46 protein-coding genes (2 of these 46 only partly in view) are annotated in these 57,671 nt (G+C 71.9%); 27 read left to right on the forward strand and 19 right to left on the reverse strand.

Annotated elements, in window-relative coordinates; all coding sequences use genetic code 11:
- The 5 genes from BLW76_RS06890 to dnaB all read left to right on the forward strand — a co-directional run.
- On the forward strand, positions 1–255 hold the 3' portion of the coding sequence (locus BLW76_RS06890) for a hypothetical protein (RefSeq protein WP_091305006.1). It extends 102 nt beyond the left edge of the window; 255 of the gene's 357 nt are visible here — the last part of the coding sequence; the start codon falls outside the window, past its left edge; the stop codon is at positions 253–255.
- Positions 252–848, forward strand: a complete 597-nt coding sequence (locus tag BLW76_RS06895) for a DUF3558 domain-containing protein (RefSeq protein ID WP_091305007.1) — start codon at positions 252–254, stop codon at positions 846–848. Before BLW76_RS06890 ends, BLW76_RS06895 begins: the two co-directional genes overlap by 4 nt.
- 1 nt (position 849) lies before the next feature.
- The gene (locus tag BLW76_RS06900; RefSeq protein WP_091305008.1) at positions 850–2,187 is read left to right on the forward strand and encodes a hypothetical protein; all 1,338 of its coding nucleotides are present in this window, start codon (positions 850–852) and stop codon (positions 2,185–2,187) included.
- A gap of 99 nt (positions 2,188–2,286) precedes the next feature.
- Positions 2,287–3,075: an ESX secretion-associated protein EspG gene (locus BLW76_RS06905; protein ID WP_091305009.1), complete on the forward strand. Its 789-nt coding sequence runs from the start codon at positions 2,287–2,289 to the stop codon at positions 3,073–3,075.
- Between the two features lie 505 nt (positions 3,076–3,580).
- Positions 3,581–4,993, forward strand: coding sequence for a replicative DNA helicase (dnaB, locus tag BLW76_RS06910; protein ID WP_091305010.1), 1,413 nt, complete (start codon positions 3,581–3,583; stop codon positions 4,991–4,993).
- Positions 4,994–5,075: 82 nt separating this feature from the next.
- On the opposite strand, the gene BLW76_RS06915 is transcribed toward dnaB, so the two are convergent.
- Positions 5,076–5,528 (reverse strand): MarR family winged helix-turn-helix transcriptional regulator, encoded by a 453-nt coding sequence (locus BLW76_RS06915; protein WP_091305011.1) that lies wholly within the window; start codon positions 5,526–5,528, stop codon positions 5,076–5,078.
- Between the two features lie 26 nt (positions 5,529–5,554).
- On the opposite strand from BLW76_RS06915, the gene BLW76_RS06920 reads away from it, so the two are divergent.
- Positions 5,555–5,821: a hypothetical protein gene (locus BLW76_RS06920; protein ID WP_091305012.1), complete on the forward strand. Its 267-nt coding sequence runs from the start codon at positions 5,555–5,557 to the stop codon at positions 5,819–5,821.
- A gap of 23 nt (positions 5,822–5,844) precedes the next feature.
- Positions 5,845–6,615, forward strand: coding sequence for a dioxygenase family protein (locus tag BLW76_RS06925; protein WP_091305013.1), 771 nt, complete (start codon positions 5,845–5,847; stop codon positions 6,613–6,615).
- A gap of 207 nt (positions 6,616–6,822) precedes the next feature.
- Here BLW76_RS06925 and BLW76_RS06930 read toward each other — a convergent pair whose 3' ends face one another.
- Together BLW76_RS06930 and BLW76_RS06935 are read right to left on the reverse strand one after the other, a co-directional pair.
- Complete coding sequence (locus BLW76_RS06930; RefSeq protein WP_244170071.1) at positions 6,823–10,230, reverse strand: beta strand repeat-containing protein; 3,408 nt, start codon at positions 10,228–10,230, stop codon at positions 6,823–6,825.
- 205 nt (positions 10,231–10,435) lie between these two features.
- Positions 10,436–11,398, reverse strand: a complete 963-nt coding sequence (locus BLW76_RS06935) for a hypothetical protein (protein ID WP_091305014.1) — start codon at positions 11,396–11,398, stop codon at positions 10,436–10,438.
- Between the two features lie 217 nt (positions 11,399–11,615).
- Here BLW76_RS06935 and BLW76_RS06940 point away from each other — a divergent pair, with 217 nt between their 5' ends.
- The 3 genes from BLW76_RS06940 to BLW76_RS06950 are packed head-to-tail and all read left to right on the forward strand — an operon-like array spanning position 11,616 to position 14,607.
- The gene (locus tag BLW76_RS06940) at positions 11,616–12,818 is read left to right on the forward strand and encodes an AI-2E family transporter (protein WP_091305015.1); all 1,203 of its coding nucleotides are present in this window, start codon (positions 11,616–11,618) and stop codon (positions 12,816–12,818) included.
- Positions 12,815–13,951 (forward strand): MacS family sensor histidine kinase, encoded by a 1,137-nt coding sequence (macS, locus tag BLW76_RS06945; RefSeq protein ID WP_091305016.1) that lies wholly within the window; start codon positions 12,815–12,817, stop codon positions 13,949–13,951. Before BLW76_RS06940 ends, macS begins: the two co-directional genes overlap by 4 nt.
- A complete protein-coding gene (locus BLW76_RS06950; protein WP_091305017.1) occupies positions 13,948–14,607 on the forward strand; it encodes a response regulator in 660 nt (219 codons plus the stop codon). The genes macS and BLW76_RS06950 overlap by 4 nt, the downstream gene beginning before the upstream one ends.
- Positions 14,608–14,610: 3 nt before the next feature.
- Here the strand turns inward: BLW76_RS06950 and BLW76_RS06955 are convergent, their stop codons facing one another.
- Entirely contained in the window at positions 14,611–15,618 is a 1,008-nt protein-coding gene (locus tag BLW76_RS06955; protein ID WP_091305018.1) for a hypothetical protein, read from the reverse strand.
- Between the two features lie 84 nt (positions 15,619–15,702).
- On the opposite strand from BLW76_RS06955, the gene BLW76_RS06960 reads away from it, so the two are divergent.
- On the forward strand, positions 15,703–16,353 hold the full coding sequence (locus tag BLW76_RS06960; protein ID WP_091305019.1) for a DUF1707 SHOCT-like domain-containing protein: 651 nt from the start codon (positions 15,703–15,705) through the stop codon (positions 16,351–16,353).
- A 73-nt stretch (positions 16,354–16,426) separates the two neighbouring features.
- Here BLW76_RS06960 and BLW76_RS06965 read toward each other — a convergent pair whose 3' ends face one another.
- The 8 genes from BLW76_RS06965 to BLW76_RS07000 form a co-directional block, all read right to left on the reverse strand.
- Complete coding sequence (locus BLW76_RS06965) at positions 16,427–17,884, reverse strand: MFS transporter (RefSeq protein WP_091305020.1); 1,458 nt, start codon at positions 17,882–17,884, stop codon at positions 16,427–16,429.
- Between the two features lie 494 nt (positions 17,885–18,378).
- Positions 18,379–20,028, reverse strand: a complete 1,650-nt coding sequence (gene ptsP / locus BLW76_RS06970; RefSeq protein ID WP_091305021.1) for a phosphoenolpyruvate--protein phosphotransferase — start codon at positions 20,026–20,028, stop codon at positions 18,379–18,381.
- Complete coding sequence (locus BLW76_RS06975; protein ID WP_091305022.1) at positions 20,021–20,758, reverse strand: hypothetical protein; 738 nt, start codon at positions 20,756–20,758, stop codon at positions 20,021–20,023. Before BLW76_RS06975 ends, ptsP begins: the two co-directional genes overlap by 8 nt.
- A 28-nt stretch (positions 20,759–20,786) precedes the next feature.
- The gene (locus BLW76_RS06980) at positions 20,787–21,656 is read right to left on the reverse strand and encodes a ribokinase (RefSeq protein ID WP_091305023.1); all 870 of its coding nucleotides are present in this window, start codon (positions 21,654–21,656) and stop codon (positions 20,787–20,789) included.
- Positions 21,657–21,916: 260 nt separating this feature from the next.
- Positions 21,917–23,035: a hypothetical protein gene (locus BLW76_RS06985; RefSeq protein ID WP_091305024.1), complete on the reverse strand. Its 1,119-nt coding sequence runs from the start codon at positions 23,033–23,035 to the stop codon at positions 21,917–21,919.
- A complete protein-coding gene (locus BLW76_RS06990; protein ID WP_091305025.1) occupies positions 23,032–24,171 on the reverse strand; it encodes a WXG100 family type VII secretion target in 1,140 nt (379 codons plus the stop codon). The genes BLW76_RS06985 and BLW76_RS06990 overlap by 4 nt, the downstream gene beginning before the upstream one ends.
- A 3-nt stretch (positions 24,172–24,174) precedes the next feature.
- Entirely contained in the window at positions 24,175–24,489 is a 315-nt protein-coding gene (locus BLW76_RS06995) for a hypothetical protein (protein WP_091305026.1), read from the reverse strand.
- 23 nt (positions 24,490–24,512) lie between these two features.
- Positions 24,513–25,019, reverse strand: coding sequence for a YbaB/EbfC family nucleoid-associated protein (locus BLW76_RS07000; RefSeq protein ID WP_091305027.1), 507 nt, complete (start codon positions 25,017–25,019; stop codon positions 24,513–24,515).
- Positions 25,020–25,167: 148 nt separating this feature from the next.
- On the opposite strand from BLW76_RS07000, the gene BLW76_RS07005 reads away from it, so the two are divergent.
- The 6 genes from BLW76_RS07005 to BLW76_RS07030 all read left to right on the forward strand — a co-directional run bounded on the left by BLW76_RS07005 (position 25,168) and on the right by BLW76_RS07030 (position 29,531).
- Complete coding sequence (locus tag BLW76_RS07005; RefSeq protein WP_244170072.1) at positions 25,168–25,551, forward strand: hypothetical protein; 384 nt, start codon at positions 25,168–25,170, stop codon at positions 25,549–25,551.
- Between the two features lie 60 nt (positions 25,552–25,611).
- Entirely contained in the window at positions 25,612–26,976 is a 1,365-nt protein-coding gene (locus tag BLW76_RS07010; RefSeq protein ID WP_091305029.1) for a hypothetical protein, read from the forward strand.
- Positions 26,973–27,716, forward strand: a complete 744-nt coding sequence (locus BLW76_RS07015) for an ESX secretion-associated protein EspG (protein ID WP_091305030.1) — start codon at positions 26,973–26,975, stop codon at positions 27,714–27,716. The genes BLW76_RS07010 and BLW76_RS07015 overlap by 4 nt, the downstream gene beginning before the upstream one ends.
- Positions 27,713–28,114: a hypothetical protein gene (locus tag BLW76_RS07020; RefSeq protein ID WP_091305031.1), complete on the forward strand. Its 402-nt coding sequence runs from the start codon at positions 27,713–27,715 to the stop codon at positions 28,112–28,114. The genes BLW76_RS07015 and BLW76_RS07020 overlap by 4 nt, the downstream gene beginning before the upstream one ends.
- On the forward strand, positions 28,111–28,719 hold the full coding sequence (locus BLW76_RS07025) for a DUF3558 domain-containing protein (RefSeq protein ID WP_244170073.1): 609 nt from the start codon (positions 28,111–28,113) through the stop codon (positions 28,717–28,719). The genes BLW76_RS07020 and BLW76_RS07025 overlap by 4 nt, the downstream gene beginning before the upstream one ends.
- 74 nt (positions 28,720–28,793) lie before the next feature.
- Entirely contained in the window at positions 28,794–29,531 is a 738-nt protein-coding gene (locus BLW76_RS07030; RefSeq protein WP_091305032.1) for a TetR/AcrR family transcriptional regulator, read from the forward strand.
- On the opposite strand, the gene BLW76_RS07035 is transcribed toward BLW76_RS07030, so the two are convergent.
- From BLW76_RS07035 to BLW76_RS07045, 3 genes are all read right to left on the reverse strand, one after another.
- Positions 29,528–30,265: an SDR family oxidoreductase gene (locus BLW76_RS07035; RefSeq protein ID WP_091305033.1), complete on the reverse strand. Its 738-nt coding sequence runs from the start codon at positions 30,263–30,265 to the stop codon at positions 29,528–29,530. The two genes, BLW76_RS07030 and BLW76_RS07035, sit on opposite strands and share 4 nt — an antisense overlap.
- A gap of 90 nt (positions 30,266–30,355) precedes the next feature.
- Positions 30,356–33,211 carry a leucine--tRNA ligase gene (gene leuS / locus BLW76_RS07040; RefSeq protein WP_091305034.1) on the reverse strand — a complete coding sequence of 952 codons (2,856 nt, stop codon included), beginning with the start codon at positions 33,209–33,211 and terminating at the stop codon, positions 30,356–30,358.
- A 150-nt stretch (positions 33,212–33,361) separates the two neighbouring features.
- Positions 33,362–34,522, reverse strand: coding sequence for an esterase-like activity of phytase family protein (locus BLW76_RS07045; RefSeq protein WP_091305035.1), 1,161 nt, complete (start codon positions 34,520–34,522; stop codon positions 33,362–33,364).
- 66 nt (positions 34,523–34,588) lie between these two features.
- Here BLW76_RS07045 and BLW76_RS07050 point away from each other — a divergent pair, with 66 nt between their 5' ends.
- Positions 34,589–35,008: an SdpI family protein gene (locus BLW76_RS07050; protein ID WP_091305036.1), complete on the forward strand. Its 420-nt coding sequence runs from the start codon at positions 34,589–34,591 to the stop codon at positions 35,006–35,008.
- On the opposite strand, the gene BLW76_RS07055 is transcribed toward BLW76_RS07050, so the two are convergent.
- Positions 35,005–35,586 carry a YqgE/AlgH family protein gene (locus tag BLW76_RS07055; RefSeq protein WP_167384493.1) on the reverse strand — a complete coding sequence of 194 codons (582 nt, stop codon included), beginning with the start codon at positions 35,584–35,586 and terminating at the stop codon, positions 35,005–35,007. The genes BLW76_RS07050 and BLW76_RS07055 overlap by 4 nt on opposite strands.
- Before the next feature lie 222 nt (positions 35,587–35,808).
- Between BLW76_RS07055 and BLW76_RS07060 the strand changes: the two genes are divergently transcribed.
- From BLW76_RS07060 to BLW76_RS07110, 9 genes are all read left to right on the forward strand, one after another.
- Positions 35,809–37,101: an MFS transporter gene (locus BLW76_RS07060; protein WP_167384494.1), complete on the forward strand. Its 1,293-nt coding sequence runs from the start codon at positions 35,809–35,811 to the stop codon at positions 37,099–37,101.
- 143 nt (positions 37,102–37,244) lie between these two features.
- Positions 37,245–37,799 carry a YbaB/EbfC family nucleoid-associated protein gene (locus BLW76_RS07065; protein WP_091305822.1) on the forward strand — a complete coding sequence of 185 codons (555 nt, stop codon included), beginning with the start codon at positions 37,245–37,247 and terminating at the stop codon, positions 37,797–37,799.
- Positions 37,799–38,122 carry a WXG100 family type VII secretion target gene (locus BLW76_RS07070; RefSeq protein ID WP_091305037.1) on the forward strand — a complete coding sequence of 108 codons (324 nt, stop codon included), beginning with the start codon at positions 37,799–37,801 and terminating at the stop codon, positions 38,120–38,122. Before BLW76_RS07065 ends, BLW76_RS07070 begins: the two co-directional genes overlap by 1 nt.
- A 9-nt stretch (positions 38,123–38,131) precedes the next feature.
- Positions 38,132–45,883, forward strand: coding sequence for a WXG100-like domain-containing protein (locus tag BLW76_RS50365; RefSeq protein ID WP_279627660.1), 7,752 nt, complete (start codon positions 38,132–38,134; stop codon positions 45,881–45,883).
- Positions 45,883–46,338, forward strand: a complete 456-nt coding sequence (locus BLW76_RS07090; protein ID WP_091305040.1) for a hypothetical protein — start codon at positions 45,883–45,885, stop codon at positions 46,336–46,338. Before BLW76_RS50365 ends, BLW76_RS07090 begins: the two co-directional genes overlap by 1 nt.
- Positions 46,335–47,750: a TNT domain-containing protein gene (locus BLW76_RS07095; RefSeq protein ID WP_244170074.1), complete on the forward strand. Its 1,416-nt coding sequence runs from the start codon at positions 46,335–46,337 to the stop codon at positions 47,748–47,750. The genes BLW76_RS07090 and BLW76_RS07095 overlap by 4 nt, the downstream gene beginning before the upstream one ends.
- Positions 47,751–49,994: an ADP-ribosylglycohydrolase family protein gene (locus BLW76_RS07100; protein WP_091305041.1), complete on the forward strand. Its 2,244-nt coding sequence runs from the start codon at positions 47,751–47,753 to the stop codon at positions 49,992–49,994. It abuts the gene before it with no gap.
- A 16-nt stretch (positions 49,995–50,010) separates the two neighbouring features.
- The gene (locus BLW76_RS07105) at positions 50,011–53,055 is read left to right on the forward strand and encodes an ADP-ribosylglycohydrolase family protein (protein ID WP_091305042.1); all 3,045 of its coding nucleotides are present in this window, start codon (positions 50,011–50,013) and stop codon (positions 53,053–53,055) included.
- Positions 53,056–53,088: 33 nt separating this feature from the next.
- Positions 53,089–54,996 carry a TNT domain-containing protein gene (locus tag BLW76_RS07110; protein ID WP_091305043.1) on the forward strand — a complete coding sequence of 636 codons (1,908 nt, stop codon included), beginning with the start codon at positions 53,089–53,091 and terminating at the stop codon, positions 54,994–54,996.
- Here BLW76_RS07110 and BLW76_RS07115 read toward each other — a convergent pair.
- The 3 genes in view from BLW76_RS07115 to BLW76_RS07125 are tightly spaced (at most 12 nt apart) and all read right to left on the reverse strand, a layout consistent with a single transcriptional unit that may run on beyond the window.
- Positions 54,983–55,834 carry a class I SAM-dependent methyltransferase gene (locus tag BLW76_RS07115; protein ID WP_091305044.1) on the reverse strand — a complete coding sequence of 284 codons (852 nt, stop codon included), beginning with the start codon at positions 55,832–55,834 and terminating at the stop codon, positions 54,983–54,985. The two genes, BLW76_RS07110 and BLW76_RS07115, sit on opposite strands and share 14 nt — an antisense overlap.
- Before the next feature lie 12 nt (positions 55,835–55,846).
- On the reverse strand, positions 55,847–57,154 hold the full coding sequence (locus BLW76_RS07120) for a sensor histidine kinase (RefSeq protein WP_091305045.1): 1,308 nt from the start codon (positions 57,152–57,154) through the stop codon (positions 55,847–55,849).
- A gap of 3 nt (positions 57,155–57,157) precedes the next feature.
- Positions 57,158–57,671, reverse strand: the end of a protein-coding gene (locus tag BLW76_RS07125; protein WP_091305046.1) for a CCA tRNA nucleotidyltransferase. Its footprint extends 923 nt past the window's final position; 514 of the gene's 1,437 nt are visible here — the last part of the coding sequence; its start codon lies beyond the right edge, outside the window; the stop codon is at positions 57,158–57,160.

Raw genomic sequence — 57,671 nt, forward strand, 5'->3', positions numbered from 1 at the left:
CAGGCCGACCTGAAGCGCGACTACGCCGACGCCAACCTGATGGCGAACGTGAAGGCGCCCGGCAAGGAGTTCGCTAGCGGCGACTGGGAGAAGCTCGCGAACCCGTCCGGCAAGGCGTTCCTCGAGCAGAACCAGAAGATGCAGGACTACGTCAAGAACTACATCGACGCGCTCACCGCCGCGAAGCAGAAGATCACCACCAAGGAGTCGGACACCTACGCCGACCTCTCGAAGCGGGGGAACCAGGCCACGTGAACCGACGACTCATCGCCGTCCCGGCAGTGGCACTGACCGTGCTCGCCCTCGCGGGCTGCTCGGGCAAGACGCGCGGCACCGCCAACCCGGCGCCGTCCACGGCCGAGTCGAGCGGCCAGGCGGCCGGTGGCGGCTCCGCGCCGAAGGTGCCGAGCCCGCTGAACACCGCGTCGATCACCTCGGACGCCTGCGCGACGCTTTCGTCGTCCGCGCGCTCCACGCTCAGCCTCGGCGCCGGCTCCCCGCGCTCCACGGACAACGGCCCGAGCTGCACGTTCCAGGAAGCCGCCGACCCGGGCAACCAGATCGACGTGACCACGGTGACGGCGAACAAGAACGGCCTCAGCGACGTCTACGACACGAAGGCCAACGACGCGTACTGGGAAGAGACGCAGATCAGCGGCTACCCGGCCGTCTACGCCGCGGCGGTCGACGGGCGCAAGAGCGGCAAGTGCGGCCTGTTCGTCGGGGTGACCGACGAGCTGGCGGTCAACATCCTCGTGCAGTACGACAACGGCGCCGGCGCGGCGGACCCCTGCCCGGTGGCGCAGAAGTTCGGCGAGGCGATGGTGCAGACGTTGAAGGAGGGCTGACATGCTGGAACTGGTGCTCCTGGGCGGCTTCGCCGCGTACAACCTGGCGACGACGCATTCGGACGACCACACGTCGGTGCAGGGCGACCGCAAGATCGACTGCTACGACATCTGGGAGAAGATCACCACCGGTCCCGGTGCCGGCTCGATCGAAAACGGGCAGTCCGCGGCGAACCGGCTGAAGGGCGCCTACGCCGAGCGGCTCGGCACGATCGACGCGCTGGCCAAGGAGATGGACGCGGCCTGGACCGGCGGCGGGGCCGAAGCGGCCCAGCAGGCGGGCGCCCACCCGCTGCGGGTGTGGATGGAGGACTCCGGCACCAAGCTCACCGACTCCGACAAGTACCTCGGCGAGCAGCACAACGCGTTCACCACGGTCCACGCGCAGGTGCAGCAGGTGCCGAAGGACCCGCCGAAGAACAACCTGCTCAACGCGATCAAGCCGTGGACGACCGACACCGACCGGGCGATCCGCGACTACAACGCCAAGGGCCAGGCCAACGTCGACGCCTTCAACACCTACTACAAGGCCAGCAACGACAACGGCCAGAAGATGCCGACGTACGCCGCGCTGCAAGGCCAGCAGGAGAACGTCAACGTCGACGGCGGCGGCAAGGACGGCAAGAAGAAGCCGGGCGACAAGGACGGCACCGGCTCGGGCGACCCCAACGGCAACGGGAGCGGCTCGGTGCCGGGCGTCAACATGCCGCAGCCGGGTACCGTGCCGTCGTTCCCCGGCCAGCCGAACACCCCCGGCGGCAGCTTCGACCCGGGCAAGGTTCCGGGCTTCGACCCGTCGAAACCGCCGAACTTCGACCCCTCGAAGATCCCGGGCGGGAACTACGACCCGGGCAAGCTCCCTGCCTACACCCCGCCGAACTTCAACGACGGCACCCACTCGTCGGGGTTCGTCCCGCCGAAGATCCCCGGGGCAGGCGGTGGCTTCGGCCCCGGCGGCGGGGGCGGCGCGGGCGACTTCGCCATCCCCGGCGGCGGCTTCGGGCCGGGTGGCTCGGGCGGCATCGGCGACCCGTCGGGCGGCTTCGGGCCGGGCGGCGTCGGCTTCGGGCCCGGCGGCTCGACCGGCGCCATGCCCGGTGCCGGGGACGCGGCCGGCGCCGGCCGGGGTGGCGCGGGTGCCGGCGGGGCGATGGGCGGCGCGGCCGCGGGCCGCGCCGGTGCCTCCGGGATGGGTGGCATGGGCGGCATGCACCCCGGTGGCGCCAAGGGCCAGGGCGGCGGCGACGAGGAACGCACGTCGAAGTACCTGCTCGGCGACGACCCGAACGACATCTTCGGGACCGACGAGCTGACCGCGCCGCCGGTCATCGGCGAGTAGCGCACGCGGGATCGCCGGGCGCGTGCCAAGATGGGCGCGCCCGGCTCTTGCGGGTTCACCAACGATTTTCAGTGTCCGATTCTTCTGGGGGAAAGCGCGGTGCTGGACAGGCAGGTCACCATCACGACCGGCACCCTGATCAACCTGATCCGGCGCCGGGGCGGCGAACCGCACGCGGTGCTGTCCGAGAAGCCGACCTGGTACAGCGACGAGGCCCAGCGCGGCGAGGACGAGCAGACCAACGCCGAGCTCGCCAAGGCCGGCCTGTTCGGCCCGCGCGGGATGCACCCCGGGTTCGTCGCGACGATCGAGGCGATCGCCCGGCCGCAGCTGGAGTACTACGGCTGGATCGACGGCGGGTTCCAGGGCAAGCCGGTGAGCTACCGGCTGCTCGCCGGCAGCGCCGGCGGCGAGGCGTTCGTGCTGGCCAAGCACGAGGAGCTGGACGTCGTCGTGCTGGAGTCGACGAAGCCGCACGAGCTGCTCGACGACTTCCTCGGCCAGATCCCGAAGCTGGCACCCGGCCGCGGGACACCGCTCGCGGTGCCGAAGAGCCAGATCGAAGGCACCCCCCGCGGCGACGAAGGCAGTTTTGCGGTGCTCCGCAGCGATCGCCCGGCCGAGGGTTCGCAGGAGGCCGACGAGCTCCGCCGGATCCTCGCGTTGCGCCGGATGGGGAGCGGCAGCCTGTACGTCGCGGCCCGCAGCCGCACCGGCGCGCGGCACCGGATCGAACGCCCGGTTAACTACATCGATACGTCGGAAGGCCGGTGGCTGACCGAGGAGATTCCGGGCCGCGGCGAGAACCGGATCGCCTTCACCCCGGCCGACCAGCGCGTTCTCGCTGACCGGTTACGCAGCGCACAGGGCCGGCTCACCGCCGCCTGACGAAACCGGCGTTCAGCCCTCCGGGTAACGCGTCTACCCTCCGTGATATTCATCCACAGGCCGCGTGGTCCAATGGGCTCGAGCTGGTCCACGACACGCCGAAGAACGGACTTCGCGCGACACGCCGGACGAGTTTTCCGCGAGTTCTCCACACCTTGTACACAGCCCCTGAGCTGGGCATTCACCAAAGGCGATCACGCTTGTCCCCAACTTGTCCACAGCTCTCGCGGCACCTGTGACTGGTTACCCCCATTCATCCCCAGGTTGTCCACAGAAGGGTCCCCACCCTGAATTGCCATCGGCCTTCCGGGGGATCTAGCGTGCCCGCTCGGGCCTGTACTCACGGTGGCGCTCCGCGTGTCTGCGGCAGCCGGTCGGCGTTGTCGCCGATCATCGGGGGACGAGGTCCGGTGGCCGGGAGCGCGAGCGACGGCCACGTGCTTCGAGAGCGAAGATCCGGCATAATCGAACGGGTGTTCGACACGATGAGGAGGTGTCCGGGGCGGTGGCGCTGACCGACGACCGCAGTCCGATGTATGCGGAGGAAGACCCGGGTCCGAGCGACCCCGGTCCCGGTGGCGGTGGGGGCTTCGACCGCCAGCCGCCGCAGGACATCGCGGCCGAGCAGTCCGTGCTCGGCGGCATGCTGCTGTCCAAGGACGCGGTCGCCGACGTCATCGAGGCGCTCGGCCCCGACGACTTCTACAAGCCGGCGCACCAGGCGATCTACGACTGCATCCTCGACCTCTACGGCCGCGGCGAGCCCGCCGACCCGATCACGGTGTCGGCCGAGCTGGAGCGGCGCGGTGAGCTGGGCCGCGTCGGCGGCGCGCCCTACCTGCACACGCTGATCGCGACGGTGCCGACGGCGGCGAACGCGGGCTACTACGCCGAGATCGTCTCGGAGAAGGCGGTGCTGCGCCGGCTCGTCGAGGCGGGCACCCGGATCGTGCAGTACGGCTACGGCGCGGCGGCGGGCGACGGCGCGAACATCGACGAGGTCGTCGACCGCGCGCAGGCCGCCATCTACGACGTCACCGAGCGGCGGACCAGCGAGGACTACGTCGCGCTGGAAGAGCTGCTGCAGCCGACGATGGACGAGATCGACGCGATCGCGTCGCGCGGCGGCCAGTCCCAGGGCATCCCGACCGGGTTCGCCGACTTCGACGAGCTGACCAACGGCCTGCACCCGGGTCAGATGATCATCGTCGCGGCCCGCCCGGGTGTCGGCAAGTCGACACTGGGCCTGGACTTCGCGCGGTCGGCGTCGATCCGGCACGGCATGACCAGCGTCATCTTCTCGCTGGAAATGAGCCGCACCGAGATCGTCATGCGCATGCTGTCGGCCGAGGCCAAGATCCGCCTCGCCGACATGCGCGGCGGCAAGATGTCGGACGACGACTGGACGCGCCTGGCCCGCCGGATGAGCGAGGTCTCCGAGGCGCCGCTGTTCGTCGACGACTCGCCGAACATGACGATGATGGAGATCCGCGCGAAGGCCCGGCGGCTGAAGCAGCGGCACGACCTCAAGCTCGTCGTCCTCGACTACCTCCAGCTGATGACGTCCGGCAAGCGCGTCGAGTCGCGGCAGCAGGAAGTCTCGGAGTTCTCCCGGCAGATGAAGCTGCTGGCGAAGGAGATCGAGGTCCCGGTGATCGCGATCAGCCAGCTGAACCGTGGTCCGGAACAGCGCACGGACAAGCGCCCGATGCTGTCCGACCTGCGTGAGTCCGGCTCACTGGAGCAGGACGCCGACCTGGTCATCCTGGTCAACCGCCCGGACGCCTGGGAGCGCGACGACCCGCGCGCGGGCGAGGCGGACCTGATCATCGCGAAGCACCGCGCCGGCCCGACGGCGACGATCACCGTCGCGCACCAGCTGCACTACAGCCGCTTCGTCGACCTCTCGCACGACTAACGGCGGTCGCCGATGCAATGAAAGAGTCGTTCATGACGTCTGAGGTCATGAACGACTCTTTCATGACGTTCGAACCCCGGCCCTAGCCCAGGGCGCTGTACCCGCGGACGAAGGCCGTGAGGAGCCTGCCGAAGTTCTCGCGGTCCTCCTCCGGCCAGTCCGCCATGACCTCGGCGAACACCCCGCGCCGGAAGGCGTGCATCTCGTCGAGGTGCGCCTGGCCGGCCGGGGTGGGCACGAGCACCGCACGCCGTCCGTCGCGCTGGTCGGCTTCGCGGCGGAGCAGACCCTGCTCGACCGCGCGCGCCACGAGCCTGCTGGCGCGGGGCTGGTCGACGCCCATCGCCGCGCTCAGGGCCGTCACCGTGCTCGGTTCCCCGCGTTCGGCGAGCTCTTCGACGACGTCGAGCAGCTCGAACACCGGGTCGTGCGCGCCGCGGCCTCTCGCCTTGCCGATCCGGCTGAGGGCTCGCCGCTGCTGGCTGCGGCGGATCGCGATCATGGCCCGCTCGACGTCGGCCACCGCGTCCGTCATGGTTGCTCCACCTTCTCGAATCCTCCATGGCCGGAGCCCTCGACGCGGAGTCGCTGACCCGTCGGCACTGGCAGGTACTCAACACGATCGCCCTCGGCGCCCGCACGCCGGAGCGGGTGGATGCGGCGATGGCGCCGTTCGTCGCCGGCGAGAGCTCGATGGCGCCGAAGGTGGCCGACCTGCGCGCCCGCGACTACCGCACCACGCTGCGGACGCTGGAACGCTGCGCCGCGAACCTCGAAGCCGCCTGGAGGAATATCTCGGCGGACGGCGTCGTCTACTCTGGTAGTTGAACTTTCAATCACTGGAGCGTTCGATGACCCGCACCCCGGTTCTCTACCTCAGTCACGGCGCCCCGCCGCTCGCCGACGACACGACCTGGACCCGCCAGCTCGCCGGCTGGTCCGCCGACCTGCCCAAGCCCCGCGCGATCCTGATCGTGTCGGCGCACTGGGAGGAGGCGCCCCTGACCATCGGGGCGACCACGACCGTGCCGCTCGTGTACGACTTCTGGGGTTTCCCCGAGCGCTACTACCAGGTGCGGTACGCGGCTCCCGGCGCGCCGGAGCTGGCGGCGAAGGTCCGGAAGCTGCTCCACTCGCCCGAGACGCCGGTGCACGACGACCCGGCGCGCGGCCTCGACCACGGCGCCTACGTGCCGCTGGTCGAGATGTACCCGGACGCCGACGTCCCGGTGCTGCAGATCTCGATGCCGTCCCTCGACCCGCAGGAACTGTTCGACGTCGGCCGCAAGCTCGCGCCGCTGCGCGACGAAGGCGTGCTGATCATCGGCAGCGGTTTCTTCACCCACAACCTGAGCGGGATGGCCCGCGCCACCGACGGGACGCCGCCGGCGTGGTCGGCCGAGTTCGACCACTGGGGTGACGAGGTCCTGCGCAGCGGCGACGTCGACACGCTGCTGGACTTCCGGTACAAGGCCCCGGCGGCGGCGCTCGCGCACCCGCGGATCGAGCACTTCGCGCCGCTGTTCGTCTCCCTCGGCGCCACTTCGGACGAGAGCTCCGGCCGCACGGTGATCGACGGCTTCTGGCACGGCCTGGCGAAGCGGTCGCTCCAGTTCTCCTGAACTTCCGCCGGACGCGAGCGAGCCCCAGGAGCCGAAGTGGCTCCTGGGGCTCGTCGTCTCCAGGGAAGGAGAGCTTTTCGGTTCCGCTGTCGCGGGGCCGGGGGCGCTCCGTGCGAGGTCACCCTCGCGGCGCGGTGGAGCGCCCGCCCGCGGCAGCAGGATCGGGGGCCGGGCGGGCTCTGGCCGAACCCGCCCGGCATCAGCGCACTACTTGCGCTTGACCAGGCCCATCAGCTTCGCGAGGAAGCCGGTGGAGTCCAGGCCGGACATCGCCGGGACCTGCGGGGTGCTGTCCAGCACCGGCAGCTTGGCGTTCACCGGCACGGTCTGCGCGACCGGCAGCGTGGCCGGCAGGGCGGCCGGAGCCTCGATCGGCAGCGCGGGGGCCGCGATCGGGAGCGCCGGGGCCGCGACGGGCAGGCCGGTGGCCGGCACGTCCGCACGCTCGGTGTGCTTCGGCAGCGTGGTGCCCAGGGCCGACAGCCCGGTCACCGCGGGCAGCGCCGAGGTGGAGGGCAGCGCCGGCAGGGCCGGCTTCGGCAGGGCCGGAGCACCGCCGAGGGCCGGCAGCGCCGGCACCGCGACGGGCAGGCCCGCGGCCGGCACGTCCGCACGCTCGGTGCCGTGACCGCCGAGGGAGCCCAGCGACGACAGCCCGTTCACCCCGGGCAGGCCCGCGGCGGTGGGCAGGGCCGGCTTCGGCAGCGCCGGGGCCGGCAGCTGCGGGAGCTGCGAGACACCCGACAGCGGGCTGCCGACCTGCGGCACGTCGGCGCGCTCGCCGACCGGCGCGGTCACCGGCAGCGCGGGCAGGCCCTGGGTGGGCAGCCCGGCGGTCGGCACGTTGCTCGCCAGCCCGGCCAGCGAGGGCACGCCCTGCGGGCCCAGGTTGCCGGCCTGCAGCGCACCGGTCAGCCCGTCCATCGACGGCAGCCCGCCGAGCAGGGCGGCGACCGGCAGTTCGCGGTTCAGCCCGTCCACCGACGGCAGGCCACCCTGCATGGGCAGGCCGCTGCGCAGCCCGGCCAGCGACGGCAGCTCGCCGGCCGCCAGCTCCGAACCCTCGGCCGGGAACGCGATCGGGTCGACGTCCTCGTCGATGCTCGTCGCGTCCGTGGCGTGGGCGGTGGCGACCCCGAGCAGCTCGAGGGGCACCCCGAAGATCTGCACCGGCAGCGCGAACGCGTGGTAGCCGTTGATGCCCGACAGGCTGGAGTGGTCACCCGCGGTGGTGGCCTTGCCACCGTTGTGGGTGGTCAGCGTGTTCTCGCCGACGGCGTGCGCGACGCCGCCCACGGTCACCGCGTCGCCGAACAGCTGCGCGATCGCGGTCACCGGCAGGTCGAGGATGTTGCCGGAGATCGCGCCTTCGACACCGGAGGTGGTGTCGTCGCCCGCGTTCTCGACCTCGGTCATGTTGATGCCGGCGCCCTTGGCGACACCCGCCACGCTGGCGGCGTCACCGAAGACCTGCGCCACCGCCAGCGGGTCCACGCCGATGATGTTGCCGGCCACGCTGCCGCGGTCGCCACTGGTGGTGGCGTCGCCGCCCGCCTCCGACTCGACGTCGTTGGTGCCCTTGCCGGTGCCCAGCGCGGCCGCGGCGATCCCGTCGCCGAAGACCGTGCCGGCGCCCGCGATCGGGGCCTTCACGATGTTGCCGGTCAGCGCACCGTCGCGGCCGTCGGTCACGGCGTCGCCGCCCGCCGTCGCGTCGGTGATGTTGTCGTTCTCACCGGTGCCGATGCCGCCGAGGGCGCCACCGACGCCCATCGCCTGCACGGGCAGCGCGACCGGGGCCTCGACGATGTTGCCCGCGCCGGCGCCCGCCGGGCCGTGGGCCTTGACGTCGCCGCCCGCGTTGGACGTCGTGTCGGTCGAGCCCTTGCCGTGGCCCTGGCCGATGAAGGCGCCACCGATGTTGGCGACCTGCACCGGGGTGGACAGCGGGGCGGTGCCCAGGTTCGAGCTCAGGAAGCCGCCGTCGTCCACGGTGCTGCCACCGCCGCCGCCGGAGACGACCTTGGTCTCGTCGGCCGCGCCGGAGCCCTGGCCGATGAACGAGCCACCGATGCCGAAGACCTCGGCGGGCAGGCCCACCGGCACCTGGACGAGGTTGCCCGAGCCGGAGGAGTTGGCGCCCTGCGTGCCGTCGTAGCCGCCGGCGGTGACCGTCTTGTCCTCGGTCGCCGTGCCGGTCGCGTTGCCGATGTGGCTGCCGCCGACCCCGAAGACCTCGGGCGCGCCCGCGGCCTGGGTGTTGACGACGTTGCCGCCGAGGAAGGAGCCGTTGCCCTTGGTGTAGCTACCGTTGCCGGCGTTGGCGTCGGTCGTGGTGTCGTGCGCGGCGTTGGCCTGGCCGATGTACGTGCCACCGATGCCGAAGGCCTCGACCGGCAGCGCGACCGACGGGTTGAGGACGTTGCCCGACCCGCTCGAGTTGTCACCGGTGGTCTGGACGAAGCCGCCCGAGTCGACAGTGCTGGAGGAACTGCCGGCGCAGGGGATGCCCGAGGAGGCGTTGCCGATCCACGAGCCCGCGACACCCGCGACGTTCGCGATCGGGGACAGCGAGGCCGCCCCGCCGTTGCCGGACAGGAACGAGTCGTCGCCGCTGGTCTCGAGGTAGGTCGGGACGCCGAGGCTGCCCTTGCGGGTGTCCCCGGCCGTGGCGTCGGCGGAGGTGTTGCAGCCGTCGGAGTTCGACAGCGAGCCCCACACCGCACCGGAGTTGCAGTTGAACTTGACCGGCAGGGCGATCGGCGCGCCGACCACGTTGCCCGACCCGGAGGCCTGGTCGCCGGAGCTCAGCAGCGAGCCGCCGGAGGTGGCGACGGTGTCGGCCGAGTAGCCGTGGCTCTGCCCGTTGCCGAGCAGGTACGAAGCGGCGTTGCCGGTCACCTGCACCGGGGTGGCGAACTGGCCGGCCACCACGTTGCCGGAGAGCGCGGACCCGTCGCCGTTGGTGGCGACGTCCCCGGTCTCGGTGGTGCTCTGGCTGGCCGACCCGCCGGTCACCCGGCCGGTGCCGCCGGCGACACCGCCGCCGTTGCCGGCGATCTGGACGGGGAGCGCCCAGTCGAGGACGACCGCGTTGCCCGCGAGGCTGGAGCCTTCGCCGGTGGTCTTGACGTCCTGGTCGTGCGACCAGGTCTGCGAGTGGTTGCCGCCCACGACGGTCGCGTCACCGAGGACGCCGATCGCGTTGTCGACGATCTGGATCGGGACGACGACGTCGCCCGTGACCTTGTTGCCCTTGAGGTTGTTGTGGCTCGGGGTGAAACCGCCCCCGCCGCCGGCCCGGGCGATGCTGCCACCCAGGGTGCTCTCGCTGATCGGGCTCGCGTCGTCGAGCTGCTTGGCAGCGTCGTTCGCCGCGCCGGTGACCGGCTTGGTGCTCAGCTCCGTCTGCCCGGCGGGCAGGTCCAGCTGGCCGAAGGGGGTGCCGACCGCGTTGTTGGCTTCCTGGATCGGAACCGTCACGTTGAGGTCGAGCGGCGAGGCAGGGGTGTCAGGGTTGACGTTCTCGTCAGCCGAGGCGATGCCGGTGCCCAGCATCAGCAACCCACCCGTGACAAATGCGGTCTGGAGTCCGCGCTTTGCCCACGTCTGCATGGGGTTTTTCTCCTTTATTTCGGGTTCCCTTGCGGGTTCATGGGGGTGCGCCCGTCGAAAGAGGGGATGTCCGAGCGCACCGAGGGGAGGTGGAACTTCTTGCGGGCGCGACAAAGCGCACCGCCGTGTCACGGGTATTGCGCGGACGCCAAGCCGTCAGCGAAGGACGGACGTGGACGCGTCAGCGACCCGTGGAGGGAGGTGTTCAGTCAGGAGTGACGCCGGGCTGCTCGCCCGGGGTGCGCAGCGAGTGGCGCAGGCCGGCGCGGCTCATCGCCGCGACGGCGGAGTCGACGGCTTCGGTCGTCCAGAAGGGGACGCCGAAGTTGAAGCCGTCGAGGTGTCCACCGGGGGCAGTGGTGCCACCCGGGGCGGTGGGGACGGCCGGCGCGGCCGGAAGCTGCGCCGGGGTCAGCGGCGACGGCAGGTCACGGTGCCCGTCGCGGGACTGGCCCGCGGCACCGGTGACGTCGTCGTGGTGCGAACCCGCCGGCAGCACGAGCGCGGCTCGCAGCGGAGCGGGAAGCTCGGCCGGGGTGACAGCGGCCGGACCGGCCTGCTGTCCGGTCCCCGGGTTCGACGGCTCGTGCCCGGCCGGGTCGAGGCCCGGGAGCAGGTCGCCGTGCCCGGCCGGGTCGAGCAGCTGCCACACCTGGTGGCCGAAGTCCTCGGCCGGCTCGGGGGCGATGGCCTGCTCGATGACCTGGCGGGTGTCCTCGGGGTTGCGGACGATGTGCTCGGCCGCACCCAGGGTGCGCTCGGCCGGGCTCAGCACCGCGTCCTCGGCGAGGTCGGACACCGAGTCGCTGACGCGCTCGGAAACCTCGTGCCGGAGGGTGCGGCCGCACGCGATCTGCGGCTCGCTCCACGTCGTGGCTTCCTGGTGGCAGCTCGCGCCGGCCATGTCACCCGCGAAGTGCGCGGCACCGTGGTCCGCGTCGGCGAGACTGCCGTCGGCGGCCTCGGTGACGGCGGTGCCGACCTCGACGGTGTCGACGGAAGCAGTGTCGACAGACGCAGTGTCAACGGAAGCGGAAGCGGTCGCGCCGGAGACGAGCCACGCGGCGGCGGTACCCGCCACCGCGCCACCGACGACGAGCAGCGCACGCGACACGAGACGGCCGACGCGGTTCGCGCCCTGCCCCTCGTTCGTCGCGGTGCTCGTCACTCGTCGTCTCCTGTTCGTGATCCGGCCGTTGCGGAAGCGACCTAATCAAATCGGGGCGGCGCCGCGCATCCTCGACACGACTTGATGCCCCCATCGTGTGAAAGACACACGGTGTAGCCCGATTTGACGGTCGGTGATCTTCCCTGGCTGCCACGCGTGTCGGACGCGGCCGCGGGAAAGCGGCGGAATCGGGCGGAGCAACCGCTACGGTGAGCCGGTGACCCACGCGCGACGTGAAGACCCGTTTCTGCCGGAGCACGAGGACGTCACCGGGCTGATCCCCCGGGGCCTACGCATCAGTGCCGCACTCGCGTGGCGGCTGATCGTGGTGGCCGCGGCGCTGTACGTCGTGGGCTGGGTGATCGGCCGCCTTTCCGTCGTCGTGATCCCGCTGGGCATCGCCCTGCTCCTCTCGGCGCTGCTCGCGCCGGCCGTGCAGAAGCTCGTGGCGGTCCGGTTCCCGCGGGGCCTGGCCACGGCGATCGTGCTGATCGCCGGGCTCGCCGTGCTGGGCGGCCTGCTGACGTTCGTCGTCACGCAGTTCTCGAGCGGCCTGCCGCAACTGCAGAAGCAGCTGAACGAGAGCCTCAACCAGATCAAGGAATGGCTGATCAACGGCCCGGCGCACCTGCGCCAAGAGCAGATCCAGGAGTTCATCAACCAGGTCTTCGGCTTCCTGCAGAACAACCAGAGCTGGCTCACCGACACAGCGCTGACCACGGCGAGCACGGTCGGCGAGATCGTCACCGGCTTCCTGCTCACGCTCTTCATCACCATCTTCTTCCTCAGCGGCGGCGACGGCATCTGGACGTTCCTCGTCCGCGTCGCGCCCGGCCGGGTCCGCAACCGCGTGGACGTCGCCGGGCGCCGCGGGTTCGCGTCGCTGGTCAGCTACGTGCGGGCGACGGCGGCCGTGGCGGTCGTCGACGCCGTCGGCATCGGCATCGGGCTGTGGATCGTCGGCGTGCCGCTGGTGATCCCGCTGGCCACGCTGGTGTTCCTCGGCGCCTTCATCCCGATCATCGGCGCGCTCCTCACCGGGGGCATCGCCGTGCTGATCGCGCTGGTCACCAACGGCTTCATCGGCGCGGTGATCGTGCTGGCCATCGTGGTCGGCGTGATGCAGCTGGAAAGCCACGTGCTGCAGCCGCTGCTGCTCGGGCGCGCGGTGAAGCTGCACCCCCTCGCCGTCATCCTGGCGATCACCATCGGCCTGGTCGTGGGCGGGATCGCGGGCGCGCTGATGGCGGTGCCGATCCTGGCCGTGCTCAACGCCGGTGTCCGGTCCCTGCTGCACGAGGAGAACCCGGACCCGGCCGAGGTGAACGTCCTGAAGGACCAGGCGGCGCAGCCCAACGACGCCGAGCCGGGCACCCCGGGTGCCACGGTGCCGACGCGCGGCGAAGACGACGAGAAGTGACCGTCCGCAGGACGCCCGACCCGGTCACGCCCATGTGGCGCGGCGTGCTCGCGTTCCGCGTGCTCACCTGGGCGTTCGCCTGCGGCACGGTCATCGTCCAGAGCGGCGAGTACCGGCGCGAGTGGCTGGCGTGGACGGTCCTCGGCGTGATGGCCGTCTGGTCGGTCGTGAGCAGCTTCCTCTACCTGCGCGAGCGCACGCGGCCGCCGGCGCTGGTCGTCTTCGACCTCGTGCTGTCCACCGGGCTGCTGCTGACCTCGCCGTGGGTGCTCAGCGACGCGCAGTTCGCGCTCAACGTCCCGCTCATCACCACGGTGTGGGCGGCCGTGCCGCCAGTCGCCGCGGGCGCGCGGTTCGGCGCGGCAGGCGGGGTGCTCGCCGGGCTGGTCGTCGGCGTGGCGACCGCGCTGGCGCGGGAGAAGTTCGACCTCGACGTCGCCCGCGACGGCGTCCTGCTCGCCGCGGCCGGGCTGCTGGTCGGCATGGCGTCGACGATGGCCCGCCGGTCGGCGGCGCGGCTGGAGCAGGCGCTGCGGAAGGAAGCCGCGACGGCCGAGCGCGAGCGGCTGGCGCGGTCGATCCACGACAGCGTGCTGCAGGTCCTCGCGCGGGTCCGCAAGCGCGGCAACGAGGTCGGCGGCGAAGCGGCGGAGCTGGCCCGGCTGGCCGGCGAGCAGGAGATCGCGCTGCGGTCGCTCGTGACGACCGAGCCGGTGCAGCTGACCGACAGCGGCACGATGAGCCTGCGCGCCGCGTTGCAGGTGCTCGCGACGTCGTCGGTGCAGGTCTCGGCGCCGGCGGACGACGTCGAGCTGCCGGCGCACGTCACCGGCGAGCTGGTCGCCGTGACCCGCGAAGCGCTGTCGAACGTCGAGAAGCACGCGGGCCCGGACGCGCACGCGTGGGTGCTGCTGGAGGACCTCGGCGACGAGGTCGTGGTGAGCATCCGCGACGACGGACCGGGCATACCGGACGGCGTTCTCGAGCAAGCCGCCGCGGACGGGCACCTCGGCGTGGTGGAATCGATCCGGGGGCGGGTCCGCGACCTCGGGGGCAGCGCGACCCTCGACACCGGGCCCGGCCGGGGCACGGAGTGGGAGGTCAGGGTGCCGAGCACGAGGGGTGCGAGATGAGCGACGAGCCGCAGATCTCCGTGATGGTGGTCGACGACCACCCGATCTGGCGCGACGGGGTGGCCCGCGACCTCACCGAAAACGGCTTCGACGTGCGGGCGACCGCACCGGACGCCGACGCGGCGGTGCGCATCGCGCGCACCGTGCAGCCGGACGTCGTCCTGATGGACCTCAACCTCGGCACGACTTCCGGTGTGGACGCCACCCGCGAGATCACCGGGGCGCTGCCGTCGACGAAGGTGCTGGTGCTTTCGGCGAGCGGCGAGCACAAGGACGTCCTGGAGGCGGTGAAGGCGGGCGCGTCCGGTTACCTGGTCAAGTCGGCGTCCGCGGTGGAGCTGGTCGACGCCGTCCGCCGCACCGCCGCCGGCGACCCGGTGTTCACCGCGGGCCTGGCCGGGCTGGTGCTCGGCGAGTACCGGCGGATGGCCGACGCGCCTGCGGAAGGCGCGGAGCCACCCCGGCTGACCGAGCGCGAAACCGACGTCCTGCGCCTGGTCGCGAAGGGGCTGACCGCCCGGCAGATCGCCGAACGGCTCGTGCTGTCGCACCGAACGGTGGAGAACCACGTGCAGTCGACGCTGCGGAAGCTGCAGCTGCACAACCGCGTCGAGCTGGCCCGGTACGCGATCGAGCACGGCCTCGACGAGGAGTGAGCGTCAGGACAGGACGGTGAAGCCCGACCAGGTGCCCGCCGGCAGCGGGGCCTGGCTCAGCCGCCACTGCGGTTCGCCGGGGTGCCAGGCGGCCAGCACGCGGTCGGCGAGCACGAGGTCACCGGCGGGCGACCAGCCGAGGCCGCGTCCGAGGTGCTCGGTGACGAACGGCATGCCGGGGGCGTGGTCCCAGGTCGGGCCGTCCGGGCGGAGCAGCCAGATGTCCCGCGTCTGCGTGCTGGTGCCGCGGTAGGCGGGGTTCGCGAAGTCGACGGCCCAGATGGCTCCTTCCCGCGAGGGCACCACGGTGGGCGCCGGGCCGATCGAGGGCCGGCTGAGCTTCTCGCTGCTGTTGTCGCGCAGGTCGACCAGGGTCAGGTCGGTCAGGCCGTCGAGCAGCAGCCAGTCACCGGCGGCGCCGAGGATGCGCGGCGCCTGCCGGACCGTGCGGCCGGTCGCCGGTTCGATCAGGGCGTCGGTCGATTCGGCGGCGCCGGCGTTGATGGTGATCAGCAGGCCGTGCGGGGTCTCGGTCCGCACCCGGGTGCGGCAGCTGGCGGGCTGGCCGCGGCCGGTCTCGCCGTTCGCGAGCGAGACGTGCTGGAGGCGGCAGTCGTCCGGCGCGTCCTGCCGGATCAGCCAGACGCCTTCGCCGCCGGCGTCCGGCCCCGCCGACCAGGCGCGACCGAGGGAGCGCGGCGGGCTCGCGGGTCCGGTGTACTCGAGGATTTCGAAGGGCTCGTCGTCCTTGGGGTACGGCGGGCGGACCGTCAGGACGACGTGCTTCCCGACCCGCAGGACGTCCAGCCGCACGTCCCCACCGGGGTAGCCGGGCGGGGTGGCCACCGGGCCGCGGTCGGCGTCGAAGAGGGTGGGTGCGACGGTCGGCAGCAGCGCGGTGACGCTGATGCCGCCGGTCGCCTGGATGCCGGAGAGCTCCGCCGGTGGCGCCGGCGGCGGAGGCGGCGCCGGGAGTTTGTTGGTGCACGCGGACAGCAGGACAGCGGCCACGACGGCAACGGCTGCGCGAACTACGGGTCCGTTCAGGGTTTTCCCCCGATCTCCCTGGTGAAAACCGGTTCTACCATCGATGGCATGGGCGAGGAAGAGACACCGGTGACCGAAACCAAGCCGTTGAGCGAGCGCGATCTCCGGGTGTCGGACGACGAGCGCGAGCACGTCGTCGGAGTGCTGCAGAAGGCGATCGGCCGCGGGATGATCGACCTCGACGAGTTCACCGAGCGCACCGACCGCGCGCTGGCGTCGCGGACGCGCGGCGAGCTGAACGCCGTGCTGGCCGACCTCGCCGGCCTCTACCACCCGGCCGCGGCCCTCGCCGCCGCGCCGGCGTACGCGGCGCCGGCGGGCTACCCCGGCTACTCGACCGGCCAGCGGTTCGAGCTGAACGCGAAGTACTCGTCGCTGGTCCGCGGCGGGCCGTGGGTGGTGCCGGCCGAGCTGGTGGTGCGCAACAAGTACGGCTCGACGAAGCTGGACTTCACCGAGGCCCAGGTGCAGTCGCCGGTGGTGCACATCGAGCTGGACGCCAAGTGGGGTTCGGTCGAGATCATCATCCCGGAGCACGCTTCGGTGGACCTCAACGCGATCAGCGACGTCAAGTTCGGCTCGATGGAGGACAAGACGCGCAGCAACGGCCGGATGGGCAATCCGCGGTACGTGCTCACCGGCCGCGTGCACGGCGGCTCGCTGGTCGTCCGGCACCCGCGGCGCGGGCTGTTCGGCTAGCCGGGGCCCCTCTGCCCCCGGCGTCAAGGAGGCCTCCCCACCCAGGCATCGGGTGGGGAGGCCTTCGCCGTGTTCAGGCGGCCCGCAGGTTCCGGGCGACGAAGTGCACGAGGACGGCGAAGGCGACGGCGGCGAGCCCGGCGACGACGTGCAGCCCGGCGGGCAGGCCGTGCGAGCCGGCGACGGCGTTGCCCAGCGTGCCGACGGTGGCGAGGCCGAAGGCGTAGCCGAACTCGTTGACCGTCTGGGCCAGCGAAGCGGCAGCGCCCGCCTTGCGCACCGGAACCGAGCCGACGACGAGGTCGGTACCCAGCGCGACCATCGGCCCGACACCCAGCGACGTCACGGCGAACCCGAGCGACGGCCACAGCGGCCCGCCCGCGGGATCGACGAGGGCGAGGATCGCCATCCCGGACGCGGCGAGGGCCACCCCGCCGGCGATCAGCCGGCTGGTCCGGACGTGCCGGGCGAGGACGGGAGCGGCGAGGAAGCTGACGGTCGAGGCGGCCATCCCGGGCAGCAGCCCGAGCGCGGCCCCGACGGGCGACAGGTGCTGCGCGAGCTGGAAGAACTGCGCGACGAACAGCATGGTCGTGCCGCCGAGCATGCTGAACAGCAGCATCCCGCCGAGCGTCGTCCGGAAGGCCTTGGCGGCGAAGAGGCTGAAGTCGACGAGCGGGTCGGCGAGCGTGCGCTGCCGCTTCACGAAGACGTACCCGACGGCCAGGCCGAAGCCGAGGGCGAGGACCGGCCCGGTCCCGACGCCCTCGCGCGCGAGCTCCTTGACGCCGTAGACGACGGGCAGGATGGCCCCGAGCGAGAGGGCAACACTGGGCAGGTCGAGCCGGCCGGCGGTCTCGTCCCGGTATTCCGGCAGCAGCTTCGGGCCGATGACCAGCAGGAGGACCATGGCCGGGACGCCGAGCAGGAAGACCGAGCCCCACCAGAAGTGTTCGAGCATGAACCCGCCGACCATCGGCCCGACGATGGCACCGACGGTGAAGCAGCCGGCCCAGATCCCGATGGCTTCGGCCCGCTGCCGCGGGTTCTGGAACATGGTGCCGATGAGCGAGAGCGTCGAGGGGGCAAGCGTCGCCCCGGCAATTCCGAGCACAGCCCGCGCGGCGATGAGCATCCCGGCACTGGTGGAGAAGGCGGCGACAACGGAGGCAACCCCGAAGGCGGCGGCCCCGATGAGAAGAAGTTTCCGGCGTCCGATCCGGTCCCCGAGGGTTCCCATGGTGACCATGAACCCGGCGACCATGAAGCCGTAGGTGTCCATGATCCAGAGCTGTTCGGTGCCATCGGCGTGCAGGCTGACGGCGAGGTTGGGCAGGGCGAGCACGAGGACGAAGACGTCCAGCGAGACGAGCAGGGCGGGCAGGGCGAGCACGGCCAGCCCGACCCAGGCCCGACGCCCGGCCCTGACGGCGCTGACCGGGGCGGCGCCGGCCGGGGCGGCGCCGGCTGGGGCCTCGGCCGTGGCTTCGGCCGGAGCGGCTTCGGCCGGGCCGGAGATGGTGGCGGTCATGGTGGGTCCTCTCGACTCGAGGTGCTCGCTTTCACCTCTTCGTCGAGCGGCCGGACGCGGGATCGACAACCACGCCGGAGCTATTTCCGAGCGGAACGCGCGGAGGTTCGGGGCGGGTTGCCCACACCCCTCGATCAATGTGGACAACCACGCTGATCAAGGTTCGCACAGTTCGGCACTGTCGGTGATGACCGATAGACTGAAAGTGGGGGGGCGCCCCCGCGGCGGCGTGCGGTTTTGAGCCCGCGGGGCGCCGCACAGCTCAACCGGGAACCACTGCGCGGGCAGCCGCACAGACCAGCCGCGAACCACTGCGCCGGGCCACCCACAGACCAGCCGCGAACCGCCGCCGAGGCCGCCACGCAGCTCAACCACGAGCCGCCGAGCAGCTCAACGCCAACTGCCGCCCGGGCCGCCGCCGCCCTCAACCGCCAACCGCCGCCGGGCCGCCGCCGCCCTCAATCGCCAACCGCGGCCAGCCCGATCAGCCCGGATCAGCCGCGGGCTGCCGCTCGAGCCGCGGCTGGGTCCGATGTGGCCAGCGTGGCCTCCGCCAGGGCTTCGCACTCTGCGAGCGTCGCCGTCGCCAAGGTGGCTCCGACCGCGCGGATCGCCGGGGCGTTCATCGACAGGCTCGTCAATCCCAACCCCGCCAGGACCAGGGCCAAGCGCGGGTCCGCCGCCGCTTCGCCGCATACCCCGGCCGGCTTTCCTGTTGCCTTTGCCGCTTCGCCGATCAGCTTCAGGAGGCGCAGCAGGCCCGGCTGCCAGGGGTCGTTGAGCTTGGCCACCGCGCCCAGCTGGCGGTCCGCCGCGAACGTGTACTGGGCCAGGTCGTTCGTGCCGACCGAGACGAAGTCGACCGCTTCGAGGATCTCTCGGGCGCTCAGTGCCGCCGCCGGGATCTCGATCATCACGCCCGCCCGGGCGATTCCTGCCGCCCGGACTCGCGATGCGAACCACGCCGCCTCCTCGACCGTGGCGACCATCGGGGCCATCACCGAAACCTCGGCGCCCGAATCCTCCGCCGCGCCCGCGATGGCCTCGAGCTGGCGGTCCAGCACCTCCGGGCGGTCGAACGCCACGCGCAACCCGCGCACGCCCAGCGCCGGGTTCGGCTCGGCCTCCGGGGACAGGAACGCCAGGGGCTTGTCGGCGCCCGCGTCGAGCGTCCGGACGATCACCGGCTTGCCGCGGAACGGGGCCAGCACCGCCGTGTACGCCGCGCGCTGGTCGGCCACCGATGGCTCGTCCGCGGCGTCCAGATAACAGAACTCGGTGCGGAACAGGCCGACTCCCTCGGCGCCCGCGTCGGCCGCGGCCAGGGCGTCGGCCGGGGAGCCGACGTTGCCGTAGACCTTCACGCGGTGGCCGTCGGCCGTGGCGCCCGTTCCGTTCCACTCGGCGCGCTGGGCCACCGTGGCCGTGACGACCGGTGCCGACGGGTCCGCGATCTCGACCGTGCCCGTGTCGCCGTCCACCGCAAGCGCTTGCGCGTCCAGGGCCAGCAGCCCGCGGACCGCGACGACGGCCGGGATGCCGAGCGCCCGCGCCAGGATCGCGGTGTGACTCGTGGGTCCGCCCTCCTCGGTGACCAGGGCGAGGACCTGCGCCGGGTCGAGGCCGGCGGTGTCGGCCGGGGCGAGGTCGCGGGCGACCAGCACGCTCGGCGACGCCAGCTCGGGCACCCCCGGCGGGGCGATGCCGAGCAGCTCGGCGATCAGCCGGTCGCGCACGTCACGGACGTCGCGGACGCGCTCCGCCATGTACCCGCCGGCCGCGGCCAGCGCTTCGGCGAAGCCTTCGGCGGCCTGGTAGACGGCGCGCGCGGCGGGCAGCCCCTGCGCCTTGACCAGCGTTTCCGCCTGGGCCGCCAGCGCCGGGTCGGCGGCCATCGCGGCGGTCGTGATCAGGATCGTCGCCGCTTCGCCGGTCGCGGTCTCGGCCTGTTTCTCCAGCCGGCCGGCGACGATCGCGGCCGCCGGGGCGATCCGGGCGGCTTCGGCGGCCGGATCGGCCGGGGCCGGGGTGGCGGCGGGCTCGCCCAGCGGCTCGGCGACGCGGACGACGGGACCACTCGCGCGGCCGGGGCTGACGGCGACCCCGGACAGGGACGCCACGGCGGCGGCATCAAACTCAGGCATGGTCTAGACCATAGCTCAGATAGGCCGCGATATCTCGTGGTGGCGGGCACAAACCGCGTTGCCTTACCTGCTCGAGCACCGGCCGGACCTCCTCGTGCCACCAGGCTTCGGCCAGCTCGTCACGGCTGTGCACCGGCCGTCCGGCCAGCATACGGCGGAAACCCCAGGCCTCGGCCGAGTCGGCGAGCCGGAACCAGTCGGCCGGGTCGTCGAGCCACAGCCCGAGGCGGACGTCGTCCGGCATCGGCACGCGCTCCAGGAACATCCGCTCGGCGGTCTTCGACGGCAGGTCGGCGAGCGTCAGGCAGCGCAGCGCGCAGGCGACCGTGCTGATCCAGCGGACCCGGGCGCGGATCGTCCGGGCGCCGCGGGCGCGCGCGATGCCGACGCGGTGGTGGCCGTCCTCGACGAAGAACATTTCGGAGAGCCGCACGAGCCGCACCGGCGGCAGGTCGGCCGACGTCCGCGTCAGGTGCTCCCAGCGGTCGCGCAACGCCCGGTTGCGCGGCCGGAACTCGCGGTCGAAGTCCCCGGCGCGGGCGACCGTGCCGACGATTCCCGCCAGCGGCACGTCGTAGACGCCTTCGTCGAGTTCGGTCTGCTTGCCGAGCGCCTCGAGGGTCTCGTCGAGCGGCATGATCGCGAGCCGGTCGGGGCGGCGCGCGTCCGCGATCGCCCGCAGCTGGGCGGCATAACCGCGCCACCAGGCCGAGCCGAACGAGTCGCCCATGTGACGTCCAACACGGACGGCCGGATGATCATTCCCCCAGGTCGGCCGCGGTGGGGTAGGACGGCTGCGCCCCGTGCCGCGTGACGCTCAAGGCGGCGACGCGCACCGCCCGCTTCGCCGCGGAGACCAGGTCGGCACCGTCGGCGAGCGACGCGGCGAGCGCGCCCGCGAAGGCGTCCCCGGCCCCGGTCGTGTCCACGGCCTCGACCTTCGGTGACTCCACCCGCGTCACCGAGCCGGCTTCGACGACGACGGCGCCGGCCGCACCGAGCGTGACGACGGCCGTTCGCGGCCCGAGGTCGAGCAGCTTCCGGAAGTCGGCGCCGGGACCGGTGAGCCAGGCGGCCTCGTGCTCGTTGACCAGCAGGACGTCGAGCTTGGCCAGCGTCTCCGGGGAGAGCTTCGCCGCGGGCGAGAGGTTCAGCAGCACCTGCACGCCCTTTTCGGCGGCCCGCGCGACGGCGTGCTCGACGGTCGGCAGCGGCACCTCCAGCGAGACGACCATGACCTCCACCCCGTCGAAGACGGCGTCGACGTCGGCGGGCTCCAGGCTGGAGTTGGCGCCGGGGGAGACGAGGATCGAGTTCTCGCCGTCCGGGGTGACGGTGATGTAGGCGATGCCGGTCGGCCGGTCGCTGGTGCGCACGAGCCCGGTGTCGACACCCGCGGCGCGCAGCGAATCGAGCAGCAGCCTGCCGTAGGGATCGTCGCCGACGGCGCCGAGCAGGGCGACGTCGGCACCGAGCCGGCCCGCCGCGACAGCCGTGTTGGCTCCCTTGCCGCCCGGCGAGAGCACGGTGTCGCCGCCCAGCACCGTCTCCCCACCGGCCGGCCGGCGATCCACCGCGACGACGAGGTCGGCGTTGGCGGATCCCACAACGAGCACGTCAGAGTTCATGCCCGCACTGTGCCACGGCGGCGGTCAGGGCCAGGTCAGCACGGGCGGGTGGGAGATAAGTGAAGGTTTTTGTAACTTATCCGGGGCTGAGTGCGACAATCATGCGAGCAGCGGATGCCCGTCACTCGATCGGGGGATGTCCGTCCCCCGGCCGTCACTTCGTGGCCCCGGTCCCGCTCTCCTGGTGCGTCATCGCGGAGACGTGATGATGTTGCCCCCACCGGCGCGAGCCGGGCAGGGCATCGGGTCGCCGGCGCCGATCACGTAGCCCCCCGAGTGATCGGCGTCGGCGGCGCCCCGCCCCGCCCGACGGTCAGCACGACTTCGCGAGGCAACAGCGTGGGCGCGCACCTGCCGAATTTCCGCGCCGCCGCGGGGCTCAGCGCCCGCGGCAAGCGATACCAGCCATCGCCGAGAGCAAGCTTCTCGGCATCGCCGTAGTGCAGCGGAAAATCGGGGTCGGCCGGGCGGAATTCCAGGTGACCGCTCGCGAGCAGCCGCAGTTCGGCGATCTCGCGCCAGCTCAGCTCGAGCGTGCGGTAGTACGTCTTCCACTGGAGATCCACGTTCGAAAGGCGCAGGTCGGCGCGAAGCGTGCGCTTGTGGCTGTTGAACTCGAAGGCGTGCACGACCCCGGCGAGCACGATGACCGCGCTCCCCAGAATCCGGCAGACGGTGTGCAGGACGCCCGACGGGCCGAATTCGGCGGCCACGTAGACCCCGGCACCGAGCAGGACCATGGCGAAGTCGAAGAGCCAAAGCTTCCGGCGGTCCCACCCGTTGACGTGGATGCTCACGCGGGCCGGCTCGGGTACCGGGCCGGGGGCCAACCGGGCCACCGCCGGCGGCCGCGATGGTTCAGGCACCGGGGTGACCGGCCGTTCGGTGACCTTGCCGTACCTTCCGGCGACCTCGCGCAGGCGTCCCGCTTCGGCGGCCGAAAGCGTGATCCCCGGTACCAGGAACTGGCCTGCGGCCACCGGGGTCAGCCCCTGGTGGCGCTCCGCGAACCGGGCGTCGGCCGGCTCGAGAACGACCCGGAAGGAGTGTTGGCGGCCGGGCTCGGCCAGAACAGCGACAGCTCGCAGTTCGCCCCAGCGCGCCGCCCAGACCACTCCGCCGACGACGCGCGAGATTCCCGAAGCGTCGAGGACCAGTTCGTCGGCCACGGGTTCAGGCAAGGAGCGAAGGCCCAAGATCAGAGCCAGCAGCCCGAAAACCCCGCCGAAGACACAGCCGGCGATTCGCGGGCTTTGCTGGGACGCTGACAAGCCCATCCAGACGAGCCCGGCACCGATGGCGAGGAGTACCGCGGCCAGGATCCAGTGCCGGCCGGCCGTCCGCGAGACGACCAGGCCGTTGCTCTCCGACGTGGTCATTCGATCGAACCCGAGATGCGCTGAGCACCCTGGTTGCCGAAGAGAGGTGCCCCAGCCGCGGTCTCCTTCTCCGTCGGCTCTTCTTCGTCGTCGTCCAGCCCCTCGGCCAGGTGCTTCAGCACCTCTTTGACCGTCTCCTTCTTGGCCGCGCTCTTCAGTTCCCCGCCGAACTCCTCGCCGAACTTCTCGCCGAACTCCCGCCGGGCGTCGGCCGCGAACTCCCTCCCGGCGTTTCGGAGGTTCTCGCCGATGGAGTGCTCCGAAGAAACGACCTGGCGCCAAGTCCGCCGATCGGGCCGGGCTTCCCGCACCTTGTCGGCAAAGGACTTCGCATCCTTCGTCTCGAGCAGGCCGCCGACGCGCCGCAGCGGGCCGGGCAGCCTTTCGGCGCCCCTCCGCAGCGCGTCCCGCACCCGGCCGAAGATTTCGCTGATGCGGTGGAAGAGGTCCTGCGCCTTCTTGAAGACCCTGACCAGCTTCTTGATCCACTCCATGCACTTGCTGCCGGTCTTCACCGCCTCCGCGGTGCCTTCGGTGGCCATGCCCGCCGGCAACGCCGGACCCGGGTACCTGCAGGCGATGCTGATCAGCTTGCCGACGCACTCGGAGATCAGGTCCCGCACGATCGAGCGCACGACACTCAAGATCGTCTTGCAGATCTCGACCAGCTTCGAGATCGCGTTGGCGCCAGTCGCCACGCCGGCGTACGTCGCCGCGCGATCTTCGGCGAACGCGCGATAGGCATCCGCCGAGGGACCTTCCCAGCGTTCGCTGTCCTTCTTGACGGTGTCCTGCAGGTCGGTGCTGATCTTCTCCAGCTCTTTGCCGACGTTTTCCCAGGTGCCGACCATGTTCTCCAGAGCGGTCTGGTCACCGGTGAGCCAGTCGAGCGGCTCGCGCAGCCACGGGAAGAACTCCATCGCCCAGCCCACGGCCGCCGAGGCGAGGGTCCCGATGGGATCCGCGACGAGGCCGGCGATGCCCGTGGCGCCGAACCCGGCGTTCACGAGGCCTTCAGTCCAGTTGCCGTCGGCGACGGCGGTACCCGCGTCCCAGAAGTCCTGGAACAGCCCGGCGCCTTCGAGGGCACTGCGGTCGTCCGCCGCGTCCGTCTTGATCAACGGATTTTCGGCCACGGCTCAGTCCTCCACCTTGAACAGATCCTTGAACTCCGCCTCGTCGGCTTCCTTCAGCTGCTGCCAGAGCTGGATGCGGGTCGAATGGTCGTACGACGACGTCGACGCCGATTCGATCGCGATTTCCGCCACCTGCTGGGCAACGGCGCAGATCGCCGCGAGCGGGATGCCGAGCAGGCCGAACGCTTCGGGGTGCTCGGTCGCGCGGGCGGCTTCCTTGCACCTGTCGATCCGGTCGGTGATCGCCTCGATGTGCTCGCGGTGCATCTGCAGCTCCCGCGGGTCGACCGCGAAGCCGGGGCCGCCTGGTCCGGCCATGTTCTCCCCTCCCTCACCCGCGCTCAGCGCAGGTAGTCGCCGTCGCTGAAGTAGTCGTCGTCGTGGCCGTCTTCGGTCGACGGGCGCGGCGCGCGCGACGGCTCCGGTGGCGGCTGCCGCTCCTCTTCCGGCACGAACCGGGCGCCCTCGTCGCGAGGCGGAGCCGGTGGGGCGAACCCTTCCGGCTCGGGAACCGGGAACGCCTGCTCGAGGCGGTTGACCAGCTGGTTCATCACCTCGGGTCCGACCGGATCGGTCACCCCGGCCCGCATCGCCCCGGCGAGCTTGCTCTGCGCGGACCTGACGGTGCGGAGGATCTCCTCGGCGAGGTCCGGCTTGTCCCGCACGCTCAGCCCGATCTCCAGGCCGATGAGGTTGCCGGCGTGGTCGACTTTCACGCCGATCTGGCCGTCTTTGCTGCGCTCGGCCACCGAAACGGCCTCGATCTCGCTGACCATCCGATCGGCTTGGCGCTGCGACTCCGCCATCCTGGCCTCGAAGCCCGCGATCAGCTGCTCAGGATTCGACACGCGAACCTCCCCTGTTCACGTCGGTAACCGTACGGGCACCGAGTGTGGCACAGGGGTCCGACAGTTTCGGGAGAGTTCCGGTTTTCCCCACCTCTTCCTGCGGCAATCCGGGTGTTCACGCTGGTCAGCGACTCGTAGCGTGATCTTCATGACCACCTCGGACTGGAAGCGGACGATCTACGCGGCCCTCGCCCTCCCGGCCTACCTGGCGGGACCGGCGGTACGACGGCGGCTCGCTCGCCGATGGGTGGGCGCCGAGCCGCGAGGCGGGCGGGCCCTCGCCGGCGCCTTCGCGGCTTTCCCGGTCGCGTTGCTGGTCTGGTACCTCGTCGGCCGGATCGCGACCTTCGGCTTCTTCTGGACCGCAGACGACGCGGCCGGGTCGTGGGGCGGTCCCTCGCTGATCGGCGCGTGGACCGTGCACTTCTTCGTGGCGCTGGGCATGACCGTGGCGGCGATGTGGCTGCTGCGGCCACTGGTCCGGTGGCAGCTGCGCGTCCCCGAGCCGGCTGATTCGTCGCACAGCCAGTAACCGGTGAGGTATTGTCCGTGACGCAGGAGGGGAGATCGAACGCGAGGGGAGCGCGGTTCGGTGGGGTTGTTCGGTGACATGCTCGACGCTGCCAAGCACGTCGGGTCGGAGATCGCGCACGCCGTCCAGTCGGGTGGTGAGCGGCTCGCCAACGTCTTGACCGGCGCGGGCGTCGGCCTGCTCGCGGGTGGGCTGCCCGGCGCGATCGCGGGAGCGTACGTCGGGTCGCAGACCGGCACCGGGGCGGCGAACCCGCAGGCCGCCGGACTGTCGCCCGCTCAACTGGTCCAGGCCGTGATGACCGGCCCCGGCACCGAGTCGCTGCAGACGGTGCACCAGGCGGGCGTCGGCCAGTCCGCCTATCAGCGTCAGCTGGAGCAGGGCACGCGCGAGCTGACGTCCGGTCTCGAATCCGCGTGGACGGGCGGCGCGTCGGACGCGGCGCGGGAGCGGCTCCGGCCGTTGACGGCGTCGGCGACCTCGGCGTCCACCACTCTCGACCGCAACTCGGTGCTGGCCCAGGCCCAGATCGACCAGTTCCACCGGATGAAGAACTCGCTGCACCCGGACGTCACCAACCAGCCGCCCACGCGCAGCGCCTGGGACGTCGCGACGCCGTGGGACACCGACACCGAAGACAAGATCAACCAGTACAACCGGAAGGCGCAGGAGAACGTCGAGCGGTACACCGCGTATTCGCAGCAGTCCAGCGCGAACACCGCGGCCCGGACGATCGACTACGGCCAGCTCCGCGAGTACACCGGCGGCGAATTCACGGTCAAGGACCCGAAGAAGCCCATCGAGCCGCCCCCGCGGAAGCGGCCGCCGATCGCTGGCGATGACGACCGGTCCGACACCCAGGTGCAGCCGCCGCCCGCGGTCGTGCCGCCGCCTCCTCCGGGGCAGGTCACGCCGCCGGGACAGGTCACGCCGTCGGGGTCGCACCCGTCGTCCGGCGTGGACGACAGCGTTCGCGCGCAGGGTTACGTGCCGCCGTCGACGCAGTACCCGCCGGGCTACCAGCCACCGGGCTTCGGTCCCGGGTCGGGTCCGGGCGGTGGGTCCGGTCCCGGCTTCGGGCCCGGTTTCGGCCCTGGTTTCGGCCCGGGCGGCGGCTTCGGTCCGGGCTCGTCGTCCGGCGCCGGCGGCGGCTCGGGTGCCGGTACGGGTGCCCGCGGTCCGGGCGCGGCGACCGGCGCCGGCGTCCCGGGCGAAGGACGTCCCGGCGCGGCGGGCGGGGCCCGCGGCGGCGCGGCGGGCAAGCCGGGCTCGCCGGGAATGGGCGGGCTGGGCCACGGCGCGAAAGGCGGCCAGGGCGAGGAGGACACGGAGCACCAGCGCGCGTCTTACCTGGTCGAGGCGGATCCGGAGAGCATCTTCGGCAGCTCCGACGAGCGGACGGTGCCCCCGGTGATCGGGCTGTGATCTTCCTGCCCAAGGCCGCCCTGCTCACGGCGTGGGAGTGGGAGCGGCTCGGCCCGCCGCCCGCGGTCCTCGGCGCCGACAACCTCTGGCTCGGCGACGAGACCCGCAAGCAGCTCGAGGAAAGCGTCCTCGACGTCCTGACATCGCTCCGCCTCGCGGCGGGCGGCACGTTGACGCGGGAGTTCCGGGACGTCCTGCGCGTCCTGGGGAAGGGCACGCACCAGTTCACGGCGTGGCTCGGCGACATCGAAGCGGACGAATCAGGCGCGGTGCTCGTGTCCGCCGCCGGGCCGGACGCGCTGCGGCTGATCCGGAAGGACGACACGGTCCGGATCGACGTCGTGGAGCCGTCGCGGCCGGCGGAGTCGCTGGTGGACGTGCTGCCGCCGGTGCCGCCCGCGCGGATTTCGGCGGTGTCGATCCCGGAGGCGCGGTTCTCGGGCCGGGCGGTGGAGGAGTCCTACGACCTCGAGGACCCGACGGTCGACCGCGGTCAGGACCCGCTGCCCTGGGCACGCCGGCTGATGGCGGCCCGGCGGACGGGGTTGCACCAGTGCTACGCCGTCAACCAGGGGATCCGCAGCGCCCCGATCACCGCGGTGGACGTGGCGGGGACCGGGCGGGTGCTGACGTACGTGTACCCGGGACGCGAGCGGATGGTCAGCTTCCAGCCGGGGACCCGGGATGCGCTGGCCGAGGTGCTGTACGCGACCCTGAACGGGTTAGGGGGAGGGCGATGACGGACTCGTTTTTCAGCGGGGTCGGCTTCTGGGCGACGGACGCGCCCAGTGTGGGGGCGCCGCCTGCCGGTGGGCAGGGGTTCGCGATGAGCTCGGCCGAGATGCGGGCGATGCTCAAGAAGGCCGTGGACCTGCGGATCACGATCCAGCAGCAACGCGACGCCGCGCAGGTGCTGTCGCAGGCGACGCCGCCCGCTCGGGAGCCGGCCAGCACCAACGCCGTCGTCGGTCCGAACGGCGTGAACGAGGCCGGGCGGTTCTACCAAGGCCATCTCGACTACCAGTACAAATACCTGTCCGAGCTGATCAAGCGTCTGCGGAAGGCACTCGGGATGGTCGAGGCGGCCGACCAGCAAGCGGCAGACGACACTAAGAAGACGAGCGGGGACTTCGAATGACGAAGCGATCCATCACGACCATGGCCGCGATCATGGCCGGCGGCTTGCTGGTCTCCGCGTGCAACGGCACTCCGAAGGCCCCGGCGAGCACCACGACCGCGCCTTCGAGTACCGCTTCGGCGAACGGCGACGTACCGACAGTGCCGAGCCCTCTCCCAGCGACAGCACTCGACGGCAACCCGTGCGAGAGCGCCCTCGACAGCAGTCAGATCACACAGTTTCTTGGGCAATCGACCCCCGCCAAGGCCAGTGACACCGAACTCGGCCCGATGTGCCAGTGGAGCAGCGCTTCGGGTTCTGGAGCCGGCATCACCGTCGCGTACCAGACGAAATCCGATCAGGGAATCGGGCTGGCTTACCAGAACGTGAAGCCCCAGGCCGCGCGCTGGGAGCCGCTGGACCCGATCCAAGGCTTTCCGGCGGTCGCCTACGCGAACGTCGACGACAAGCGTTCTTGCGTCGTCGTCGTCGGTGTGACCGGCAAGCTGGCGTTTTCGACGGCGTTGACGCTCGGCGACAAGTCCGCGGCCGAGGGCAAGGACTGCTTCGACGCCGCTCCGCGTGTCGCCGACACGGTGCTGACCAATCTCAAGGCGCGGGCCTGAGCTGCACCTTTTCGTTACGCCGCGCAGATCGCCGTAACGCAAAATCTGTCGTACCAAGCACCTAGACTGTTCGGATGAGCCACCCCACGCGAAGGGGTCGCGCGCGTGCGGCTACCGAACAGGACATCCGGCGGACCGCCCGGAAACTGCTCGTCGAGCAGGGGCCGGAGGCGGTCACGCTGCGTGCCATCGCGCGGGAGCTGGGGATCACCGCACCCGCGCTCTACCGGTACTACGAGTCGCGGGACGACCTCGTCGAGAACCTGCGGCTGGATGTCTGCGCGGACCTGGCCGAAGACCTCGCCGAGGAGATCGCCGAGCTGCCGGACGACGGGGTGCTGCAGCTGTTCGCCATCTGCAAGGGCTTCCGGCGGTGGGCACTCACCCACACGAAGGAATTCACGCTCGTCTTCGCGTCGCCGACCGGTGGGGTGGGGTCGACGTCGGGGAGTGCGCTGAGCCGGGTCGACGAGCCGTTCGGGCGGATCTTCCTCGCCGCCGCGGGGCGGGTGCTCGCTCGGCACGACATCGTGCTGCCCTCGGCCAGCGGGGTGCCCGACGAGCTGCGTGACGACCTGAAGACCTTCCAGGAGTCGCTGGTCACCGTGCTCGTCGAGTCAGACCAGGGCGTGCCCGTCGAAAAGATCGACCTCGGCGTGACGTACCTGATGATCCAGTTCTGGGCCCGGCTCTACGGGCACGTCACGCTCGAGGTCTTCGGCAACTACCCGATCCCGATGTCCAAGCCGGACGTCCTGTTCGAATCGATGCTCGCCGACCTGGCGCGGGAGATCGGCCTCTACTCCGGTTAGGCCGCGTGGCCGCCGTCCACCGACAACACCGCCGCCGTCACGTACGCGCTGGCCGGCGCGGCCAGGTAGGAGACCGCCGACGCCACCTCGGACGGCGATCCGTAGCGGTCGAACGCCGTCAACGCCCGCTGGTCCGCCGCGTAAGGGCCGTCGGCCGGGTTCATGTCCGTGTCCGTCGGGCCCGGGTGGACCAGGTTCACCGTGATGCCGCGCGGGCCCAGCTCACGGGCCAGCGCCTTCGTCAGGCCGACCATCGCCGCCTTGCTCGTCGCGTACAGCGCCATGCCCGGGCCGGGCACGCGGTCGGTGACGCAGCTGCCGATCGTGATCACGCGGCCGCCGTCGCGCAGGACACCGGCCGCCGCCTGGGTTGCCGCGAACACGCCGCGGACGTTCACCGCCAGCACGCGGTCGACGTCTTCCAAGGAGGTTTCGCCGAACGCGCCCACGAAGCCGACACCCGCGTTGTTCACCAGTACGTCCAGCCGGCCGAACTCCGCCACCACAGCGGAAACGGCGGCTGAAACCGCGGCAGCGTCCGCCGAATCCGCCTGGATCGCCAGCGCGCGACGGCCGAGGCGCTTGATCTGCTCGACCACCTCGGCCGCGAGCGCGGCGTTGTGCTGGTACGTCAGCGCGACGTCCGCGCCGTCCTCGGCGAGCCGCAGTGCCGTGGCCGCGCCGATGCCCCGGCTGCCGCCCGTCACCAGTGCCACCTTGCCGTCGAGGGTCATCCCCGGTTCTCCTTCGATCGAGCCGTTTTCGTTGACAGCTCAATCAAATCGAGAACCGGGGGAAGACACCGGCGGCTTTCGGCCGTGGCGCTAGAGGACGATGTTGACCAGCCGGCCCGGCACCACGATGACCTTGCGCGGCGAGCCGTCGCCGACCATGGCCGCGACCTTCTCGTCCGCCAGCGCAGCCGCCTGGACCTCGTCCGACGACGCCGAAGCCGGAACCGTCACCCGGGAGCGGACCTTGCCGTTGACCTGGATCGGGTACTCGACCGAGTCCTCCACCAGGTACTTCTCGTCCACCACCGGGAACGGGCCCTGCACCAGCGAGTCCGCGTGGCCCAGCCGGTGCCACAGCTCCTCCGCCATGTGCGGGGCCAGCGGCGCCAGCATCAGCACCAGCGGCTCGGCCAGCTCACGCGGCGTCGACGCGGCCGCGCCGTACACCTTGGTGACGTGGTTGTTCAGCTCGATCAGCTTCGCGCCTGCCGTGTTGAACCGCATCTCCGCGTAGTCCTCGCGGACGCCGGAAATCGTACGGTGCAGCACCTTGCGGTCCGCCTCGGCAGCGTCCTCATTGGACACCCGCAGCTCGCCGGAGTTCTCGTCGACGACCAGGCGCCACAGCCGCTGCAGGAACCGGTGCGCGCCCACGACGTCCTTGGTCGCCCACGGGCGCGACATGGCCAGCGGGCCCATCGCCATCTCGTAGAACCGGAACGTGTCGGCGCCGTAGTTCTCGGCCATCTCGTCCGGCGTGACGACGTTCTTCAGGCTCTTGCCCATCTTGCCGTACTCCTGGGTGACCTCTTCGTCGTTGAAGAAGTACTTCCCGTCGCGCTCCTCGACCTGCTCGGCCGGGACGTAGACGCCGCGCGAGTCGGTGTACGCGTACGCCTCGATGTAGCCCTGGTTGAACAGCTTCCGGTACGGCTCCTTGGACGTGACGTGGCCCAGGTCGAACAGCACCTTGTGCCAGAACCGCGAGTACAGCAGGTGCAGCACCGCGTGCTCGACGCCGCCGACGTACAGGTCGACGCCGCCGGTGTCGTCCGCGCCGTACTCGCCGGGCCGCGGGCCCATCCAGTACTGCTCGTTTTCCGGCGCGCAGAACGTTTCCGCGTTCGTCGGGTCCAGGTAGCGCAGCTGGTACCAGCAGGAACCCGCCCAGTTCGGCATCGTGTTGATGTCGCGGCGGTACTTCTTCGGGCCGTCGCCCAGGTCCAGTTCGACCTCGACCCACTCGGTCGCGCGCGCCAGCGGCGACGACGGCATCGAGTCGCGGTCCTCCGGGTCGAACGTCACCGGCGAGTAGTCGGCGACCTCGGGCAGCTCGATCGGCAGCATCGACTCGGGGACGGCGTGCACTTCCCCATCGGAGTCGTAGACCACCGGGAACGGCTCGCCCCAGTAGCGCTGGCGCGAGAACAGCCAGTCGCGCAGCTTGTACTGGACGGTCCCCGTGCCGGCGCCCTGCTCGGCCAGCCAGTCGATGATCGTCTTCTTGGCTTCGGCGACGTCCATGCCGTTCAGGCTGAGTCCATTTTCTCGGCGAGAGTTGATCGCGGGTCCGTCACCGGTGAACGCCTTGCCGTCGAAGCCTTCCGACGGCTGCACGGTCCGGATGATCTCCAGGCCGAACTTCTCGGCGAACTCCCAGTCGCGGACGTCCTGGCCGGGGACGGCCATGATCGCGCCGGTGCCGTAGCCCATCAGCACGTAGTCGGCGACGAAGATCGGGATCTGCTTGTCGTTGACCGGGTTCGTCGCGTACGCGCCGGTGAAGACGCCGGTCTTCTCCTTGTTCTCCTGCCGGTCCAACTCGGACTTCCGCGACGCGGCGACGCGGTACTCCTTGATGGCGTCGGCGGGCGTCGCGGCACCGCCGGTCCACCGCTCGTCCACCTCCGAAGGCCAGGCCGCAGTGACCAGCTTGTCGACCAGCGGGTGCTCCGGCGCCAGCACCATGTACGTGGCGCCGAACAGGGTGTCCGGCCGGGTCGTGAAGACCTCGATGCCGGCTTCGCCGGACTTGAACGTGACGCGGGCGCCGTGCGAGCGGCCGATCCAGTTCCGCTGCATGGACTTGACCTTCTCCGGCCAGTCCAGCAGGTCCAGGTCGTCGACCAGGCGATCGGCGTACGCGGTGATCCGCATCATCCACTGCCGCAGGTTGCGGCGGAAGACGGGGAAGTTGCCGCGCTCGCTGCGGCCGTCGGCGGTGACCTCTTCGTTCGACAGCACGGTGCCCAGGCCCGGGCACCAGTTGACCGGCGCTTCGGAGATGTACACCAGCCGGTGGTCGTCGATCACCTTCTTCCGCTCCGGCGCGCTCAGCGCCGCCCAGTCACGGCCGTCCGGCGTCGGCCGCGAGCCGTCCGCGAACGCGGCTTCCAGCTCGGCGATCGGCCGGGCCTTGCCCGCCTCGGTGTCGTACCAGGAGTTGAAGATCTGCAGGAAGATCCACTGGGTCCAGCGGTAGTACTCGGGGTCGATCGTGGAGATGCGGCGACGCTCGTCGTGGCCCAGGCCCAGGCGCCGGATCTGGCGCAGGTAGGTCCGGATGTTCTCCTCGGTCGTCTTGCGCGGGTGCTGCCCGGTCTGCACCGCGTACTGCTCGGCCGGCAGGCCGAACGCGTCGAAGCCCATCGTGTGCAGCACGTTGCGCCCGATCATCCGGTGGTACCGGGCGAAGACGTCGGTGCTGATGAAGCCCAGCGGGTGCCCGACGTGCAGGCCGGAGCCCGACGGGTACGGGAACATGTCCTGGACGAACAGCTTGTCGCTGGGCACCGGCTGCCCCTCGACGGCGAGCGGCCCGACGGGGTTGGGCGCGTGGAAGGTGCCCTGGTCGGCCCAGTGGTCCTGCCAGCGCTGCTCGATCTGACCCGCCAGCGCGGCCGTGTAGCGGTGCGCCGGGACGTCGGTCCCTGTCGCCTCAGTCATGCCGTCATCCTTCGTCGCAGCTCCAGAAACAACTCGACCCCTCAGCCACCAGGGCATGAGGGGTCGCCGCGCCGGCCGGGCCGGGCCCGGTCAGCGCGGCAGGCTAAGGAGCAGCCGAGCCGTGTTCATACGTTCATCTTAACTTGCTGGTCAAAGCCGTTCCGAGGGGACCGCCAGTGCGACGAACTGGGTGACCTGCGTCGCGGAGAAGTTGTTGTCGCTGACCAGGATCAAGCTGCGCTCGCCGTTCGGCAGCTTCGGCCCCCACGTCATGCCCTCCAGGTTGTCCACAGTGGACAAGCCGAGGTCGGCCGCGTCGAAGAGGAACCGCTTCTTCACCGGCTTGACGTGCTTCGCGCCGGCCAGCGACGGCACGTCCAGGACGTTCGTCGCGCCGCTCGTGTCGATCTCGTAGACGCGCACCTTGTTGCCGACGCCGGTGCTGAACGAGCGCTCCATCATGAGGAACTTCGTCGGGTCGGCCTGGTCGACGGCCAGCATCGAGGAGACGCCGGTGGTGGCGAACGCCGTCGACGGCACCGGCGCGGCGAACAGCGGCTCCTGCGGGTACGCGTACTGGGCCAGGACCGGCCCGAACCGCGACTGCAGGGTGATCCGCGACAGCGCGCCGCTGGTCGTGGTCGGCTCGGGGCCGTCCTGCAGCAGCGGGCCCTCGACCTCGCTGGCCAGCAGCGAGCCGTACCCGGTGAACGTGATGCCCTCGAGCACCAGGTTCTGCCGCGGGCCGGCCGTCGGCGTCATCTTCTCGTTCGCGGGAATCGGCAGGTCACGGACGTATTTGCCGTCACGGCGGGCCTCGCGGATCGACGGGTCGATCAAGGTCGTCGCCGTGCGCTCGCCCTCCTGCGACCAGTAGTAGTCGCCGGTCCACGGGTCGACGCGCAGCTCTTCGGGGTCGATCGTCTGCTCGTTCTGCGGCTTCGACGGGTCGTTGAGCGCGAGCGGCGGGTACGGCGTGCCGTCGGGACGCAGCAGCGGCTTCGTGCCGGTGAGGGTGACCGGGCCGACGCCGTCCTTCGTCACCGGGAAGGTCGCGGTGTAGAAGCGGGCGGGGTTGATCGCCGACCGGTCGTCGCAGATCAGGGCGTAGCCGCCGGTCCGCGGGTCGTAGTCGATGCTGGACAGGCCGCCGACCGTCGTGCCCTGGAACTGCAGGGCGTTCGGGACGATCTTCTCGCCGAGCAGCCGGATGGGCCGCTGGTGACTCTCGGTCGCCTCGGCCGGCGCGGCGGCGAGGATTCCCCCGATCAGGGCCGCAGCCAGGACGGTGGGCAGTACACGCGGTGACATGGCCTGTAGCACAGTCGATCAGGGTATCCGGCAGGTTGCCGGGACGTCACGCTTATCCTTGACCTCGTGTTCGCTATCGCGCTGGTTCCGGTCGTGCTGGGTCTGCTTGTCGGCTTTGGTGGGTTTCTCGGGTTCCGCGAGCGTTTGACGCGCGAAGGCGGCACCGGGGTGCGCACGGAAGCGGCACTGCGCAGCGAAGAAGCGTTCAAGCTGGCCAACCGCGTCGCGGGCCTGCCGACCATGGCCGGGGGCGCGATCGCCGTGCTCACCGGGCTGGCCGGGCTGGCCATGCCGACCACCGGCGGTCTCGTCTCGGCCGCGCTCGCCGGCGTGCTCGCGATGCTGGTGCTGGTGATGGGCGGTGGCGTGCTCGGCAACCGGGCCGCGCTGACCGTGCCCGCGCCGGCTCCGGCCGCGCCCGCCGGCTGCAGTGGCTGCGCGTGCGGCGCCGGCGGCTGCGGCGTCTTCAAGAAGGACGAAGCCTAATTCCGCTGGAGGTCGCCCGGATGGGTGGCCAGCAGGGCGAGCGGGATGCCCTGACGGCGTAACACCTGGCTCCACAGGTCGCCGTCCGGCGAGGCCAGGATGTCGCTCGGCAGGGCGGGCACGATGACCCAGTCGTCGCGCTCGATCTCGCCCGCCAGCTGCCCGGAGTCCCAGCCCGCGTACCCGGCGAACACGCGCACGCCGCGGACCTTCGGCACCAGCACCTCGGGGTCGGTGTCCAGGTCGACCAGCGCGACCGGGCCGCGGACCGCGATCACGCCCGGCACGCTCGCCGCCGTCTCGCCGGTGCGCAGCGCGGCCAGGCACAACGCCGTCTTCTTCTCGACCGGCCCGCCGACGAACACCGCCTGCGGCTCGGCGACGTGCCCACCCCAGTTCGGCAGCACGTCGTTCACGGCGACGTCACTCGGCCGGTTCAGGACCACGCCCAGCGTGCCCTCCTCGCGGTGGTCGATGACGAACACCACGGTCCGGCGGAAGTTGGGGTCGACCATCGTGGGGGCGGCGACCAGGAGCGTTCCCGGTTCAACCTCGGCGTCCGCTGGCACGCCACCCATGATCCCACCCCAGACCCGGCTCGGGAACAATCGCCCCACGAGCCTCGTTTGAAACATGTGGCCGGCGCACTCCGTGTCCCCCGGGCTCACTGAAGAACCGCCTTTGTGGAATACCGTCCGGCTGGAGCCACACTGCGCATAGCCGCCGAGAGGCGACCTTAGTGCGTCGGCCACCCAGATCTCTTGACCTGTGTCCTACGACGGGGCCTTAACCTTGACTCCGTGACGATCAGCGCCCAGACGGCAACAGAACGAAGAGGGCCTCGGGAGCTGCTCAAGGACCCGGACTTCCGGCGTCTCCTCTTCACCCGCTTCGCCGCCAGCTGGGGCGACGGCGTCTTCCGCGCCGGTCTCGCCGGAGCCGTGCTCTTCAACCCCGAGCGCGGCGCCGACCCGCTGGCCATCGCCGGTGGGTTCGCCGCGCTGCTGCTGCCGTACTCGCTCGTGGGACCGTTCGCCGGCGCGCTGCTGGACCGCTGGGACCGCCGTCGCGTGCTGATCGTCGCGAACCTCCTGCGCGGGCTGGCGATCGCCTGCGCGGCGACCGCCGTCGGCTTCGGGTTCGGCGGCGTCGGCCTGTTTTCGCTGGCCCTGGCCGCGGAGGGCATCTCGCGCTTCATCGGATCCGGGCTTTCGGCGTCGCTTCCGCACGTCGTCGAAGAAGAGAGCGTCGTGACGGCGAACGCCTTCGCCACGACGCTCGGCTCGGTGGTCGCGGTCATCGGCGGCGGCTGCGCGATCGGGCTGCGGGCGCTGTTCGGCAGCAACGACATCGGCTCGGCCGAGACCACGGCGTTCGCGGTGCTCGGCACGCTCGTCTCGGCGTTCATCGCCCGCGGCTTCGCCAAGGGCGTGCTCGGGCCGACGGTGGTCGACGAGCCGCCGAACCCGGTGCTGGCCGTCGCGCGCGGGCTGGCCGACGGCGCGAAGCACGCGTGGCGCGCCCCGAGCGTCACGGCCGGGTTCGTCGCGCTGTTCGCGCACCGGGCGTCGTTCGGGGTGTCGCTGCTGGTCACCGTGCTGCTGATGCGCAACTACTTCACCGACCACGGGATCTTCCGCGCCGGCCTGCCCGGGCTCGGGCAGATCGCCGCGCTCGCCGGGGCCGGCCTGCTGCTCGCCGGGCTGCTGACCGCGCGGCTGATCCGCCGGTTCGGCCGGCTGCGCGCGGTCCTCGGTTCGCTGCTGATCGCCGCGATCGCGCAGTCCGCGCTGGGGCTGCCGATGCTGCTGCCGCTCGCGCTGCTCGCGTCGTTCCTGATCAGCGGCGCAGGGCAGGTGCTCAAGCTCTGCGTCGATTCGTCCATCCAGCTCGACGTCGCCGACGAAGCCCGCGGCCGGGTGTTCGCGCTGTACGACACGCTGTTCAACATCACGCAGGTGGCGGCGGTTTCGCTGGGCGCGCTGGTGGTGCCGGACGACGGCCGCTCGCCGGCCCTGCTCATCGCCGCGACGGCCTGCTACCTGGTCGGCGGCGCGGGGTACGTGCTCGCCCGCCGACGCACGATTCGCTGACGCAAACACTCGAACCGGTCACGGGGACTGCTCCATTGGCATTAGGGTGACGGGCAGTCATTAGTAGGTTCGAGGGAACACCGGGGGCACCTGTGACCACCGCGGGCGACGACCGTGCACGGCTCGAAGCACGCAATGCCGCGATGAAAGACCAGATGGACACCCTCCTGGAGAACTTCGAGCGGCAGACGGCGCAGCTGCGTGACGCCCAGGCGGCGGCCGCCGAGACCACGGCCGAGGTGACGTCCCCCGACGGGCTGGTCCGCGCCACCATCGACGCCGGCGGCGGCCTCGCGAAACTCGAGTTCGCGCCGAGCACGTTCGAGCGCACGACACCCGCGCAGCTCGCGAACACCGTCCAGTCGCTGGTGCGTCAGGGATCGCTGCAGGTCAAGCAGAAGATCGCGACCCTGATGGCGCCGATCACCGAAGGCCTGCCCGACCTCGCCGACCTGGTCGAGGGCGCGCCGTCGCTGGCCGGGCTGGTGCCGCCGATCCCCGGCTTCGACGAGCTCACCGAGGCACCGCCCGCCCCGCGGCCCGAGTCGTTCGAAGAGGGCGGGTCGATCCTGCGCAACGAGCAGGCGACCCCGCCGCCACCGCCGATGCCGGCCCCGAAGCCCGCGCCCAAGCGCGTCCGCCCGCCGCGTGACGACGACGAGGAGCCGCCGTCGTCCTGGATGACGAGGGGCGACTGATGCCGGACGGGGGTTCCGGGTTCACCGCGGAGCCGGACGCGGTCCTGCGCGCGTCGAACGGCCTGGTGACGGCGTCCGACGCGCTCGACAACGCGGCGAAGGCACTGCAGTCCGCCCTCGCCGCGCAGGGCGAGTGCTGGGGCGCCGACGAGTCCGGCAAGGCGTTCGCCAAGGACTACGTGCCCGGCGCGCAGGGCGCCGTCGAAGGCTTCACCAACCTCGTGCAGGGGTTGCGGGGGATGCAGCAGAACGTCGCCAAGTCGATGAAGGCCCTTTCGGGCGCCGACGAGGACGTGACGTCCCAGCTGAGCAAGGGGCAATGACGCGTGGGTATGGAGATGCCCGACGCGGTCAAGTGGCTGCTGCCGATCGTCGTCGGGGAGAGCTGGCCCGAGGGCGACGAGACCAAGCTGCGCGCGCTGCGGGACGCGTGGCACACGGCGTCGGCGGCGATCGGGCCGGTGTCCGACACGGGCAACCAGGCGGCGTCCGGCATCCGCGCCAACTGGACGGGTGACGGCGCCGACGCGTTCGCGGAGCAGTGGAAGAAGTTCGTCGAGGGCGACGAGGCGTACTTCAAGCAGCTGGCCGACGCGGCGAAGGCCCTCGGCGATTCGTGTGATCAGACGGCGCTGGACGTCGAGTACACGAAGTACATGATCATCATTTCGCTGATCATCCTGGCGGCCCAGATAGCGGCGATGATCGCGGCGGCGGCGGTGACGTTCGGCGGCTCGACGGCGGGCATCGCGCCGGCCCAGATCGCGACCCGGATGACCGTGCAGATGCTGTTCCGGCAGCTGCTCGAGAAGCTGGCGCAGCAGGGGTTCAAGCAGGTCGCGAAGGAGCTGCTGGAGAAGCTGCTCAAGCAGGGCCTCAAGAAGATCGGCATGGAGGTCCTCAAGAACGAGGCGATCAACCTCGGCATGGACGCGGGCATCCAGGGCCTGCAGATGGCCAAGGGCGACCGCAAGGACTGGGACTGGTCGAAGACATCCGACGCGGCGATCTCGGGCGCGGTCGGCGGGGTCGTCGGAGCGGCATCGGGGTCGATCGGCCGCGGAGCGACCGAGGGGCTGTCGCACAGCGCAGGTGGGCAGATCGCGGACGCGGCGATGCGGGCGGGTGCGCGCGGGGCGGTCGAGGGGGTCGCGCAGACGGTCGGGCAGGCGGCGGTCACCGGGGATCTGGGGTCGTTGACGCCGGAGCAGCTGCTGATGGGCGCGTCCAGTGGGGCCGTCGGGGGTGCTGTTGGGGGTGCGAAGGAGCAGCTGAACTCGGTTCACGAGGCGAACATTCCGCGGGCGGACTCGGATTCTGGGGATGGCTCTCGGGATTCGGGGGATTCCGGGGAGTCGCGGCGGGGTTCGGGGGATGAGGGCGAGTCGGCGTCTCGGGGTGATTCGGAGTCGCGGGAGTCTTCTTCGGAGCCTGAGTCGCGGCGGGAGTCTTCCTCGGAACCGGAGTCGCGGGGGGAGTCCTCGCCGGAGCCGGAGTCTCGCCGGGAGTCCTCGGCCGAACCGGAGTCGCGTCGGGAGTCCTCGCCGGAGCCGGAGTCTCGCCGGGAGTCCTCGCCGGAACCGGAGTCGCGCCGCGAGTCCTCGCCGGAACCGGAGTCTCGCCGCGAGTCCTCGCCGGAGCCCGAGTCTCGCCGCGAGTCCTCGGCCGAACCGGAGTCGCGCCGCGAGTCCTCGGCCGAACCGGAGTCGCGCCGCGAGTCCTCGGCCGAACCCGAATCGCGAAGCGAAGAGCCGCGGCGCGAGCCAGCGCCCGAGTCGCGGAGTGAGGAGCCACGCCGCGAGGCTTCCGAGCCGGAGTCGCGAAGCGAAGAACCGCGGCGCGAGGCGGCACCCGAGCCGCAGCGCGAGGCGCCGTCCCAGCCGGAAACGCGGACGGAAGCCCCCCGCGAGCAGCAGCCCGCCCAGCCGTCGCCGGCGTCAGAGCACCGCGCGCCCGAGACGTCACGGCCGAGCGCCGAGCAGGCGGAGCGTCCGGCCGCGCACCAGCCCGAGGCGCCGGCTGCGGCGTCTTCGACGGGCTCGTCCCAGGGCGGATACGGCATGGCCCCACCGCCGGGCTCCGGCCCGGAGCCGGGACGCCAGAGCGCCGGCCGCCCCCAGGACAACGTCGGAGCGGCCGGCTTCACGGGCGGCCCAAGCCAGCCATTCGCGGCGGCGGACGCCGGACCGGCCGGGTTCCAGAACGGACCGTCCCCGCAACAGGCCCCACCCCCGGGCGCCTTCCCACCCCCACCGGGCGGCATGCCGAACGGCGGAGGTCCAGGACGTCCCGGCGGCCCCGGCCCACGCCCGAGCGGGCCACCGCCCCAACAGCCAATGCCACCCCGCGGCGCCGGCGACCAGCCCCGACGGGTCCCACCGCAGGACCCGCGCTGGATGCTGCAGGGCGGGTCCCCACAGATGCCCCCGGGCGGACACCGGCCAGTCGGGCCGCCGCAGGGTGGCCAGCCGCCGATGCCCCACGGCCGGCCACAGCCGGGTGGGCAACCGCCGCACGGCGGACACCCCGGGGCGCAACCACTGCCCGGGGCGCAGGCGGGTGGACAGCCACCGCATGGCGGACAGCCAGGCGGGCAATCGCCGCGCGGCGCACAGCCGGGCGGACAACCACTCCACGGCGCACAGCCGGGTGGGCAGCCGCTGCCTGGGGCACAGCCGGGTGCGCAGCCGCTGCCCGGGGCGCAGCCGGGTGCGCAGCCGCCGCATAGCGGGCAACCGACGCAGCCGGGTGGACAGCAACCGCACAATGGGCAACCAGGTCAGCCCGGCGGGCAGCAACCGCACAATGGGCAACCAGGTCAGCCCGGCGGGCAGCAACCGCACAATGGGCAACTGGCGCAGCCCGGCGGGCAGCCGCCGCAAGGCGGGCAACCGGGGCAAACTGGCGGGCAGCCGCCGCTCAGTGGGCAGCCTCCGCACCGGGCGCAGGCGGGTGGGCAGCCGTTCCAAGGTGGGCAGCCGCCTCATCAGGGTGGGCAGCCGGTTCAGGGTGGGTTGCATCCGCAGGATCCGCGGCGGATGCCGCCTCCGCCGGGGATGCCTCCCCAGGGTGGGCAGCGTCCGCCGATGGGTGGGGGGCCGCGGCCTGGCGGGTACCCGAACCAGCCTCGTGGGCCTCAGGGCCCTGGGCCGCACCCGGGTGGACGGCCGCCGATGCCGCCTCCTCCGGGTGGGCGGCCGCCCATGCCTTCGCACGATCCGCGGGTGGGACCGCCCCGTCCGGCCGGGACGCCGCCGGTGCCGCCGCCGCGGTTCGGGCCACCGCAGGAGCAGTTGCCGCCGCGCGGGCCGTTCGAGCCTCCGCGGCCGATGGACCGTGCGCCGGACGGGCCCCGGCCTGCCGAGCAAACGGCACCGACCGAGCAGCCGGCACGGACCGAGCAGCCAGTGCCGACCGAGCAGCCGGTGGCCGAATCGCCCGTGCGGGAAAGCCCGGCCGGGCAACCGCCGACCGCACCGGCCGAGCCCACACGACCGCCGGTCGCCGAAACGCCGGCTCAAGCACGGCCTGCCGAACAGCCGACGACGGCGGCCGAACCCACCCGGCAGCCGGTCACCGAACCGCCGACACGAGAAAGGCCGGCCGAACGACCGGCACCGGCGACCGAACCCGCACAACCGCCGACGGCCGGGGCGCCGGTGCGCGAACAGCCGGCAGACCACGTCGCGCCGGGGCGGGATCGCGCGGGCGAACCGGAACGTCCGGTGGACCGGGACGCGCCTGGTGACGAGCACCAGCGAGCCGCCGACGAACGGCCGGCGGACCAGGACTCGCCCACCACCGAGCGGGAACCCGCCCAAGACCGCCCGGCCGACCAACACTCGCCCACCACCGAGCGGGAACCCGCCCAAGACCGCCCGGCCGACCAACACTCGCCCACCACCGAGCGGGAACCCGCCCAAGACCGCCCGGCCGACCAGGACTCGCCCGGTGACGAGCACCAGCGAACCGCCGAACAGGACCCAGGCGACCCCGTCGACCAAGGGGACCCGGCCCACGACCAGCCCACCGACCAGGACACAGCCGAGAGCACCGCTCGGCAGCACAGTGGCCCGGACGAGCCCTACCTCACCGATCCTGCCTTCCGGACCGATGATCCCGCCGGTATCCGGCGGATCGAAGACACCTTCATCGACTCCGGGAAGACCAGCCACCAGGACGGCGAGTGGCGGCACGAACAGCTCCACCGCGAAGCTCGGGAAAAGCGCGACGCGTCGCACCCCGGGATGTCCGATGCCGGGGCCGTTGCCGTTCATGCCTATACCCGGACCGAGATGGTCGGGCCGCTCAACAACGCGCTGCGGATGGGCAGCCCCGAACTTGCCCACCTCGCTCCGCAGGCCGCCGCGCTTGTCTCGGGGCTCAACGAACTTCCGCCGCATGAAGGGGTTGTCTCGCGGCGGGTTGACTTCAAGGGCGATCTCGGGCGGCTGCAAGCCTTCCTCGCTCGGTTCCACGATGGTGCGCACATCACCGAACCGTCGTTCCTCAGCTCGTCGAAGGTCGACGCGGACCATCCGCGCAGCACCTTCCCCGGCGAAGTCGAGATGCGGATCCAGTCGAAGACCGGCCGTGACGTCGAGAACATGGCCAGCCTCGGGCACGAGCGCGAAGTCCTCTTCAAGGCCGGGACGCAGTTCAAGATCACCGGCGTCGAACCCGGTCCCGGCCACCCGAAGGCCGACCCGCGGCGGCCCGGGGAACCGCACTACATCGTGCACGCCGAAGAGATCGCGCCCGGGGATCCGGGGTACCTGAGCGGTGACGATGCGCGTGACGCCATCGAGCAGCGCCGGGCCGGTGAGCGGGCCGACGAGGACCGGTTCCAGCGCGAAGCCGACGAAGAGCTCGCGAAGTTCTACGAGGAATACCCCCAGCACGCGCCGAGCAACGACATGGCGTCGAAGATCAACCCGTTCGACCCGCCGGGTGCGGAACCGCTGCCCGAACGGCCGCCGCCTGCCACCGGGGAGCCGGACGGTGGCTGGGCCCAGCTCGCCGAGCCGCTCACCCCCGGCGGGCAGCCCGTGCTGCACGCCGGGTCCGTCGAGACGCCGCAGCAGCACGCTCGCCTGCTGCGCGACGCCGTTCCCGAGCTCGCCGGGGTCAACACCCGCAACCACTACAGCCCGAACGGCCTCGAAAACGGCTACCGGACCAACGCCGCCGAGTCGATGGCCGCCTTCGACCGGCGGATGAACGGCGAGGACGTCGTGGCCGGGCCGGCGCGGCAGCAGAGCCTCGGCGAACAGCTCGGCGGGCCGTGGAGCAGCCGGGACAGCTTTGACGGCGTCGCGCGCGAGCTCGGGGAACGGCCCGTCGGGGCGCGAACGGCCGTCGCCTTCGAGACGCCCGCCGGGGAGTCGCGGCTGGTCGCCGCCGTGCACACCGAGCACGGGGTCCTGTTCGCCGATCCCGTCACCGGGCGGCTCGCCGAGCTGCCGCCGGGTGCCACCGGCATCCACACCCTGCCGCTCGGTGGCGGGGACGCGCCGCAACACCACGACGCGCCGCAGCACCAGGACGCGCCGCACGAAACACCGCCGATCGCCGACCGGCTCAACCCGCAGCCCGAGCGTGTCCCGCACGACGAGAACTACCTCTTCGACCGGGACCACCGCGGCACCGCGGCCGACCACGAGAGCATCCGCCGGGCGGTCGGCGACGAGGATATCTACCAGGACGTCCACGACCACGCGCTGGCCAAGCGCGACGCGGCGGAAAACCTGGCGCACCTGACCGACGACGGCGCCGTCGCCCTCCACGGCTACACCCGCGGCGAGTACGCCTACGACGTCAACGAGGCCCTGCGCCGCGGGCCCGACCACCCCGGCTTCGACCTCGCGCAGGAGAACACCCGCGCGATCATGGACGGTCTCAACCAGATCGTGCCGGAGGCCGGCGAGACGATCCGCGCCTACGACGTCGGCGGCGTCCCGGAGCTGGCCGATCTCGTCGCCAAGCCGTACGAGCCGGGCGCGGTGGTCGTCGAACCCGCGTTCTCCAGCGCGTCGATCAAGACCGACGAGTTCTCGACGTCGAAGTTCGGCGACGACGTCGAGCTGCACGTGCGCTCGAACAACCTGCGCGACATCTCGAAGCTCGCCGAGAACCCGGGCGAGCGCGAATCGCTGTCGCCGCCCGGCACCCAGCTGCTGATCCACGAGAAGCGGCTGGAGGTCGTCGACGGCCGCCGCAAGTGGGTCATCGTGGCCGAGGAGATCGGGCCCGGCCACCCGCGCTACCTCGACCCCGAGACCGCGAAGCAGAAGATGGCCGAGCGGCGGGCCGAAAACGAGCAGAACGCGCCCGAGTTCGAACGGCGCAAGCAGGCCGCGATCATGGACCGGCTCAGCGGTCTCGGCGAGCCCGAGCACGTCACCCCGCAGCCGGAACACCAGCCGGACCAGCCGGTGCACGACGTCCAGGACACCCCGGCGGAACCGCCGCCGCCCCCGGTGTCGGTGCACGACTACTCGCGGCTGGCGCGGGCGACCAACCCGCCGTTCGAACCCGCCATCCACGCCGGCGGGACGACGGAGAGCGAGCGCTCGGCGTACGTCCACGACCGGCACCCGCGCCTGCGCGACGTCAACCCGGGCTTCCGCGAGCCCGGCGCCATGGAAAACGGCTACATGACGAACTGCACGCGCGGTCCCCGGGCCTACATGGACCAGCTGCGCGGTATCGACTCGACGGCCGAGCCGATCCTGCCGCACGAGATGGGCAGCCGCGGCACGCTCGAACACCTCGAGGGCGAGTTCGGGGAGACGTTCTCCGCGCGCGGCAGCTACGACGACGTCATCCGCGAGATGCGCGGGATGCCGGTCGACCACCACGCCGTGGTCGCGGTGAAGTACCCCGGCCCGAACGGTGTCGAGTACGGGCACGTGGCGATGGTCGTGCACACCCGCGAGGGCGTCGCGTTCATCGACCCGCAGTCCGGCGACCTCATGCACCTGCCGCAGCCGGCGAACAGCATCAAGCTGATGCACCTCGGGACGCCGGACGAGGTACACGTCCAGACCGGGCACGACGCCGGCGACGCGCACGGCGGCTACGGCTCGGCGGCACCGCACGACGCCTTCCTGGCCAGGGACGACGTCGCCGCGGCGCTCGACGGGCACGCGGAAGCCGACTACATCCGCGCGCACCTGGGAGAACACCCCGACCTGGTGCGGGTGCTGTCCGACCCGGCCAACGACTACCTGACGCGCTCGCTGCTGGACAACCCGAAGACACTGGCCAGCCTCCTCAAGCACCCCGAGGCGATCCCGATCCTCGAGGGCGCCGTCCACGAGGTGAACGAGCGCGGCTACAGCGTCATCGACGACGTCGAGCGGCAGGGGGTCGAGCCGTTCGACCCGACTCCGGAGCAGGCGGAGATTTCTGCCGACGTGGCGGCAATCGTCAGAGAAATCGATAGCGACATGCTGCGGCACGGCAGCTTCGACCAGGACCGGGTCGGCGATTCGGAGTACTGCAAGCAATGGGTCGACGAGGAGCGCGAACGCTGGCCCGAGACACAGGGCACGCTGAACCGCATCACCGAGCGAATCGCCGGCGAGACCGATGGCCACCCGGGGTTCCGGCCGGAGCCGAAGGACAGCATCCGAGCGCTGGCGAAGATCGCGAAACACGACTGGGACGGTTCGAAACTGCATGACCTGGTCGGCACCAAGATCCAGTTCGAGCAGGTGGCGGACATGTACCGCGCGCTGGATGCGGTGCGCCGCGATCCCGAACTCACGATCGTCGACTTCACCGACCGCTTGGCCCACCCGAAGGACAGCGGTTACCGGGACCTGCAGATGAACGTCCGGCTGCCGAACGGGCACGTGGCCGAACTGCGGCTGCACCTCACGCACATCGACGGGGTGGCTGCGTACGAGCACGCGCTCTACGAAGTCCGCCGCGACTTCGAAACGTTCAGCAGGAAGGAGGGCCGTGGAGGCCTCCTTTCGCCGGAGGAGGCAGCCCTCGCCGCGGCGCTGACCGAGCAGGTCCGAAGCCGTTTCGAGGAAGCGTTCCGGCTGGGGATGACATCCGAGGAGAGCGGCTGATGGCCTTCCAGACCCCGATGTTCTACAAGTACTACTCCCGGACGTACCGGATCGACTCGACGCCCGACGGCGGGTTGATGGGCACCATCCTCAATCTCCACACCGGGTTCTTCGAACAGGACCAGGACAGCAGCCACATCCTCGAGCTCATCTGGTCGACCACCGAGTCGAACATCCGCGGTCCCTACAAAGAAGAAAAGTTCATCCAGGAGACCGAGTTCGAACGAAGCCTCTACCTGACCGGGGACGGCCCGATCTTCGCGCTCTACGACACCATCAAGGGCATCGACGATGTCGTGCGGAAGGAAGGACGCCGCCGGACACCGCAAGAGGTTGCGCTGATCGAAGCCCTCCGCAAGCGCACCTTCAAGATGTGGGAAGACGAGGCTGCCCGGATCGCCGCCGGTGAGCCGCCGTCTTTCACGGTGACGAGCCGGTTGAGCCCGAGGCAATGATTCACGTGGAACATCGACTTTCGCCTGACGAGCAGCGCACCCTCCTGGTGCGGCTGGGAAAGCTCGTGCGCGACCACCGCGTCAACCCCGGCCTGCCCGCTGTCGCCGACTTCCGGCAGGTCGGGAAGCACACGGAGACCGCGGGCCACAACACGGCCGTGCCGGAAGAGGTGGCCGACGTCTTCACCGAGCTGCGGGCCGGCATGTACGCCGAAAGCCGCGGCACCTGGCTGCAGGCGCGGTTCGCGCTGAACCCGGACGGCAGCTACGACTTCGACTTCGCCCTTGACGACGATCCGGTGTGGACCGACCCGCCCGAGCCGGCCGCCTACCCGGAAGAGCTGGCCACGTTCCCGCGGGCCGACGAGCACATCCCCGACTGGTGGCGGCTGCGCGCGCAACTACCGCTGGGCGTGGAGTTCCGGCACGCGGACGTCGGCGGCCCGGACGTCGAACGGCCGCCGCTGACCGACACCGAGGTGCCGCTCGTGCTGCAGTACCTCGAGCGCGAGGCCGTCGTGCACGAAACCGGCGACGAGCGCTTCCACACCGACGGCACGTGGATCTGGTCGTCGGCGGTCGCCGACCTGCTGGCCGAACACGGCGTGCCGCCCGAGCCGGACCTCGTCGCGCACATCCGGCGGCACCGCTTCCAGCCGCCGTACGTCGAGCCCCTGGTCCGGCGGACCGCCGAGGCCGACCTGCTGGGCGAGCCGCGGCCGAAGCCGTCGCGCGCCGACGTGAAGAAGACCGCCGGGGACGTCGTCGCCGAGCTGGAGACCACGCCGGACCCGCAGCTCGGCGACGAAGAGCTGCTGATCGTGCTGGTGCAGCGGCTCGGCGAGCACGGCGTGTGGCCCGAGGCGTACCGGGTCGGCGAGCGCGCGGACGGCGCGTGGTGCCTCAACTACACGTCCGACGGCTGGGAAGTCGCCGCGCACGCCGGCGGGAAGCCCCGCGCGCCGAAGTACTTCCCCCGGCTCGAAGACGCCGCGCAGCAGCTGCTGGGCGCGTTGCTGCTGCACCCCGCCCGGATGACCGCCGGGCACGAAACACCGCTGGAAACCGCGAAAGAGCTCGACGACTGGCCGGTGCACCCGGCGCCGGGTGAGCCTCCCCTCACCCTGCTCCGCAACAAGCGCATCACCAGGCTGGTGGCGGGTACGGTCGTCCTGCGCTTCGGCGAGGAACCGGGCAACCTCGTCCACCACGGGGAGGTACGGTTCGCCACGACGTCGCTGCCGCTCGAACGCGAGCGGGTGCGGCGGAGCTACCGGCTCAGACGCCCGTTGCACGTGATCACCGGCATCACGGTTCCGTGGGCGAACCTGCCGGGTGGCGCGGTGGCCTTCGTGCTGCCGAAGACGATCGCCGAGCACGAGTCCGACGGAAGCCTGGAGAGGATCGAGTAGGTGGAAGCGGCGGAAGCGATTGCCAAGGTCGGCCAGTGGCTGCGCGCGGTGCACGGCCCGGACGTCTCCGGCCCCGCGGGCCTGCGGGTGGACACCGAGAAGGTGCTGCGGATCCCCGAGGGCTGGTCGGTGCCCTACAACACCATCCCCTTCCTCGACGAGGGACGGCCGGAGAAGGAGATCTTCCCGCCGCCGTCGGTCGTCGTCCGCGAGCCGGACGGCGAGCTGCGCCAGGCGCACCCGCACCCCGGCGGGCTGTCGGTGCCGGTGGCGTTCCCCGGCCAGGAGAACTGGCGCGAGGTCGTCGACCCCGAGTACGTCAAGGCCGGCCTGGGTGAGCTGGGCGTGCCGCTGCAGGCCGTCGCGGGCTGGGTGAAGGTCGACGCCGACGGCAACCAGACCGGCGAAGAGCGGGAGAACCCGGAGTACAAGGCCGGGCCGATCCGCCGCGGCTACCCGAAGCCGGAGAACACCCTGGAGACGCTGCTGTCGTTCGGCAGCGTCGGCTGGCTGACCCGGGAGCTGCTGCTCATCGGGCTGATCCGGTGCGAGGTGTACGTCCCGCTCGACCTGGAGACCGGCAAGACCGACCGGTTCTACTTCGCCGAGGAGCGCAACGAGCTCAAGGTGTTCAGCTCGACCCGGCACCTGCCCGCGCGCGAGCACGGCTGGTGGAAGGTCGACGTCGCGACGCTGGCCGAGTTCGAGCACCCGCCGAACCTCGTCATCAACGGCGGCCCGACGACCATCGAGGACGTCTCCAGTGGCGAGCTCGCGGAGATCGTCAAGCGGTTCCCGCGGCACGAGCCGCGCATCGACGTGCACGGCCGCTGCCCGGAGGCGGAGGAGGACCTGATCAGGGTCGCCGCCGAAACCGCGGCCCGGATGGGCCTGCCGGACCCGGTGAAGCCGCCGCTCAAGGCGGCCGAGAAGGCCCGGCGACGCGGCTTCGAGCTGACCGCCGAGGAGTGCGCCAAGACCGTGCTCGGCGAGTCGTGGCTGAAGCGGCTCAACATGCCCGAGCCGCCGCGCAGCAAGCCCAACGACCTGCGCGCGAACGGCCTGGCTCCGGCGTACGACAACTCCGGCCGCACGGTGCCGCGGCTCGACACGTTCGGCAAGTACTTCGAGCGGAACCTCGACGGCTTCCGGTACGGCTGGCAGCGCGTCACGGGCGCGTACGTCGGCTTCGCGCTGGGGGAGGCCCTCGGCGCGGCCGTCGACCGGATGATGCTGCACGACATCCACGCGAAGTTCGGCATCGAAGGCGTCACCGACCTGATCCCGGCGTTCGACCAGCCCGGCCGGATCGGCTCGCTGACGCAGCGGCTGCTGTTCTACACCGAGGCCGTGATCCGCAGCCCGCACCGCGAGCAGCCGGAATCCCGCGAAGCCGAACAGGGCTTCCCCGACGTCGTCCGCGGGGCGTTGCAGCGCTGGCTGCGCACCCAGGGCGCGCCGATGGACGCCCCGGACGGCTGGCTCGTGCAGGTCCCCGACCTGCACGCCCGGCGTGACATCGACGACGCCGAGCTCAACGCCTACCACCAGCTCGCCACCGGGGTCGCCGGCGCGCCGCCGATGACCGGCCCGGCCGCGCTGATCCCCGCGTTGCCGGCCGCGCTGACCATGGCCGGGCCCGGCAGCGGGTTCAGCGGCGGAGCGCGGCAGGCGGTGCGCGAGCTCGCCGGCGTCACCCACCACGACGAGCAGGACCTGGCCGCCACGACCTACCTGACCTGGCTGTTCGAGCACGCGCTGACCAAGGAGGCGTTCAGCTTCCCGATCTGGAACACCACCCGCGAGGTGCTCAACCCGGACAACCAGTTCCAGCAGGGCCCGGAGTGGACGGCGATCGCGGACACGGTCGCCGAGTCGGTGCCGTTCTTCGGCGAGCACGGGCTGCCCGACCTGCGGATGGCGGAGCTGATCGGCGACGGCAAGACGACGCTCTCGGTGCTCGGACGCGCTTTCGCCGCGTTGTCGGGCTTCGAGAACTACCCGGAGCAGGCGCTGCTGCGCGCCGTCAACCACTCCGGCCGCAGCGCGCTCACCGGGGCGATCGCCGGTGCCCTGCTCGGCGCGCGCACCGGGATCCCCGGGCTGCCGCAGAAGTGGGTCGACCAGCTGGAGCTGCGGTACCTGGTCGAGCAGGTCGCTTCGGACGCCTACTGGCACTTCGACCGGCATTCGGCGCTGAGCGCGCTCGGCGACGTCTGGATCGAGCGGTACCCGCGGCATTAGCGCGAGGATGGGGAGAATGGAAGAAGAGGAAGCCGTCGCGCGCGTGCGGGAGTGGTTGCGCACGCAGCCCGGCGGCGACCGGCTGCGGATCCGGCCGGAGTTCACGGCGCGCCGCGCGGACGGCTGGAGCTTCACGGTCAACGCGGCCGGCTACCTGGACGGCACGGACGTCGGCGCGGGGCTGTTCCCCAGCCCGGTGGTGTTCGCGCCGGACGACGGCGAGATCCGCGTCGACCGGGCGGCGATGGCGAGCACGCCGGCCGAGGCCGAGTGGCGGCCGGACGTCGACCCGGAGTTCGACGAGAAGGCTTTCCCCGAGCTCGACCTCCCGGTGCGGGCCGTGCGCGGCTGGACCCGGGCGGACGGCGAATACCGCGTCAACGAGCAGTACACGGCCGGCCCGGTCTGGCGTGGCTTCCCGGCGCCCACGACCGACGCCGAGAAGCTCCTGAACTACCTGGCCGCGAACTGGATCACCCGCGCCGAGTTCGTCCGCGCCCTGCTGGACTGCGAGGTGTTCGTGCCCTTGCCGGACGGCGAGCCGCTGCTGCGGCCGGTCCCCGGCAAGGGCGAGCGCGAGGTCATCGCGTACAGCTCGTCGGCGAAGGTGCCCGGCCGGTACCCGCGCCGGTGGCGGGTGGCCGTCCGGGAGCTGCCGCCGTCGACGGGACTGACGCTCGACCCCGGCACCGGGCTGGTCCGCAGCTTCACCGCGGCCGAGCTGGGCGCGACCGGTGGTGACGCCCGGCCGCGGGTGGCAGAGCCGGCGCCGGAAGCCGGGCCCGAGGTCGCCGCGGCACTGCCCGGGCTGGTCGCGGAGTTCGGCGTCGAACCGCCCGACCTGCTCGAACGGCACCTGCGGTACGCCCTGGACCACGCCCGCGACCAGCACTTCGAGCTGACGCCGGAGGAGTGCGTCCGGTACCTGCGCGGGTTCGCCTGGCAGTACCGCAACGGCGTCCGCCGCCGGGCCGGCCGGGAGCCGGAATGGCACGCCGACCTCGGCGCGAACGGCCTGATCGCGCACGTCGACGAAGAGGCGCGGCCACGGCCGGTGCCGTGGACGTTCGGCAAGTTCTCCGCCTTCGGGACGCCGCCCGACCGCTTCGCGTGGCATCGGATCGTCGGCGCATACGTCGGCTTCGCGATCGGCGACGCCCTCGGCGGCAGTGCGGACCCGGCGGCTCCGCTGCCACTGGGCGGGCTGACGCGCCACCTGCTGTTCCACACCGACATCGTGCTGCGCGGCCTGCCGCCGGTGCCGACCGGCGAGGTCCCGGCGACGCTGCCCGAACCGGACCCGGTCGGCTGGCTCGCCGTCGCGACCCGGCACGCCGGCCCGGCGCCCGCCGAGTTCTCCGCGCTGCTGGCCACGGCACTGGCCGCGACCCCGGCGAGCGCGGTCGGCCTCGCGAACGTCGACGGCGAGCGGTACGCGAAGGACGTCGCCCGCGAGCTGACCGGCAGCGCGGCCGGCGCCGAGGTCACGGAGGGCGTCGAGCTGCTGATTTCGCTGTTCCAGGGCCTGTTGACGCGGGAGGTGTTCGCGCTGCCGGTGCACGTCCGCCTGCACGAGGTGGGTGGCGACCTGGCGGCGTCGACGCTGGCGCTGCGCGCGGACCGCGACGCCGACGACGTCACGCAGCTGGAGTCGATCGGCGACGGGCGGAGCGTCCGGTCGGTGCTCGCCCGCGCGTTGTTCGCCGCGGCCAAGCGCGGGTACGACCCAGAAGCCGCGATCAGGCTCGCCGCGCGGTCCGGCCCGGTGGCGGGCGCGATCGCCGGTGCACTGGTCGGCGCCCGGGTCGGCGTGCCCGGCCTGCCGTGGGTGACGTCGCTGCCCGACCTGGGGCTCCTGGAGGACGTCGCGTCCGACGTCTTCTGGTACTTCAACCGCAACGGCCTCCAGACGGAGACCGCAGAGCACGCCCGCTGGGAGCGCCGGTATCCGAGCGGCCGGTTCACCCCGCCGCCGAAGAAGGGACCGGACTTGCGCTCGCGACTGCGCGGCAGCCTGCTGGCCGGCGCGATCGGCGACGCGCTGGGCGCGAAGACGGAGTTCGACTCGATCGACCGCATCCGCGAGATCGCCGGGCCGGACGGCATCACCGACTTCATCCCGGCGTACGGCGGCGTCGGCCGGATCACCGACGACACGCAGATGACGCTGTTCACGCTCGAAGCGCTGATCAGGGCGCACGCCCAGCAGCGGAAGACCGGATCCGCGGACGTCGTCCACTCGCTGCAGCTGGCCTACCAGCGCTGGCTGCACACCCAGGGCGTCACGTGGGACCGCGCGCGGGGCCCGCAGTCGACGGTCGAGGCGGCCGACGGCTGGCTGATCACGCACCAGGAGCTGTTCAGCCGGCGCGCGCCCGGGCTGACCTGCTTCGGCGAGCTGGAGGCGTACGGCCGATCGGGCGTCCGGGGCACCATCGAGCGGCCGGTGAACAACTCCAAGGGCTGCGGCGGCGTGATGCGCGCGGCGCCGATCGCGCTGTGGTCGGACGACCTCGCCGAGGTGTTCCGGCTCGGGGCCGAGAGCGCGGCGCTGACCCACGGTCACCCGAGCGGGTATCTCTCGTCGGGCTGCTTCGCGGTGATCATGCACGAGCTGCTGCACGGAAGGCCGCTGCTCGACGCGATCGCGACCGCGCGGGCCGAGCTGGTGAAGCACCCGGGGCACGAGGAGCAGAGCGAGGCGCTCGACGCGGCCTTGGCGCTGGAGGGCCCGCCGACACCGGAGAAACTGGAGTCGCTGGGGCAGGGCAACGTCGGCGAGACGGCGTTGTCCATGTCGGTGTACGTCGCGCTGACCACCACGGACGCCGACTCGGCGTTGCTCGCGGCGGTCAACCACAGCGGCGACAGCGACTCGACCGGTTCGGTCTGCGGCAACCTCGTCGGCGCGATGTACGGCGAGGAAGCACTGCGGAAGAGCTGGCTCGACCGGCTGGAACTCCGCGAAGTCATCGTCGGCCTGGCGGACGACGCGCTCACCGAGTTCGGCCCGGATGCGCCGGGCGACGACCGGTGGTTCGCTCGGTACCCGGTCGACTAGGTTCTTGGTTCACGGGGGACGGGGAGGACAAAAGTGCGTTACCGGGTTGAAGTGGCCGAACGCCCGGACGGCCTGTACGCGACGTGGGGCGAGGGGACCTACCGCGCGCAGCGGTCGACCACGGACGGCACCGTGCTGCTGTCGGTGCTGCCGGAGGAGGAAGCGCCGGAGGGCTTCGACAAGGAGTTCGACGGCCGTCCGGCGAAGGTCGTGCCGGCGAGCGAGGTGCCGTCGACGTTCACGCTGCGGACCTTCGCCGAGTACGACGGCGAGATCTTCGAGGTCGCGCCGGGCGACCGGCCGGAGCTGACCCTGCGCTGGGTCCGCGACGACGCCGCCCGCGCGGCACAGCTGGGCCTGACCGACTTCTCGGTCACCGTGCCCGCCAAGCAGGTCACCGCGCTGTGGCAGACGCGGCTCGACTTCACCGAGACGCCGGAGGCGCGGCCGCAGCCGGGCACCGGCGACCAGAACGCGCTGCTGCGCGCCATCGGCCGGACGCTGCTGCACACCGTGCCGGGCGGCTGGGCACGGGTCGGCGCGCAGTTCCGGCAGGTCGGGGACTACGCCGAGATCGAGGTCCGCGCGGTCGGCGACGAGGACGGCCCGGTGTCGGTCTCGCTGCCCGCGGTGCCCCGGCTCGGCGGGCTCTTCGCGCGGCTGCGGGCGGCGATGTTCCAGGCCGAGGCCGGCACCTGGTTCCAGGGCACGTTCACCCTCGACGCGCAGTCGCAGTTCGACTTCGACTTCGACGCCGACCGCGAGCCGGACTGGCGGGTGCCGCCCAACGACGGCGGCCGCCCGTCGACCGCCGCCTACGAGCTGGAGCTGGCCACCTTCCCGCGCACGCCGAAGCACCTGCCGGCGTGGCTGACCGCGAAGGCCGGGCTGCCGCTGGACGTCGTGTTCCGGCAGGCGCGGGTCGCCGATTCGCACGTCGAGGGCGAGCGCCCGGTGGTCAACCGGCCGCCGGTGCCGCCGGACCAGGTCCGCGGCCTGCTCGACTACCTCTTCCGGGCGCCGGTCGCGCTGCACCGGCCCGCGCCGCTGCCGGACATCTTCGGCGGGCCGGGCGCCAAGCCGGACGTGCCGAACGCCTTCCACACCGACGGCACCTGGATCTGGCCCGCCGCCGTGCCGCACTACCTGCGCAAGTACGGGGTGCCGCCGGAGCCGGAGCTGGTCGAGCACATCCGCGCCGCCGGGTTCCGCCCGCCGCACGTCGGGGAGCTCGTCCGCGCGACGGCGGAGGCGGAGATCCTCGGGCAGCCGCGGCCGCCGCAGACGGCCGCCGACCTGCCGGACGAGCGCGCGCTCACCCGGGTGGCCCGCGGCGAGCCGGTCCGGAACCTGAAGGGCGCGGAGACACTGGAGCTGCTCCAGCAGCGGCTCGCCGAGCACGGCGTGCCCGCCGCGGCCTACCGGATCGGCGCCAAGGAGATCCCGGCCGAGGGCGTCTGGACGCTGCGCCGGGCGGAAAACGGCTGGGAGGTCTCGCGGCCGCCGTCCGACGAGCCGGTGGCGTTCGGCTCGCTCGGCGACGCGGCCCGGTTCCTGCTCGGCGTGCTGCTGATGCTGCCGCCGCAACCGGCGGAGGAGTCGGACCAGCCCGCCGACTGGCCGATCCTGCCGATGCGCGGCGAGCCGCCGTTGAACTTCTACCGCGGCAAGCGCCTGATCACGCTGCCCCCGGGCACCACGGTCGTCCGGTTCGGCAACGAGACCGGCAACCTGGTGCACGCCGACGGCTCCCGGTTCGTCGAGACGGCGCTGGCGTTCGAGCGCGAACGCGAGAAGCGGCTGTACCGGGTGCAGCGCGCGATCCGCGTGCTGACCGGCGTGGCGGCACCGTGGGGCGGGCTGCCGGGCGGCGCGGTCGCCCACCTGCTGCCGCGGCCGCTCGCCCAGCACGTCGAGGCGGGCGCCCTCAGCAGGCAGTGATCAGGACGGCGGGCGACCACCAGTAGTCGGCGAGCGGGGTGACGCCGACGTCGGTGAAGCCCGCCGTCGTGAGCTGCTCGGCCCAGACCGTGGCGGGGTGCTCCCAGTTCGTCCGCTGCTGTCCGGAGACGATCCCGAGCAGCACCGGCAGCAGGAAGCCCTGCGCGACCAGCGTGGCGTCCTCGCCGTACTCGGCCACGCCACGCTCGTAGCGCTCGACGAGCGAGTGCAGGTGCTCCGGCGAGCCTTCCTCGAACTCGGGGACGTCGAACTCGGCGAGCACCAGCGTCCCGGTGCGCGGCTGCAGTGCCCGCAGCACCTCGGCGCGCTGTTCCGGCTCGATGGACTGCATGGCGAACGTCGACTGGACGAAGTCCCAGCCGAGGTCGTCGCGGGCCAGGAAGTCCTGGGCGGTCGACTGCCAGCACTGGGCCGACGGCACCCGCTCGTGGACGCCGTCGAGCAGCGCCGCCGACGGCTCGACCAGGTCGATCCGCGGCGGGAGGTGCGACGCCTGCTCCAGCGCGGGCACCACGGCGAGGCCGTCACCGCAGCCCAGGTCGAGCAGCGATTCCGGCTTCGCGCTGTCGTACCGGGCGGCGAGCTCGGCGCTCAGCGCCCGGTACAGCTCGACGTTGCCGCCGCCGCGGATGAACGCCGTGAACGCGCTGGGCTGGTCATAGACCGGCGCCGAGCCGTCGCCCGCCAGGTAGGCCCGCAGCTCGTCCGCCAGCGTGGAGCCTTCCCGGCCGGCCTGGGCGGCGAGTTCGGCGGCCTGGTCGCGGTCACCGGTGCGGTAGGCGGCGAGGGCGTCGGCGAGCAGCTCGATCGAGGTCATGGTCAGGAGATATCAGAACGGGACCCACAACGTCACTCGGGTGCCGCCACCGGCGAGTCCCGACTCGACCCGCGACGTCCCGCCGACCTCGGCCAGCCGCGCGGTGATCGACTCGCTGATGCCGAACCCGGCCGGGTGGTCGGCCGCGCTGAAGCCGCTCCCGTGGTCGCGGGTGATGACCGCGATGCCGCCGTCGCGTTCCTCGACGCGGACCACGACCCGGTCGGTGCCCGAGTGCTTCATCGTGTTCCGCATGGCCTCGCGCACGGCGTCGCGGATCGCGATCTGGCGGACCTCCGACAGCGTGTCGTCGTCCAGCTCGGCCACCACGAGCTGGGCGCGCAGGCCGTCGCGGGCCATCTCGGCGGCGAGCGCGGCGAGCTTCTCGCCCAGCGGCCGCGCGCCCGCCTCGGCCCGCTCGGACGCCGCCGTCTCGATCGTGTGCCGGATCTCCATCGCCTGCGCCCGCGCCAGCCGCTGGATCTCGACCAGGCGTTCTCCGGGGTCGCCCGGCCCGGCCAGCGCCATCGCCTCCAGGGTCTGCAGCACGGTGTCGTGCAGCCGCCGGTGCTGCTGGGCGCGCTCGGCGAGCCGCCCGTTGCGGGTGCCGTAGGCCAGGGCCAGTCGCGTTCCGAGCCCGGTCAGCACCAGCGCGGCGGTGGCCAGGAAGAGCTCCGCGAGCAGGACGGAGTACGTCGAGAACGCGGCCCCGGGGTCGAACCCGCCGGTGTTCAGCCGGTTCGCCAGCATCCGGAGCGGGAAACTGAGCAGGCCGAAGACCACGCCGCTCGGGAGGCCCAGCGCGAGGGTCAGCAGCCCGATCTCGCCGTAGAGGTGGACGCTGGTGACCGCGAGCGCGTCGGAGTACACCGGCGTCGGCACGGCCAGGGCGATGGCCGGCGGCGAAAGCACGGTGAAGGCCAGGTCGACGGCCAGCAGCTTCCCGCCGTCCCGGCCGCGGAACGGCGCCGAGCGGAACATCCAGCGCAGGCCGACGACGTTCAGCGCCACCGACAGCAGGGCGAACACCCCGACCGGCAGCAGCCCGGCGGTGCCGTGTCCGAGGACGTAGACGCCGAACTGGCCGGGCACCGCGAGCAGCCGGTACGCCAGCGGGATGAGCACGACGTACCGGGTCGCGCGCAGCAGCAGGCCGTCGCGTTCGGTGGGGTCGATCGGGCCCGACATCCGCGAGATGCGCCGCAGCGCGTGCATCGGGGCCGGGTCGGCGATCTCGTCCGGCAGCTCACTCGTGGCGGTGGCGATGGCGGGGGCACCGCGCCTCAGCAGCGCCACCAGGAAGCTGCCCCCGCCCGCCACGGCTCACGCGTCCCCGACGCCGTTTTCCGCGGCCCACTTCTTCAGCTCGGCGACCGCCTCGTCGTGGTCGAGCGGCCCGCGGTCCAGGCGCAGCTCCTTGAGGAACTTCCACGCCTTCCCGACGTCCGGCCCCGGCTTGAGGCCGAGCAGCTCCATGATCTGCTCGCCGTTGAGGTCCGGCCGCACGCGGTCGAGGTCCTCCTTGGCCTTGAGCGCGGCGATCCGGGCTTCGAGGTCGTCGTAGGTCGCCTGCAACGCGGCCGCCTTCCGGCGGTTGCGGGTGGTGCAGTCGGCCCGGACCAGCTTGTGCAGCCGGGTCAGCAGGTGGCCGGCGTCGGTGACGTACCGGCGGACCGCCGAGTCCGTCCACTCGCCCTTGCCGTAGCCGTGGAACCGCAGGTGGAGGAACACGAGCTGGGAGACGTCGTCGACGATCTCCTTCGAGAACTTCAGGGCCCGCAAACGTTTGCGGGCCATCCGCGCGCCGACCACCTCGTGGTGGTGGAAGCTGACGCCG

This window comes from Amycolatopsis tolypomycina, from assembly GCF_900105945.1.
In the GTDB taxonomy this organism is placed as follows: domain Bacteria; phylum Actinomycetota; class Actinomycetes; order Mycobacteriales; family Pseudonocardiaceae; genus Amycolatopsis; species Amycolatopsis tolypomycina.

Excerpts from the sequence above, each read along its gene's own strand:
- BLW76_RS06900 (WP_091305008.1), top strand. The coding sequence starts at position 850 with ATGCTGGAACTGGTGCTCCTGGGCGGCTTCGCCGCGTACAACCTGGCG.
- BLW76_RS06915 (WP_091305011.1), bottom strand. The coding sequence starts at position 5,528 with ATGACGGACGCGGTGGCCGACGTCGAGCGGGCCATGATCGCGATCCGC.
- BLW76_RS06920 (WP_091305012.1), top strand. The coding sequence starts at position 5,555 with ATGGCCGGAGCCCTCGACGCGGAGTCGCTGACCCGTCGGCACTGGCAG.
- BLW76_RS06925 (WP_091305013.1), top strand. The coding sequence starts at position 5,845 with ATGACCCGCACCCCGGTTCTCTACCTCAGTCACGGCGCCCCGCCGCTC.
- BLW76_RS06930 (WP_244170071.1), bottom strand. The coding sequence starts at position 10,230 with ATGCAGACGTGGGCAAAGCGCGGACTCCAGACCGCATTTGTCACGGGT.
- BLW76_RS06950 (WP_091305017.1), top strand. The coding sequence starts at position 13,948 with ATGAGCGACGAGCCGCAGATCTCCGTGATGGTGGTCGACGACCACCCG.
- BLW76_RS06960 (WP_091305019.1), top strand. The coding sequence starts at position 15,703 with ATGGGCGAGGAAGAGACACCGGTGACCGAAACCAAGCCGTTGAGCGAG.
- BLW76_RS06965 (WP_091305020.1), bottom strand. The coding sequence starts at position 17,884 with ATGACCGCCACCATCTCCGGCCCGGCCGAAGCCGCTCCGGCCGAAGCC.
- ptsP (WP_091305021.1), bottom strand. The coding sequence starts at position 20,028 with ATGCCTGAGTTTGATGCCGCCGCCGTGGCGTCCCTGTCCGGGGTCGCC.
- BLW76_RS06975 (WP_091305022.1), bottom strand. The coding sequence starts at position 20,758 with ATGGGCGACTCGTTCGGCTCGGCCTGGTGGCGCGGTTATGCCGCCCAG.
- BLW76_RS06980 (WP_091305023.1), bottom strand. The coding sequence starts at position 21,656 with ATGAACTCTGACGTGCTCGTTGTGGGATCCGCCAACGCCGACCTCGTC.
- BLW76_RS06985 (WP_091305024.1), bottom strand. The coding sequence starts at position 23,035 with ATGACCACGTCGGAGAGCAACGGCCTGGTCGTCTCGCGGACGGCCGGC.
- BLW76_RS06995 (WP_091305026.1), bottom strand. The coding sequence starts at position 24,489 with ATGGCCGGACCAGGCGGCCCCGGCTTCGCGGTCGACCCGCGGGAGCTG.
- BLW76_RS07005 (WP_244170072.1), top strand. The coding sequence starts at position 25,168 with ATGACCACCTCGGACTGGAAGCGGACGATCTACGCGGCCCTCGCCCTC.
- BLW76_RS07020 (WP_091305031.1), top strand. The coding sequence starts at position 27,713 with ATGACGGACTCGTTTTTCAGCGGGGTCGGCTTCTGGGCGACGGACGCG.
- BLW76_RS07025 (WP_244170073.1), top strand. The coding sequence starts at position 28,111 with ATGACGAAGCGATCCATCACGACCATGGCCGCGATCATGGCCGGCGGC.
- BLW76_RS07030 (WP_091305032.1), top strand. The coding sequence starts at position 28,794 with ATGAGCCACCCCACGCGAAGGGGTCGCGCGCGTGCGGCTACCGAACAG.
- BLW76_RS07035 (WP_091305033.1), bottom strand. The coding sequence starts at position 30,265 with ATGACCCTCGACGGCAAGGTGGCACTGGTGACGGGCGGCAGCCGGGGC.
- leuS (WP_091305034.1), bottom strand. The coding sequence starts at position 33,211 with ATGACTGAGGCGACAGGGACCGACGTCCCGGCGCACCGCTACACGGCC.
- BLW76_RS07045 (WP_091305035.1), bottom strand. The coding sequence starts at position 34,522 with ATGTCACCGCGTGTACTGCCCACCGTCCTGGCTGCGGCCCTGATCGGG.
- BLW76_RS07055 (WP_167384493.1), bottom strand. The coding sequence starts at position 35,586 with ATGGGTGGCGTGCCAGCGGACGCCGAGGTTGAACCGGGAACGCTCCTG.
- BLW76_RS07065 (WP_091305822.1), top strand. The coding sequence starts at position 37,245 with ATGAAAGACCAGATGGACACCCTCCTGGAGAACTTCGAGCGGCAGACG.
- BLW76_RS07070 (WP_091305037.1), top strand. The coding sequence starts at position 37,799 with ATGCCGGACGGGGGTTCCGGGTTCACCGCGGAGCCGGACGCGGTCCTG.
- BLW76_RS50365 (WP_279627660.1), top strand. The coding sequence starts at position 38,132 with ATGGAGATGCCCGACGCGGTCAAGTGGCTGCTGCCGATCGTCGTCGGG.
- BLW76_RS07090 (WP_091305040.1), top strand. The coding sequence starts at position 45,883 with ATGGCCTTCCAGACCCCGATGTTCTACAAGTACTACTCCCGGACGTAC.
- BLW76_RS07095 (WP_244170074.1), top strand. The coding sequence starts at position 46,335 with ATGATTCACGTGGAACATCGACTTTCGCCTGACGAGCAGCGCACCCTC.
- BLW76_RS07105 (WP_091305042.1), top strand. The coding sequence starts at position 50,011 with ATGGAAGAAGAGGAAGCCGTCGCGCGCGTGCGGGAGTGGTTGCGCACG.
- BLW76_RS07115 (WP_091305044.1), bottom strand. The coding sequence starts at position 55,834 with ATGACCTCGATCGAGCTGCTCGCCGACGCCCTCGCCGCCTACCGCACC.